49 protein-coding genes and 3 riboswitches are annotated in these 46,603 nt (G+C 29.2%); of the genes, 11 read left to right on the top strand and 38 right to left on the bottom strand.

All coding sequences use genetic code 11. The features are described 5' to 3' along the window. Positions 1-202: 202 nt before the first annotated feature. Positions 203-937, bottom strand: coding sequence for a ferritin-like domain-containing protein (locus T514_RS25050; protein WP_242850636.1), 735 nt, complete (start codon positions 935-937; stop codon positions 203-205). Between the two features lie 128 nt (positions 938-1,065). On the opposite strand from T514_RS25050, the gene T514_RS25910 reads away from it, so the two are divergent. Then, positions 1,066-1,926: a DUF2935 domain-containing protein gene (locus T514_RS25910; protein ID WP_051542181.1), complete on the top strand. Its 861-nt coding sequence runs from the start codon at positions 1,066-1,068 to the stop codon at positions 1,924-1,926. A 241-nt stretch (positions 1,927-2,167) separates the two neighbouring features. On the opposite strand, the gene T514_RS25055 is transcribed toward T514_RS25910, so the two are convergent. After that, positions 2,168-2,590: a hypothetical protein gene (locus T514_RS25055; RefSeq protein ID WP_156940016.1), complete on the bottom strand. Its 423-nt coding sequence runs from the start codon at positions 2,588-2,590 to the stop codon at positions 2,168-2,170. A 12-nt stretch (positions 2,591-2,602) separates the two neighbouring features. Further along, on the bottom strand, positions 2,603-3,388 hold the full coding sequence (locus T514_RS25060; RefSeq protein ID WP_051542183.1) for an N-acetylmuramoyl-L-alanine amidase: 786 nt from the start codon (positions 3,386-3,388) through the stop codon (positions 2,603-2,605). A 143-nt stretch (positions 3,389-3,531) separates the two neighbouring features. On the opposite strand from T514_RS25060, the gene T514_RS0119315 reads away from it, so the two are divergent. The 3 genes from T514_RS0119315 to T514_RS27430 all read left to right on the top strand — a co-directional run bounded on the left by T514_RS0119315 (position 3,532) and on the right by T514_RS27430 (position 5,043). Further along, the gene (locus T514_RS0119315) at positions 3,532-4,050 is read left to right on the top strand and encodes an amidase domain-containing protein (protein ID WP_027626249.1); all 519 of its coding nucleotides are present in this window, start codon (positions 3,532-3,534) and stop codon (positions 4,048-4,050) included. A 68-nt stretch (positions 4,051-4,118) separates the two neighbouring features. Continuing rightward, positions 4,119-4,529, top strand: a complete 411-nt coding sequence (locus tag T514_RS0119320) for a hypothetical protein (protein ID WP_027626250.1) — start codon at positions 4,119-4,121, stop codon at positions 4,527-4,529. Between the two features lie 112 nt (positions 4,530-4,641). Beyond that, positions 4,642-5,043 carry a DUF5661 family protein gene (locus T514_RS27430; RefSeq protein WP_242850637.1) on the top strand — a complete coding sequence of 134 codons (402 nt, stop codon included), beginning with the start codon at positions 4,642-4,644 and terminating at the stop codon, positions 5,041-5,043. A gap of 94 nt (positions 5,044-5,137) precedes the next feature. On the opposite strand, the gene T514_RS0119330 is transcribed toward T514_RS27430, so the two are convergent. Further along, positions 5,138-6,556, bottom strand: coding sequence for a hypothetical protein (locus T514_RS0119330; RefSeq protein WP_027626251.1), 1,419 nt, complete (start codon positions 6,554-6,556; stop codon positions 5,138-5,140). A 133-nt stretch (positions 6,557-6,689) separates the two neighbouring features. Here T514_RS0119330 and T514_RS0119335 point away from each other — a divergent pair, with 133 nt between their 5' ends. Beyond that, positions 6,690-7,319 (top strand): cyclase family protein, encoded by a 630-nt coding sequence (locus tag T514_RS0119335; RefSeq protein ID WP_027626252.1) that lies wholly within the window; start codon positions 6,690-6,692, stop codon positions 7,317-7,319. A 19-nt stretch (positions 7,320-7,338) separates the two neighbouring features. Beyond that, a complete protein-coding gene (locus T514_RS0119340; RefSeq protein WP_027626253.1) occupies positions 7,339-8,247 on the top strand; it encodes a ribonuclease Z in 909 nt (302 codons plus the stop codon). Between the two features lie 126 nt (positions 8,248-8,373). On the opposite strand, the gene T514_RS0119345 is transcribed toward T514_RS0119340, so the two are convergent. Beyond that, positions 8,374-8,550, bottom strand: coding sequence for an H-type small acid-soluble spore protein (locus T514_RS0119345; protein ID WP_027626254.1), 177 nt, complete (start codon positions 8,548-8,550; stop codon positions 8,374-8,376). Positions 8,551-8,733: 183 nt separating this feature from the next. Here T514_RS0119345 and T514_RS0119350 point away from each other — a divergent pair, with 183 nt between their 5' ends. Together T514_RS0119350 and T514_RS0119355 are read left to right on the top strand one after the other, a co-directional pair. Continuing rightward, entirely contained in the window at positions 8,734-9,237 is a 504-nt protein-coding gene (locus tag T514_RS0119350; RefSeq protein WP_027626255.1) for a hypothetical protein, read from the top strand. A 145-nt stretch (positions 9,238-9,382) separates the two neighbouring features. Further along, entirely contained in the window at positions 9,383-9,757 is a 375-nt protein-coding gene (locus T514_RS0119355; protein ID WP_027626256.1) for a hypothetical protein, read from the top strand. 234 nt (positions 9,758-9,991) lie between these two features. On the opposite strand, the gene T514_RS0119360 is transcribed toward T514_RS0119355, so the two are convergent. From T514_RS0119360 to T514_RS0119390, 7 genes are all read right to left on the bottom strand, one after another. Further along, positions 9,992-10,255 carry a GIY-YIG nuclease family protein gene (locus T514_RS0119360; protein ID WP_027626257.1) on the bottom strand — a complete coding sequence of 88 codons (264 nt, stop codon included), beginning with the start codon at positions 10,253-10,255 and terminating at the stop codon, positions 9,992-9,994. A 73-nt stretch (positions 10,256-10,328) separates the two neighbouring features. Next, complete coding sequence (locus T514_RS0119365) at positions 10,329-13,466, bottom strand: AAA family ATPase (RefSeq protein ID WP_027626258.1); 3,138 nt, start codon at positions 13,464-13,466, stop codon at positions 10,329-10,331. Positions 13,467-13,469: 3 nt separating this feature from the next. Continuing rightward, positions 13,470-14,669 (bottom strand): exonuclease SbcCD subunit D, encoded by a 1,200-nt coding sequence (locus T514_RS0119370; protein ID WP_027626259.1) that lies wholly within the window; start codon positions 14,667-14,669, stop codon positions 13,470-13,472. 196 nt (positions 14,670-14,865) lie between these two features. Further along, entirely contained in the window at positions 14,866-16,332 is a 1,467-nt protein-coding gene (locus T514_RS0119375; protein WP_027626260.1) for an amino acid permease, read from the bottom strand. Between the two features lie 132 nt (positions 16,333-16,464). Then, positions 16,465-16,641: riboswitch (Lysine riboswitch) on the bottom strand. Between the two features lie 102 nt (positions 16,642-16,743). Then, a complete protein-coding gene (locus T514_RS0119385; protein WP_027626261.1) occupies positions 16,744-18,408 on the bottom strand; it encodes a ribonuclease J in 1,665 nt (554 codons plus the stop codon). A gap of 86 nt (positions 18,409-18,494) precedes the next feature. Beyond that, positions 18,495-18,794, bottom strand: a complete 300-nt coding sequence (locus T514_RS27715) for a DUF5412 family protein (RefSeq protein WP_169735835.1) — start codon at positions 18,792-18,794, stop codon at positions 18,495-18,497. After that, entirely contained in the window at positions 18,742-19,008 is a 267-nt protein-coding gene (locus T514_RS0119390; protein WP_027626262.1) for a hypothetical protein, read from the bottom strand. Before T514_RS0119390 ends, T514_RS27715 begins: the two co-directional genes overlap by 53 nt. A 124-nt stretch (positions 19,009-19,132) precedes the next feature. Here T514_RS0119390 and T514_RS0119395 point away from each other — a divergent pair, with 124 nt between their 5' ends. After that, complete coding sequence (locus T514_RS0119395) at positions 19,133-19,378, top strand: hypothetical protein (protein WP_027626263.1); 246 nt, start codon at positions 19,133-19,135, stop codon at positions 19,376-19,378. Positions 19,379-19,504: 126 nt separating this feature from the next. On the opposite strand, the gene mglC is transcribed toward T514_RS0119395, so the two are convergent. The 26 genes from mglC to T514_RS0119525 all read right to left on the bottom strand — a co-directional run bounded on the left by mglC (position 19,505) and on the right by T514_RS0119525 (position 45,567). Beyond that, complete coding sequence (mglC, locus tag T514_RS0119400; RefSeq protein ID WP_034869717.1) at positions 19,505-20,518, bottom strand: galactose/methyl galactoside ABC transporter permease MglC; 1,014 nt, start codon at positions 20,516-20,518, stop codon at positions 19,505-19,507. Between the two features lie 27 nt (positions 20,519-20,545). Further along, positions 20,546-22,057 (bottom strand): sugar ABC transporter ATP-binding protein, encoded by a 1,512-nt coding sequence (locus T514_RS0119405; RefSeq protein ID WP_027626265.1) that lies wholly within the window; start codon positions 22,055-22,057, stop codon positions 20,546-20,548. 99 nt (positions 22,058-22,156) lie between these two features. Further along, entirely contained in the window at positions 22,157-23,221 is a 1,065-nt protein-coding gene (locus T514_RS0119410) for a galactose ABC transporter substrate-binding protein (protein WP_027626266.1), read from the bottom strand. A gap of 370 nt (positions 23,222-23,591) precedes the next feature. Next, positions 23,592-24,221, bottom strand: a complete 630-nt coding sequence (locus T514_RS0119415) for a DUF2441 domain-containing protein (RefSeq protein ID WP_027626267.1) — start codon at positions 24,219-24,221, stop codon at positions 23,592-23,594. A gap of 125 nt (positions 24,222-24,346) precedes the next feature. Continuing rightward, the gene (locus tag T514_RS0119420) at positions 24,347-25,747 is read right to left on the bottom strand and encodes an APC family permease (RefSeq protein WP_027626268.1); all 1,401 of its coding nucleotides are present in this window, start codon (positions 25,745-25,747) and stop codon (positions 24,347-24,349) included. A gap of 272 nt (positions 25,748-26,019) precedes the next feature. Then, the gene (gene hisIE / locus T514_RS0119425; RefSeq protein WP_034869720.1) at positions 26,020-26,643 is read right to left on the bottom strand and encodes a bifunctional phosphoribosyl-AMP cyclohydrolase/phosphoribosyl-ATP diphosphatase HisIE; all 624 of its coding nucleotides are present in this window, start codon (positions 26,641-26,643) and stop codon (positions 26,020-26,022) included. Positions 26,644-26,653: 10 nt separating this feature from the next. Beyond that, positions 26,654-27,412: an imidazole glycerol phosphate synthase subunit HisF gene (gene hisF / locus T514_RS0119430; RefSeq protein WP_027626270.1), complete on the bottom strand. Its 759-nt coding sequence runs from the start codon at positions 27,410-27,412 to the stop codon at positions 26,654-26,656. Next, positions 27,394-28,113, bottom strand: coding sequence for a 1-(5-phosphoribosyl)-5-[(5-phosphoribosylamino)methylideneamino]imidazole-4-carboxamide isomerase (gene hisA, locus T514_RS0119435; protein ID WP_027626271.1), 720 nt, complete (start codon positions 28,111-28,113; stop codon positions 27,394-27,396). Before hisA ends, hisF begins: the two co-directional genes overlap by 19 nt. Continuing rightward, positions 28,110-28,712: an imidazole glycerol phosphate synthase subunit HisH gene (gene hisH, locus T514_RS0119440; RefSeq protein WP_027626272.1), complete on the bottom strand. Its 603-nt coding sequence runs from the start codon at positions 28,710-28,712 to the stop codon at positions 28,110-28,112. Before hisH ends, hisA begins: the two co-directional genes overlap by 4 nt. Then, positions 28,713-29,291, bottom strand: a complete 579-nt coding sequence (gene hisB, locus T514_RS0119445; RefSeq protein WP_027626273.1) for an imidazoleglycerol-phosphate dehydratase HisB — start codon at positions 29,289-29,291, stop codon at positions 28,713-28,715. Then, on the bottom strand, positions 29,278-30,330 hold the full coding sequence (hisC, locus tag T514_RS0119450) for a histidinol-phosphate transaminase (protein ID WP_027626274.1): 1,053 nt from the start codon (positions 30,328-30,330) through the stop codon (positions 29,278-29,280). The genes hisB and hisC overlap by 14 nt, the downstream gene beginning before the upstream one ends. 3 nt (positions 30,331-30,333) lie before the next feature. After that, entirely contained in the window at positions 30,334-31,620 is a 1,287-nt protein-coding gene (gene hisD / locus T514_RS0119455; protein WP_027626275.1) for a histidinol dehydrogenase, read from the bottom strand. A gap of 2 nt (positions 31,621-31,622) precedes the next feature. Then, positions 31,623-32,249, bottom strand: coding sequence for an ATP phosphoribosyltransferase (gene hisG, locus T514_RS0119460; RefSeq protein WP_027626276.1), 627 nt, complete (start codon positions 32,247-32,249; stop codon positions 31,623-31,625). Next, positions 32,246-33,211, bottom strand: coding sequence for an ATP phosphoribosyltransferase regulatory subunit (locus tag T514_RS0119465; RefSeq protein WP_027626277.1), 966 nt, complete (start codon positions 33,209-33,211; stop codon positions 32,246-32,248). The genes hisG and T514_RS0119465 overlap by 4 nt, the downstream gene beginning before the upstream one ends. A gap of 458 nt (positions 33,212-33,669) precedes the next feature. Further along, the gene (locus T514_RS0119470; protein ID WP_084284759.1) at positions 33,670-34,623 is read right to left on the bottom strand and encodes an ABC transporter substrate-binding protein; all 954 of its coding nucleotides are present in this window, start codon (positions 34,621-34,623) and stop codon (positions 33,670-33,672) included. Between the two features lie 15 nt (positions 34,624-34,638). Continuing rightward, positions 34,639-35,394 carry an ABC transporter ATP-binding protein gene (locus T514_RS0119475; RefSeq protein WP_027626279.1) on the bottom strand — a complete coding sequence of 252 codons (756 nt, stop codon included), beginning with the start codon at positions 35,392-35,394 and terminating at the stop codon, positions 34,639-34,641. Next, positions 35,357-36,250 carry an ABC transporter permease gene (locus tag T514_RS0119480; protein ID WP_027626280.1) on the bottom strand — a complete coding sequence of 298 codons (894 nt, stop codon included), beginning with the start codon at positions 36,248-36,250 and terminating at the stop codon, positions 35,357-35,359. Before T514_RS0119480 ends, T514_RS0119475 begins: the two co-directional genes overlap by 38 nt. A 406-nt stretch (positions 36,251-36,656) precedes the next feature. Continuing rightward, the gene (dapB, locus tag T514_RS0119485) at positions 36,657-37,418 is read right to left on the bottom strand and encodes a 4-hydroxy-tetrahydrodipicolinate reductase (protein ID WP_027626281.1); all 762 of its coding nucleotides are present in this window, start codon (positions 37,416-37,418) and stop codon (positions 36,657-36,659) included. 5 nt (positions 37,419-37,423) lie between these two features. Beyond that, positions 37,424-38,311, bottom strand: coding sequence for a 4-hydroxy-tetrahydrodipicolinate synthase (gene dapA, locus T514_RS0119490; protein ID WP_027626282.1), 888 nt, complete (start codon positions 38,309-38,311; stop codon positions 37,424-37,426). A 27-nt stretch (positions 38,312-38,338) separates the two neighbouring features. Further along, the gene (locus T514_RS0119495) at positions 38,339-39,328 is read right to left on the bottom strand and encodes an aspartate-semialdehyde dehydrogenase (RefSeq protein WP_027626283.1); all 990 of its coding nucleotides are present in this window, start codon (positions 39,326-39,328) and stop codon (positions 38,339-38,341) included. Positions 39,329-39,463: 135 nt separating this feature from the next. Continuing rightward, positions 39,464-40,687, bottom strand: coding sequence for an aspartate kinase (locus T514_RS0119500; protein ID WP_027626284.1), 1,224 nt, complete (start codon positions 40,685-40,687; stop codon positions 39,464-39,466). Positions 40,688-40,793: 106 nt separating this feature from the next. After that, positions 40,794-40,947, bottom strand: a riboswitch (Lysine riboswitch). Between the two features lie 101 nt (positions 40,948-41,048). Then, a riboswitch (Lysine riboswitch) is annotated at positions 41,049-41,202 on the bottom strand. A 99-nt stretch (positions 41,203-41,301) separates the two neighbouring features. Beyond that, positions 41,302-41,982, bottom strand: coding sequence for a GntR family transcriptional regulator (locus tag T514_RS0119505; RefSeq protein ID WP_027626285.1), 681 nt, complete (start codon positions 41,980-41,982; stop codon positions 41,302-41,304). A 29-nt stretch (positions 41,983-42,011) separates the two neighbouring features. Next, positions 42,012-42,860: a YitT family protein gene (locus T514_RS0119510; RefSeq protein WP_027626286.1), complete on the bottom strand. Its 849-nt coding sequence runs from the start codon at positions 42,858-42,860 to the stop codon at positions 42,012-42,014. A 195-nt stretch (positions 42,861-43,055) separates the two neighbouring features. Continuing rightward, a complete protein-coding gene (gene infC / locus T514_RS0119515; RefSeq protein WP_034869726.1) occupies positions 43,056-43,547 on the bottom strand; it encodes a translation initiation factor IF-3 in 492 nt (163 codons plus the stop codon). A 99-nt stretch (positions 43,548-43,646) separates the two neighbouring features. Then, positions 43,647-45,179 carry a M56 family metallopeptidase gene (locus tag T514_RS0119520; RefSeq protein ID WP_027626288.1) on the bottom strand — a complete coding sequence of 511 codons (1,533 nt, stop codon included), beginning with the start codon at positions 45,177-45,179 and terminating at the stop codon, positions 43,647-43,649. A 13-nt stretch (positions 45,180-45,192) separates the two neighbouring features. Next, positions 45,193-45,567 carry a BlaI/MecI/CopY family transcriptional regulator gene (locus tag T514_RS0119525; protein ID WP_027626289.1) on the bottom strand — a complete coding sequence of 125 codons (375 nt, stop codon included), beginning with the start codon at positions 45,565-45,567 and terminating at the stop codon, positions 45,193-45,195. Between the two features lie 145 nt (positions 45,568-45,712). Here T514_RS0119525 and T514_RS0119530 point away from each other — a divergent pair, with 145 nt between their 5' ends. Together T514_RS0119530 and T514_RS0119535 are read left to right on the top strand one after the other, a co-directional pair. Then, a complete protein-coding gene (locus T514_RS0119530; RefSeq protein ID WP_027626290.1) occupies positions 45,713-46,120 on the top strand; it encodes a hypothetical protein in 408 nt (135 codons plus the stop codon). A 233-nt stretch (positions 46,121-46,353) separates the two neighbouring features. Further along, the coding region (locus T514_RS0119535) for a transposase (protein WP_027626041.1) at positions 46,354-46,603 on the top strand (250 nt) is incomplete at its 3' end.

A 46,603-nucleotide genomic window follows, 5' to 3' on the forward strand; every position in this document is an offset into this window, starting at 1 on the left:
CTAGGGTGTTCTTGACATGCAATTCATTGTTAATTATATTGTAATTAAGGCATGGAGTTTTACCATGACCTCCATGCCTATAAAATAATTATCATAGAAAGCTATTTACAGAAAAACTTTCACACTCTCTTATTCTCTATTATTTTTTTATTTATTATAAAAAAATCCCCTAGAAAATTTCTAAGGGATCTTTTATTTAAAACTATTTCTGAGATAATAATCCTATACTTTCATCTTCTTGCCACTGTTCTACTTGTCTCATAGCCTCTTCAGCACTCTTACCTGATCCAACAAGTGCTCCAGATAATATAAATTTAGAAAACAAAAATTCTGAATTCATTCCCATACTTTCTTCTTGTAATGCCCTATTTACTAGTGGGTTAATACTGTTTAATAGCTCATTAGCTTCGTCTTTTGACACCTCTTCTTCTATTGTTCTACACTTCCAATTATTTTTGCATAAGTTCATGGTAAGTATATAGTTATATTTAATAGCATGCTTTATTTCATCTGATAAAATTTGAAAAACTATGTCTCTTTGGCATCTATTGGGCAAACCAGCTCTTATTATTCTATATCTTTCCATAGCGCTTAATTCTCCAAAAAACGCCTTTTTAATTCCTTCTATATAATTTCTTGGCCTATCAAACTTTTCTTTATCGCTATCCTTTATAATTTCACCAGTATAACACTTATATATTTCTTTATACCATTTGTTATGATTTCTTTCATCATTTCTAATAGATTTAATTATTTCTTTTTCTTCTTTAGTTGGAGCTAAACAAATTAAATAATCGTATTCTAATTCATCATTTTTTTCTCCTTGTACTGCATCTTTTATTAAACAAAGTGCTTTGTTTAATCCTTCCTGTGTAAAATCCGTACCATAATTAGAACAACACATGTTCCATCCCTCATATGGTCTAGTATAATTCATTATATTTCCTCCAAAATCCAATATCTTATTCACATTTATATTATATGTGAATAATTCCTTATTGTTCCTGCATAAAACATTTTATTAAATAATATATTATTATAGTTGAAATATTTTGGAGGTATAATATGGAAGCAAATATGATGAATATGTATAACTATCCTATGATGGAAATGTGCAACATGTGCATGTATAAAATGTGTTGTCCTATGTTACATGCTCCTATGAACATGATGCCAATGTACCCTATGTGCCCTGAAAGTATACCAATGTTTCCAATGTATGGAGCTAACATGGAGGAAGAAATACTCTTACCTAACATGAGGCTTATGAGAGAGCTTATTGATGACATGGAGGATAAAGAAAATTTAGATGAAATTGATGAAGAGTACCCTTCTACTGAAGAATCCCAGATTAATGATTCTAGTGAAGCCATAAATCCAAGTACTGACAATATAGAATCTAATGAAGCCTATGATACTGTATTAAGTAACGATTTCTTACAATATGCCGATGAAGAAAATACTTTTTACAGATCCGAAAATAAAAATGGAAGAAAAACCTTATATTGTTATACTTCAGTAAATAATTTAAACTGTGTATTTAATGAGTTAATGCTTTGGACAGATATTTCAAGTGAGCATCCTATTTTTATTAAAACCGTAGCAACATTAACTAAAAAGAACTTACCTAAAGAAATTGAAAATAGACTTATGGAAGTTAATAAAATGTTCTCTAATCTTAACAAAAAGGTAGTGTCTTTAAGGAAAAAAGTTACTGCTAATTCAATTCCTCTACCTAATGTTATAACGGAATTAAATAAATTTATAAAGGAATTCTTTAAATACGACGAGTTCTTCTTAGGATTATTAAGTGAAATAAAGTCCTACGGAAAGGAAGATAAAGTTTGGCAAACATTACTAAATCATATAACTCATGAACAAAAATTCATGTATGAACTTTTTCAAAATATAGATAATCAAATTTAAAAAATAGTACATTTTTTTCAGAGTAAAGATAACAGATCACAGAGTACAGATGAAATAGGCTTTCCTTCTGTTAATAATACAAAAACTTAAATTTAACATTTATGCACTTAGCTCTAAAGATAATTGAGATTATTTTTCAAAAACAACTATTTAAAATTTTTCGTAATGTGAACAGAAAGAATTTATCCTTATCTGTACTCTGTACTTTATACTCTGTTGCCTAAAAAATTGCTCATATTTTTTATAATTCTTTTATCTTTACATCTGCTTCATCTATATTTGGATCAAACGTTGGAGCTGGAGTTAACAAATCAGATTGTTTCAACTGCATATTTATCTCTCCTACAACCGCTTCTCTAAAATGATCTAAATCTTCTTCTTTTAATCCAGGTATTCTTTTTAATAACATTTCATTAAATAATTTTTTCTTATCATCTCCTGCCGCTGGAATAAGTTTATACTGTTGCTCCACAGCATAAAAAATACTTTTTGCTGTATTATAAATAATATTATATTGATCTGATCCAATTTGCTTTATCAAAGCCTCCTTCTTTTTAGTTAAATAAGAAACTAACATAGTAATTAAATAAGTACAAACTATACCTAAAACGCTCAATACAGCCTGTACTAATATCTGCATAACTCCATTTTGCAGCGTCTCCATAATATTCCCCCTCTAAAATAGGCTCTTACTTCCTTTAGTTCTAGTAGTGATAATTACTCTATTCCCTTCTTTTTCATCATCTTGGATGGTTAAATAATTATAACGGTCAAGATGTATGTCTATTCTCCCACTATTAGGTATGATTTGAAAATAACCAAATCCTCCTGGGAAGGCATGTACTCCTGGTGAATTAGGTATACTATGATCAATTGCCAGAACATTGCTTCTTTTACCTTCTTCTACTTTTTCATTTCTGGTGACATTTTCTTCTTCAGTATACACATCTACTCCAGTTATACCTTTTATAATTGCATTAGCAAGCTTTTTAGGGCTATACAAATTGCAATCTTCTCTATTGTCACAAAAAAATGGCTCAACTAAAATAGCTATCATTGATGTATATTTTAATACATATAAATTTGTTCTCTTTTGACTCCCTCTATTTACAAAGCCTAATTTACTAATTTCAGTACATATTTTGTCTGCATAACCCTTACCTGCGTCAGAAATATATTCTACTTCGCACCCTCTAGCCTTATCCTTCCTAAATGCATTTACATGAAGAGAAATAAATAAATCTGTTTTATAGTTATTAGCAGCATTAACTCTGTAAGCTAAAGATTGTCCTAAACTCAAATTGGCAGTTGCAGGAGTAACATTTATAACTGTATGTCCTAATAACTTTAATCCATCTATTACTAACTCACCATATTCTCTTATAGCCTTTTCTTCATTTAAGTATCCTTCTGCTCCCCTATCTTCCCCTGTGCCATGTCCAAAATCTATTGCAATTTTCATCTCCTTCTCACCTCAATCATATATAATAATACATAGTATGCAATTAACTTGAATATTGTCTATAAATAACACTTTTGTTTATTATCATTATTAGTAAAATTTCATAAATTATAATGTAGATTAATTTTTAAGAAGGAATAGTTATGTATAACAATCCATATTCAAGAGTAAATGCAGTTAATTATGCTATTACCTATGCATTAACTCCTAATCCCAATTATAAATATTTTCCATTAATAGGTGATAACGGTGGTGATTGTACTAATTTTATTTCACAATGTTTAAGAGCTGGTGGAGCTAGTATGGTATATAACGCATCTCATCCTTGGTGGTATAATCATAATGGGAATTCAAGTACTAAAAATGATACTTGGTCTATACCTTGGGCTGTAGCTCACTCACTTTACTGGACCATAAAAGTAAATTATGAAAAAAAATTATCAGGACCTAAAGGTTTGGAAGTTAATGATATTAATAAGCTTCAAATTGGTGACTTAATATTTTATGAAGATGCTGCAGGGAAAATATTTCATTCTGCCATTATTACTGCTATGCCCAATGGCTATCCTTTAATATCCCAACATAGTTTTGAAGCTTTAAATATTCCCTATGAAAAAACTTGGCGACCTAATAAGGTACATTTTTTGCAAATAACAATTTAAAAGCCTTAATAAAAAATAATAGTCACTTTATCCACTTTTAACATAAATTAAAGTAGGAGTGGATTAATATGAAAAAATCAATGTTATCAATTAAAAAGTATTTTAATTGCACTAACTCAGCTACCAAGGCATTAATATTTTTGGGAATACTTTCTTTAATCCACACTATTATTACAGTGTTCTTTGACTTTTCACAAGGAAGTCCATCAGATGTAGCCATACGTTCTGTTATGTCCAATATATTTGGCTTTATTTTTGGTGAACAAACTGTGGAAAATTCTAATATGAAAAATAAGAACTCCCAGACATGCTTAGCTTTTATGATTGCTTTAGTTTGTTTAACTGTTTCCATGATATCTCATTGGATAAGAACAATATCCCCTACTAATGTAGCCTTAATAGAATTAAGAAATTTATTATTTGTTTCATTAGGTTTTTTATTAAGTCGAGCTAAAAGCGAAAATCAGTCTTCCAAATAAGATAAGAGCAACTACAAAAGTAGTTGCTCTTATCTTATTTAAAACTCTATGCAATTTTTATTCTTATTTACATAAACTAATTATATATAAGGAATCTATTTGGAGGTTTTCTATGTATTCAATGTGCTGCTTTTTTTGCAGAGGAAAATTTATACCTATGAATTATTTCTACACACCTTATTTTTATAATTTTCCAGAAAACGCAAATAATTATTATGGATTAAATTCATATCCATGCAGAAGGAGAAAAAGTTTTACCACTTGTGAGGCTAAAAATATTGGTAGAGCTCTAGGAGTAAAATTTGATAAGTTTGATGTAGAACAATTCAGAATAGGTCTTTGTGTAGAATTAGAACATGGAACACAAAATCCTCTTACTAATATAACAAATGATGACTGTATAATGACGGGAAAAATTACCCTTGCCCATCTTAACGAATATCCTGATTACTATAAGAGATTAACCAAAATGGAAAAAGAAGCAGGAAAATATTGGAATGACAGAGAAAAATAATACTTAAATCTTTATTGTAACCTATTATTTTTTAATAATAGGTTACAATTTAACAATAACTCCAGACTTCTTAGTTAATCTGGAGTTGTTTCTGTTAATTAAGACAATAGAGATATTTAGCATCAATTTCTTCATTATCTAGGGTAATCATTTGAAATATATAGTTTATTCCTTTAGTTAAATTCTTTTCTTTAATTGAAATAATGCTACATCCTATTTTTTTAGGTTCTCCTAATAAAATTATTCTATCTTTAAACCTAACTACCCTTTTTATTTGAAAATTATATACTAGTAATCCTACTTCATCTTTGCTTAATCCTCTGTATTTTTCATCGAATGCTAAACTACCCATTAGATTTTTTTCTTTTTCTTTATCTTTAGGTATTACAAAAAGTTTATGCATATATTGGCAAAGTTTTGTGGGCATATATGCCCATCCCAATTTATAATTCTCTTTCCATGATGGATCATAGATAGGTCTTTTATATCTACTATCACTATATTTTATTGCAAAACTAATATTATCTCCTTTATCTACAGCAGTTTTTATATTTTCTTTATCATATTCTATGTTATTGTATCCAATTTTGCAATTTTTGTTTGTAATTATTAAGTTTTCTCCTAATGGAATATAATATGATAGTTTCTTTTTAAGTTGTAGGTTTTCCATCCTTAACTCTTCTAAGCTTTTCTTTTTTTCCTCTATGTCCATATAATCCTCTTCCTCTGGCAATCTAGAGCTTACAGAATTTTTTTCTATTAACTCTTTTAAATACTTATAATTTATTACGCCACCATAAATATGATCTAGTACATAACCGCCCTTAGTAGAAAGTTGAAATATACATTCTTTTTCTTTTTCACCCTCCAAAAGTAGATTATCTTGAAGTATTGAAATAATTTCTGCACCTTTTCTTGTAGGCTTTCCTATTAAAATAATTTGATTTTTATATTGTTTTATATACTCTACTTTAAAATTATAAATAAGAATATTAATATATTTATGTGCATCATAAAAAATTCCTTCATTAAATCCTAAGCTACCTTCAAAGTCGAAAGCTGAACTAGCTCCTAATGGATAAATGAATATATTATGGGATGCTTCTGAAACCTTTTTAGGAAAATATACCCAATCCCTAAACCAAAAATCTTTCCAATCTGATGTATATATTGGCCTACTATACTGTGGATTATCATATATCTTTTTAAATTCTACATCTACTCCCTTACTAATAACTTTTTTTAACGGATAAGTTTTAATCTCATTCTTATCTTTATCATAACCTCTATTTTCTTCTTCAAATAATGTCTTTTTCTCTACAGGCAACATATTTTCTAGAACATTTTTGAAATTATAGTTTTCCATGATTAATCTGTCTTTTTCTTTTTCATTAGACAAATTTATTGCACTAACACTATTGAATCTATATGTATTAATAGGTATAGTAATTATTATAATACTAAACAAAAATACTTTTACTATTCTTTTTCTATAAAAAGATATTGTTTGCATAAAATTTCACCTTCGGTTTCACGTAATACTTAATTTTAGTCTTTGTATTTCTTTTATTATTTATTCCATAGCTAGCATTTGTAACATAACAACAACTGCTACGTTGCTTTATGAATTCTTATAAGGAGGTATTATGAAATATATTGATTTATCTCATTGTATAGAAAATAATATGATATCATTTTGCGAGGAGGAAATTCCTCACATATATGGGCTATCTTCTATAAAAAAAGATGGCTATGATGTAAAAAAGCTTATTATAACCACTCACACTTCTACTCATGTAGATGCTCCTAAACACATATTTGAACACGGTAAAAGTATAGACCAAATTTCTTTGGATACCTTTTCAGGAAAAGCTTTAACCATAGATTGTACTAAAGTAGATAGCTGTATAGATTTAGATATTCTAAATTCATATAGTTTAGATAATATAGATTTTATATTGTTCTATACTGGTTATGATAAGGTTTGGAATAGTATTGAGTTCCTAAAAAATTACAAATATCCATCTAGTAAGTTATGTGAATATCTATGTAAATCTCATATAAAAGGGATAGGAGTAGATACTATATCTATAGATGACGAGAATAATCATCACTTACCAAACCATCATATCCTTTTAGAAAAAGAAAAATTAGTTATTGAAAATTTAAATAATCTACACTATATTTTAAATAAAAAGGTTGATTTATTTATATTTCCATTAAAAATAAGCTCTGGAGATGGTTCTCCTGTAAGAGCTATTGCAAAAATTTTATAACAAATTAGGCGGTGACAATATGCTAAATATAACATTACTTGGTTCTGGAGGCAGTTTACCTACAGCAAATAGATTCTTAACTTCTCTTTTAATTAATTATGATGGAAATAAAATACTAGTTGATTGTGGTGAGGGTACCCAAGTGTCAATGAAAATAAATAAAACTGGTTTTAAGGATATTGGGATTATTTGTTTTACTCATTTTCACGCTGACCACGCATTAGGACTTCCTGGACTTTTACTTACCATAGCCAATAGTGGTAGAACAGAACCTTTAACTATTATTGGTCCTAAAGGCTGTAACGAAGTAATACATGGTCTTAGAGTATTGTGTCCTGAACTTCCTTATGAAATAAATATTATAGAGAACACTGAGTCTTGTGAAAATATTTTTTCCACAGATGATTTAATCCTAAGCACCTTAAATTTAGATCACACTCTTCCTTGTAATGGATATAATTTTTCACTTAAAAGAAGGGCTAAATTTGATGTAGCAAAAGCCTTAGAAAACAAAGTTCCAAAATCTTTATGGAGTAAACTTCAAAAAGGTAACTATATAGATTATGAAGGAAAAACCTATTATCCTCAGATGGTATTAGGTGATAATAGACAAGGTTTAAAGATTACTTACATAACAGATACAAGGCCTATTGATGAAATTATTTCTTTTGCTGAAAATAGCAACTTATTCATATGCGAAGGTATGTATGGAGATGATAGCAATTTAGATAAAGCCTTAATAAATAAACATATGCTATTTTCAGAAGCAGCAACTTTAGCTTTTAAATCAAATGTAAAAGAACTTTGGCTAACTCACTTTAGTCCTAGTTTAACTGATCCTGAAAATTATATTGAACAAACCAGAAATATCTTTAAAAATACTAAAATTGGTACTGATGGTATGACGAAAATCTTATCCTTTACTTGAAAATAGAAAAGTGCATCGCACTTTTCTATTTTCAACAATAAAGAAGATTTTTTCTCTATTCATATTTGAAAAATCTAATTGAAAGTTAAGGAAACTTTTTGTTTTCAAAAAGCATTTAATATAAATTTATACTTCTTTTAACTCTGAAACGTTTACCACAAATTTATTATCGTTATTTAAATCTTTTACTAACACTTCATTATTATCCTTGTTTATCGTCTCCAACCAAACTAAATTTCCATTATAACTTACATTTATTACACCTAAAGATTGTTTTATTTCCATAGCCCTGTGTAAATCCATAGTTATCTCTCCTTTTATACTTGTATTTATTAAATATATTATTCCCTTTAAATAATACAGTATGTCTATGAATATAATGTTTTTCTTCCTTTAATTTAATATAAATCAAAAAACTAAATAGTATAAATAGATTATTAATTGCTAAATATAAGATTGTACTTAAATCAAAAGGAGTGAATTACAATGGATGAGAAAAATAAAAAAGTATTAGAAAGCTTTTATGAAAAAAAAGCTGATGCAGAAGTTGGAGCAGAATTAGGTAATCTTAAAGATCAACTTAATGCTATGGAAAGTACATTAAATCAACTAAAAACAACTGCAATGTCAAATCCAAGTCAAGAGCAGGGAGGTCAAATGCAAAATCAACAAAGTCAACAGACTGCAGTCAAGCTTTCAAAACAAATACAAAACTTTAGACAAGAAGCGCAGCAACAACAGCAGCAGTCTGAACAACAATTGCAACAAGCTGTACAACAGGCAATGTGTGCATTAAATCAAGCTAGCCAACAAATTATATCTCATCAGGTTCTTTCTCAAATGAACCAAATAATAGATCAGGCTCAGAATCAATTAAATCAAATGGGATCTCAGGGACAGCAGGGTCAACAAGGACAGCAAGGCCAACAAAATCAACAAAGTAATAATAATCAAATGTCACAAAAAAATTCATCAAATTCTTGCAAATAAGCAAAAATGGACCAACATTCCAATAACTTACGTACGAGTTATTTGATACCACATGTGGTATCAATATAAATATATATTTCGCTATAAGATGGTTAAACTACATGTAGACTCAAATAAATTATAAATTTTGAAGGGAGTAATATTCATGGATAATAGAAGTTTAGAAGAAACAAAAAGATTAAATGCTCAATCAAGAGCTAATAAAGGCATGTCTGGTGCTGCAGGTAGCAGTATGACTAATAGTGCTAGTAGTTCTAACTTAGAGGAAACTAGACAGTTAAACGCTCAATCAAGAGCTAATAGTGGCATGACTAGTAGTGCAGGTGCTGGTATGACTAGTAGCACTAATAATTATGATTTAGAAGAAGCCAAAAGATTAAATGCTGAATCAAGAGCTAATGGTGGCATGACTAGTAGTACAGGTGCTGGTATGACTAGTAGCACTAATAACTATGATTTAGAAGAAGCTAAAAGATTAAACGCTCAGTCAAGAGCTAATAGAGGAAATTCTATGCAGTAAAATTAAATAGGCAGATTTTATTCTGCCTATTTTAATTTATCCGATAACTACCCTTCGAAATATTCCCTACACACTCTGTGAAAGCGATTCACAGAGAATCAAAGATTTTGATTCTCTGCTTTTCTAAAGTTGGGAGGTATTAGAACTCTCTTAATAAGATTCAGATGAAGAAAGCGTAGTTCTCTTAATAAAACTCCGTCTGAACCTAAGAATCACTTGATATTATTAAACGGTCTAAAGTTCAGTAATATTAAAATTTTCATGAGAAATGAGTTTTATTTTATCTTTTTTAGCTAGCCTTTTAATAGCATATTCTCTCTTTTGTGCTGAAATTTTATCTTCATATTTTTCAAAATAAACTAACTTAACTGGAAGTCTTGCTCTTGTATATTTTGCTCCCTTACCCTTAGAATGGGTTTCTATTCTCTTATTTAAATTATTAGTCCAACCAGTATACAGAGTTCTATCTGCACATTCTAATATATAAACATAGCACATTACCCTTATCCCCTTCTATATAGTAAATAATAAAGAATTAATAATAGGAAGTAAAGATCAATTTTACTTTTCACTAAATATGAAACTTTGTTTTACTTCCTTCCTTTGCAGGCGTTATTTCTAACCTTGCATCCACTCGTTCCTTAAGCTCAGGAACATGCGATATTATTCCTACTAATCTTCCACCCTTTTGTAGATCAATTAAACACTGAATGGCATTATCTAAGGATTCTGGATCTAAGGTACCAAACCCTTCATCTATAAATATAGTATCCAAACTTATTCCTCCAGCATGACATTGAACTACATCTGCTAATCCTAATGCTAAAGCTAGGGATGCTTTAAAACTTTCTCCACCAGATAAGGTCTTTACATGACGTGCTTTTCCAGTATAATTATCAAACACCTCCAATTCAAGACCTTGCTGCTTTATTCCTTTACCCTTTTCTTCTTTTCTTTTAAGTATAAATCGTCCTCCTGCCATTTTGCTTAGTCTTACATTAGCAGTATTTATTATTTCATCAAAATATGCAGCTAAAACATATCTTTCAAAGGTTATTCTTTCTGAATTATCACCATTAGCAATTCTAGCTAATTCACCAATAACACTATAATTTTCTTCATCCTTTGCTATAATCTTATTTATTTTATTAATTTCCATCAAAGCTTTATTGTTGTTACTTTGTCTTGAAAATAACTTCTTTTCTCTTTCTTCTAAATTTTGTTCTTCTAATTTAATTTCTTCTAATTTTTTTCTTAAATCATCAATTGAAACCTCTTCTAATCCTCCTGTATCCTTTATAGCCTTTTCTAATCTATCCTTTAATGACTTTAGATTTTGACCATACTCTAATATATCTTTTTCTAAAAGCTTAATTTTCTCTTCTGACATTTTCAATAGTGTATATTCACTAAACTCTTTAAAACCTGCTTCCTTAATATTATTATTTAGCTGTTCTTCCCAGAACTTAACTTCCTTTATTGCATCTTCTACATTTTTACTTTTTATCTTTATATCTGCTTTACCAGAAACATAAGCTGTATTTGCTTTATTATAGCATTCTTCTGCTAATTTATATGCCTTTTCCAGCTCTATAAGTCTTTCTTGTAATTCATTAATTCTTGATGAAAGCTTGGCAAAAGATCGTATTTCCTCAGGAATTTCCTTTTCTATGCTTATAAGAAGTTCTTCTTCACTTTTTACAACTCCATAAAGCTCTGTATATTCTTTTTCTCTTTTTTGGATTAATACTTCTTTATTTTTTATATCTTCAATTAATTTTACTATGTTATTTTCTAATTCTATTTTCTTTTCTGCAATTTTTGTAAGTTTAATTTGTTCTTCTTTTAAAACATTTAAATCTTGAGCTATTTCTTTTCCTTTGGTTCCTAAATAAAAAAGCATATCCTTTATTTCAATTATATTTATATCTTCTTCTAGAACATGGTTCAACTTATCTTTTTGTTCTAATAACATCTGATAACTATTCTTTATAACTCCATTTAAATCTGAAAGTTTTTGCAGCCTTCTATCCCTATCTTCTTTTAATATATCAAATTTATCTTTTGCTTCTTTAAGCTCTTCTTCTGTAGGGACTCCATGAATTAACTGAGCAACATTAGGATGATGTGTAGAACCACATACTGGACATTGCATACCTTCTTTTAAGTCCCTTGCTAAAAGACCTGCTTGCCCTCTTCTAAAGTTATCTTCCATTAATTCATATTGGGATTTAATTTTATTATAATCCTTATCAAATTCTTCAAAACTTTCCTTGTCATTATTATATACTTGAAGTCTATTTAAGTACTCCTTAGTATTTTTGTAAAAGCTTCTCATTTCATCACAAAGTAAGTTTTTCTCATATACAGCTCTATCTAATTTCTCCTTATAAGTTTCTGCCTTTTCTGCCTGAATTAAATTGTTATTAGCATTTTCTAATTTAACTTTTTCTTCATTTTGAGATAATCTAATTTCTTTTAATAAATTATCTTTATTATTAAGACTTTCTCTTAACTTAACTATTTTTAGGCTTTTCTCTTCATAATTTTTAACTTTTTCTTCCCAAGTCTTAAGGGTTGCTATACTATCTGAAAGCTTCTTTCTTTTGCTCTCCTTAACCTGTTCCTTTTCTAAATTCTCCTTGCTTATAATTAAATTATTCTCGCACTTTTTAAGTTCTTCTTCTCCATGATTATATTGAATTTGCCTTAACTTTAGATTATTCTTCCTATCTATAAAAGAATCCTCTACTACTTTTACCTGTAAGGCCTTCCTTCCTTTTTGTAGCAGAATCTGTTTTTCTTCATATTCCTTTCCTTTTGATAAATAGGATTTATAGAGATTTTGGAGATCTTCTTTTTCTTTAATCTTCTTATTTATTTCTTCTCCTTCAATAATACTTTTCTGAAGTTTTTCTGCATCATTTTTAATATTCTTAATCTGGCTAGTTAATTTTTTTCTATATTCCTCATCATTTTTTATAAGTTCCTTTGTCTTCTCTATTATTTCATTTATATTTAAATCTTCCGCATTTATAAGTTTTAATAAAATTTCATCTCCATGAGCTTCTATATGTTTTACATGAGTGTCCCTTTGAGTTTTAGTATTACTAATTTTTTTATATATACACTTCTTTTTATCGTCAAGCTTCCTTTGGATAGTTTCAAAATCTTGAGTACCAAAAATTTTTCTAAATATAACTTCCCTCTCTGTACTATCTGCTTCTAATAATTTTCTAAATTCTCCTTGTGGAAGCATTACTATTTGTCTAAATTGACTTTTATTAATACCCAAAATATTATTTATATTTTCATCTACATTATTAACCTTTGATATCACCTTTTCATCAGGAAGATATAAATAAGCCTCCGCACTTTTAAAGGTAAATCCCTCTCCTCTTGATCTTTTTCTCTCTTGTTGAGGATATCTTATTATTTTGTATTCTTTCCCTTTAAGCTCAAATTCCAATTCTACATATGTAGGAGTTTCAGATAATGCAAAATCACTTCTTAGACCATCCTTATCTCTATTAGTTCCTGAAGCTTCTCCAAAAAGAGCATAACTTATAGCATCAAATATAGTAGTTTTTCCAGCTCCTGTAGGTCCAGTAATTAAAAATATATTTTTGTCCTGTAACTTTCTAAAATCTACTTCTTCAACTCCAGCATAAGGGCCAAATGCACTCATTATGAGCTTTAGCGGTTTCATATACTATTTCACCTCTCTTTCTACTTCTTCTATTACATCTTTCACTATATCAATCTTTTCTTCTGTTAACTTTTTATCAGATATAGCTGCATAAAATTCTTCAAAAAGTTGTAATTTTGACTTATTTTCATATCCTAGTGAAGCTGCTGTTTTACTTTCACTTGTTTTTTCTATTATTTCTCTATTTAACCCCATAATATTAGGATATACTGCTCTTAATTTTGATATAGGATCTACTAATTCTCCTTCATCTGTGAGTATAGCATATATATAATCTTCAACATTTTCTTCTCCATAGACCTTGGGATTAATTAGCTCATTTAATGGGCCTTTAATAATTCTCATATCTCTTTTAGGAACAAGTTCCTTTAACTCTACAGAAACTTCACCAGCTTCATTTATATTAACTATAGTTACCCCTTTTTTATGATTTGTTTCTGAAAATGAATATTTTAATAAGGATCCTGAATATCTTATTTTATCACTTCCAACCTTTTGTGCACCATGAAGATGTCCTAAAGCTGTGTAATTAAATAAGCTAAAATATTCTCCACTTATTAAATCTGTACCACCAATACTTAAAGGTCTTTCAGAATCAGAAATTTTAAGACCTGCCCTGATATTTTCTTCTTCTATCTTTTCTAAATTTTTATCTTTCATAAAAGTCACATATCCATGAGCTATCATTATATTCTTCTCATTTTCCTTTGTATGTTCCTTTATTTCTTGAATAATTTTCTTCATAGCTTTATCATGTGTTATTATTTCATCATCCTTAAATATACTTCTTACTTCTCTTGGATCTGCATAAGGCACTAAATAAAAATTCACAACACCAAATTCATCATGAAGAGTTACTTTTTTTATTTTTTTATTAAACATTCCTGCTATGTACAATCCATTTTTTATTAAAATGTTACTTCCAAAAGATAATCTTTCCCCACTATCATGATTTCCTCCTATAGCTAATATAGGTGTTTTTAAGTCTAATAAGATTTTAGTAAATACATTGTCTAAAAGCTGTACCGCTTCTACAGGCGGTATACTTCTATCATATAAATCTCCCGCTATTATCAAAGCATCAGGCTTTTCTTCTTCAATGATTTTTATTAACTTGCTTAAAATAAATTCTTGATCATCTATCATACTAAATTCATTTACAATTTTTCCTATATGCCAATCTCCAGTGTGAATTATTTTCATTTAATATATACACCTCCTGTAATTACTTTGCTTTTAAAGCTTATGTCTATTATATACCATTTAAATTATAAATTATAAAAAATAAAAAGAACATATGTAAATTTGCTTTATACAAATACACATATGCTCTATAATATACTAAATTAATAATGAAGAAAATTTTCCTTTAATTATCTCTTATAAACTTTAGAATAAATTATGAAGTAGCTTCTAACTCCTCATTATTTTCATCAATATTATCAAAATCTACATCCATTAAATCAATAACTTTTGTATTGTGTTTTTTCTTATAACCTATCCATAATGCTAAAAATAATGGCAATCCTATATATGATGAAATTACTCCACTCCAATCTATTTTATCGGCTTGGAAATAAGTAATGCCTTGACCTAGAACAACAACACTACATAATGCTAGCGCTATAATTGGTCCTATTGGAAATAATTTAGCTTTGTATTTTAATTTGCTTAAATCACGTCCTTGGGCAACATAAGCTCTACGAAAACGATAATGACATAGTGCTATACCTAACCATGCTACAAAACCAGCAAGTCCTGATGCAGCTACAAGCCATACATACACTGTACTTTCTGCATAAAGTCCTGTTAAACAGCAAGCTGATGCTACTAATGTAGTTAATAGTACTGAATTTACAGGTACTCCTCTTGAATTAAGCTTTCCAAGCCATGCTGGAGCTTTTCCTTCTTTAGCCATAGCATATAGTATTCTACTTGATGCATACATTCCTGAATTACCACAGGATAATACTGATGTTAAAATTACTGCATTCATTATAGAGGCCGCTGCTGCAATACCAACTTTTTCAAATATCAATGTAAATACACTAGTGTCAACTCCTGCATTTGTATAAGGAATTAATGCACCTACAACAAATATAGTTCCTAAATAAAATAATAAAATTCTCCAAAATATTGTATTTATTGCTTTAGGTATATTCTTCTCTGGATCTTCACTTTCACCTGCTGCAATACCTACAAGTTCTGTTCCTTGAAATGAAAATCCTGCGATTAGAAATACCATAAAAATTGATTTAACTCCACCAACAAATGGTGCTTCGCCAACTGTAAAGTTTTTAAAGCCTACAGATTCTCCACCTAATATTCCTAAAATAGTAGCAATACCTATAATTAAAAATACAATAACAGTAACTACTTTAATACTTGCAAACCAAAACTCTGATTCTCCATATGCTTTAGCTGAAAAAAGATTAAGTCCAACTATTAATGTAAGAAATAAAACACTCCATACAATGGCCGGCACATTAGGAAACCAAAATTTCATAATAAGTGCTCCTGCTACCATTTCAGCCGCTACAGTAATAGCCCAATTATACCAGTAGTTCCATCCAAGTGCAAAGCCCATTGCCGGATCAACAAATTTTGATGCATAAGTTCCAAATGAACCTGCCACAGGCATAAAAGTTGCCATTTCTCCTAAGCTAGTTATTAAAAAATAAACCATAACTCCTATACAAGCATATGCTACTAGAGCACCTCCTGGACCAGCTTGTTTAATAGTAGCTCCTAGAGCTAAAAATATACCTGTCCCAATAGCTCCTCCCATAGCAATCATATTAAGATGCCTTGCAGTTAAACTTCTTTTTAATTCATTATTATTTTCTTCCTTTGTAATATTACTCATTTTTTTCCCCCTTATCGGTATTTTTTCCGATAAGTGAAATAACTAAGATAAACATAATAAAAAATACCCTGAGAGTACACTCAGGGTATTGAAATATGTATTTACACACAAAATACATATTAAAATTCCACATCGAATGATAGCTCTCCACAAACTTAATTTGTGACAGTTTTGTATATATTCTATACAATCCCAGCAATACAGTATTAAAAGCATCTACTGTATACTTCGGCAAAATTTCCTTTTACACTGCTTCATAGTGCTTTTCTCCACAATGTTACTCTTAAATTCTGCGCCTCTACCTCAGTTATTCACTTATGATTTTTTTATTATACAATTAATTTTATTCTTAGTAAAGTGCAATTTATGGTAATTACATAATTTTTTTAATTATTTATACAAATTTTGTAATTAGACTTCCATGATGATAGGTAAAACAATTGGTCTTCTTTTTGTTTTTTCATACAAAAACTTTTCTAAAGAATTTTTCATACTAGCTTTTAAAACATACCACTCAATAATTTTATTATCTAAACAATCCTGTAACTCTTTTCTAACAATTTCCTTTGATTCATTTATTAAAGCTTCTGATTCTTTTGCATATACGAATCCTCTAGTAATTATATCTGGTCCTGCAATAATACTATAAGATTCCTTCTCTATAGTAGTAACTATAGTTATTATTCCATCTTGAGCTAAATGTCTTCTATCCCTTAATACTATATTTCCTACATCACCTACTCCAAGTCCATCTACAAATACTGAACCAGTAGGAACTCTTCCTACTATCTTTGTTTCTTTTGAAGATAAATTTAAAACTTGCCCTGTTTGTAAAATAAATATATTTGAATTATCCATACCTAATCTTTGAGCTAATTCTGCATGATGCTTTAAATGTCTATATTCACCATGTACAGGCATAAAATACTTAGGATGCACTAATGTATGAATCAGCTTTAATTCCTCTTGATAGGCATGACCTGATACATGCACTTCTTCTAGATCTTCATAAATTACATTTGCACCCTTTTTAAATAACTGATTAATTACTCTTGATATCATCTTACCATTACCTGGAATTGGAGAAGCAGAAATAATAAACAAATCCTTTGGTTCAATAGTAATTTTTCTATGATTGGAAAAGGCTATTCTAGCAAGAGCTGCCATAGCTTCTCCTTGACTTCCTGTAGTTATTATTGTTACCTGCTCATTAGGATAATTTCGTATTTCATCTACACTTATCATTTTACCCTCAGGTATATGGAGATATCCTAGTTCCATAGCCACCTGTGATATATTTTCCATACTTCTTCCACTAAAGGCTACTCTTCTTCCATATTCCATGGAAGCATTTATTATCTGCTGCATTCTATGAATATTGGATGCAAAAGTCGCTACAATAACTCTTCCTTCGGCATTAGAAAATATCCTATTAAAGGTTTCACCTATAGTTTTTTCTGAAATTGAATGACCTTGACGTTCCACATTAGTACTATCAGCCATAAGTAATAATACTCCTTTTTTACCTAAGTCTGAAATACGTGCTAAATCCATAACTCGCCCATCAATAGGAGTATAATCTATTTTAAAATCACCAGTGTGGAAAATCACTCCAATTGGTGTATGAATAGCAATAGCACAAGAATCAGCTATGCTGTGTGTAACTCTTATAAATTCTATTTTCAACTCTCCAACTTCTATTATATCTCCTGCTTCTATACCATTAAGCTTACAATCTGATAGTATATCATGCTCTTTTAATTTATTTTCAACTATTCCTAATGTGAGTCTTGTACCATAAACAGGTACATTTAATTGCTTTAAAATATAGGGCAATGATCCTATATGATCTTCATGTCCATGAGTTAGAAAAATACCCTTTACCTTATCTGCATGATTTAATAAATAAGTTACGTCAGGAATTACTAAATCTACACCATACATCTCCTCTTCTGGAAAAGAAACTCCACAATCTATAACAATAATGTCATCTTTATATTCAATAGCTGTTATGTTCTTGCCAATCTCTCCAAGTCCTCCTAAAGGGATGATTTTTACACTATTATCAGTTTCCAAGTTATTCCCTCCTCACTAAATCTCCTTTCTACTATTTTGCCTTCAAATACAGAATTTAATACTTTCCCTTTGAAAAATTCTTTTAATCATAATCTTTTATCCACTTTACATTTTGACTGAATATCAATTATTGTTCCATTTATATCAATATAATTATCATCTATCCATCTAATATAACTTCCTTCTTCCCAATATCGGTCATTATAAATAGTTCTTTCTTTTTTAAAAATATTAAAGTATTTTTTATCTAAATTAACTTTTATATCTCCTCCTAAAGCTCCTTGGTCAACTAATATAACTCGTACACTATATTTCCCGTTTGGAGAAGTATTTTCATATACTAACTTGTCTGCTATAAAATAATATCTTACAAATACTGTACTTATAAATAGGAATTAAAAAGCTCTGATTAATCTGTGTATTATATCTTTTACTAAGTGTTATTATTAATAGACTTGATAAAATAATATAGATTAAATAATAAATATTTTGAGCTGTTTTAGAAATAAAGTATATATTATTTAAAGTTAGCAAGGTAAAAATCATAGTAATTCCACCTAAAATTAGTATTGTTTTATCTTTTAGTATTTCTAACTTCATTGATAATCCTCCTAGTATAATTAGTTTATGTTATAACTACAATGATGAACAATTTAATATTTTTAAAAAAGCAATATATAGTATTATTTATAGTATAATATATATAAATAAAGGAAGTGATATTATGGATGTTGTATATAAAAGAAGGATTATTCTTATAGAAATTTATTTACTTATGATTTTTATATGCTATAAATTATTTAATATAGATGTATTATCAATAATAGCAAGTATATGTAATCTTATTTTTGGCACTCTTTTTTTGATATCTGATAAATTTTATAATTGGATAACTATAGAACCAAATAAACAAAGAAGAATAATGATTATTATTGCTGCATATCTTTCGGTTTTTCCATTAATATTATAATAAAAAGCTTCCTTCACTCTCAATTCTCAATTTTCCACTTTCAACTATAAACACTTAAAAGGCTTTCCACCTACATTTAAATAGATAGAAAGCCTTTTCTCTTTTCTTAATATATCTTTATATTCATTATCTCTTTGCAAGATATTTACGTATATCAAAAGCTACAGCGCCGATAATGATTAAACCTTTAACAACTTGCTGCCAGTAAGCTGATACTCCAAGTATAACAAGTCCATTATTTAAAACTTCAAATATAAGTACACCTGTAATAATACCAGATACTTTTCCTATACCACCAGAGGTAGATACTCCACCAATTGTTGCCGCAGCTATGGCATCAAGTTCATACATAAGCCCATAGTTATTTGTTGCTCCTCCAGTTCTAGCTGCAAGTAAAGCTCCTGCTAAACCATATAGAGCACCTGCAAGGGCATATACCTTTATTAATGTAGCATCAACATTAACTCCAGATACTTCTGCAGCATTTGGATTACCACCTATAGCGTAAATATATTTACCAAAACGAGTTTTATTATAAATAAACCAAATTAAAAATATTACTATAGCTGCTATAATAACTAAATTTGGTATATTTAAAAAACTCCCCGAAGCAATGCTTGTAAAATCATTTCTTAATCCACCAATAGGCTGAGCATTAGTATAAATACAAGCTAGTCCATATACAATTACCATCATACCTAAAGTAGCTATAAATGGTGGTACTTTCAAGTAAGCTACTACAACACCATTAATTACTCCAATAAGTAATCCAACACATATAGCTAAAAGTATTGGAACAAATAGCGGCATCGTTGGTATATTTTTAAATATTTTATATTCATAATCTGGTCTTTGTAATAAACTTGCAGCAATACAAGCAGTAAATCCAACAACACGTCCAGCAGAAAGGTCAGTACCTCGAGTAATCAATGCTCCACTAACACCTAGGGCAATTATAGCACGGACGGAAGCTATGATAAATACATTACGAATATTAGCAACTGAAAGGAAACTACTATCTAATACTCCAATTCCAATTAGAAGAGCTGCAAGCACTAAATATATAGCATTCTTACTAGCAAATTCTTTTATGGATTTATTATTAATTTTACTTTCAGGTTTTACATTTTCATCTGACATATCCAAAAGCCCTCCTTGTTTATCTGATTATGCAAACTTAGTTGCATAACTCATGATAAGTTCCTGATTTGCATCCTTGCCATTCAATATTCCGGTAAGGTTTCCATTACACATCACCATAATTCTATCAGACATACCTATAAGCTCTGGCATTTCTGAAGAAATCATAATAATACTTTTGCCACGTTTTGCAAGATCGGCAATTATTGTATAAATTTCATATTTTGCCCCTACATCAATTCCACGAGTAGGTTCGTCAAGAATCAAAATATCTGGCTCAGTAAGTAACCATCTTGAAAATATTACTTTTTGTTGATTTCCACCAGAAAGATCTCGTATTAAGGTTTTAGCTGAAGGTGTCTTTATACGAATAGCATTTATACTTTTTTCTACATCACTAGCGCCCTTCTTTTTATCAATAACAAATTTAAATTTAATATAACGATCTAGGCTAGCAATTAATGTATTATCTTCTATAGAAAGTACAGGCAAAATCCCTGTAACACGCCTTTCCTCTGTAAGAAGAGCAATTCCATGATTTTTTGCGTCTATAGGATTTTTTATTTTAGCTTCTTTGTCATTAATTATTATTTTACCTTTGCATATGTTTCTAAGTCCAAAAATAGCTTCAACTAATTCTGTACGTTGTGCTCCTACTAGTCCTCCAACTCCTAATATTTCTCCACGTCTCAATTCAAAAGTTACATTTTTAAATGATTTAGGATTAATTGATGTAAAATCCTCTACCCTCATAATTACATCACCAGGTAAATTTTCACGTTGTGGAAATCTATTAGTTAAATTTCTACCAACCATTTTTGAAATAATCATATCTGTGGTTAGATCTTTTGAATGCCATGTACCAATATATTTCCCATCCCTCATAATAGTTACCTCATCAGAAATTTCCAAAATTTCTTCCATTTTATGCGATATATATATAATAGCTACTCCTTGCTCTCTTAGCTTACGTATTATCTTAAACAAGTGGGCTACTTCATTTTCTGTAAGTGAAGATGTAGGTTCATCCATAACAATTACTTTGGATCTATATGAAACAGCCTTAGCAATTTCAACTCCCTGCATTTTTGAAACTGACAATTTCGCCATTAGGGTATCTGGCTTAATATCCATCTGAAGTTCTTCCATTAGGGCTTTGGTGTCATTATACATCTTTTTATGATCTACTACTTTTATACTCACTACATTTTTTTCTGGATATCTACCTAACCATACATTTTCCATAACACTTCTATAAGGAACTGGCTGCAATTCCTGATGTATCATAGAAATTCCATGTTCTAATGCCTCTTTTGAGCTTTTAAATTGAACCTTTTTACCTTCCAGAATTATTTCCCCTGCGTCAGGAATATATATGCCAAAAAGGCATTTCATAAGTGTAGACTTACCTGCACCATTTTCCCCCATTAACGCATGTACCGTTCCTGGTTGAATCTTAAGAGTTATATCATCTAGTGCTTTTACACCGGGGAAGCTTTTGGAAATATTATGCATCTCCAAAATATTTTCCTGTGACATAGTTTACACCTCTTTCAAGAGCATTGTAGTATATTTCAATGTTTATACAAAACTAATTTAACTTCAGGGAGTGCAAAACACTCCCTGAAGTTTCTATAATTATTTAATTTTGTCCATAGTTTCCTTTGTAACAGGTTGATATGGTACCCATAAGTATTTTCCATCTGTTATTCCCTTTATAGTTTTAGCTGTATCTTCACCTTTTGCAAGTGAATAAGCTGTATCTAAAATAGCATTACCTTGGTTCTTAGCATCATTTAAAACTGTTCCAAGCATTTGTCCAGCTTTAAGTGAATCAAGAGCTGGTGCAGTAGCATCAACACCTACTACAGGAAGGAATTTACCATCTTTAAAATATCCAGCAGCCTTTAAAGCTTCAATAGCACCTAATGCCATATCATCATTATTTGCAAATACAACTTCTATTTTATTATTAAAAGATGATAACCAAGCAGCCATCTTTTCTTGTCCTTGTGCTCTCTGCCAGTTTGCTGTATCGCTAGCTAACTTTTCCACCTTTATTCCAGCATCCTCTAAAGCTTTTATTGAATGTTTTGTACGAAGTATAGCATCCTGGTGTCCTGGTTCTCCTTCTAACATTACATATTGAATCTTTCCATCTTTATTCTTATCAGCTTCTGGATGTTTCTTCCAATAATCAGCTATAATTTGTCCCTGCATTGTACCTGATTCTTCAGCTTTTGCTCCAACGTAAAACATCTTATCCCATTTAGCCATATCTTCCTTTACTGGCTCACGATTAAAGAATACCACAGGTATATTAGCTTTTTTAGCTTTGTCAATAATAACAGATGCAGCAGTACGGTCAACCATATTCACTGCAATAACATCATATTTTTGGGTAATAAATGTATCAACTTGGTCATTTTGTGTAGCCTGCTGTCCTTGTCCATCAACAGCATTAATAGTAATCTTGTCTCCTGATTCTTTTCCTTTTTCTTCTGCTCTCTTTTCAAGAGCCTGACGAACTGTAGAAATAAAAGTATCATCGAATTTATAAAGTGCTACACCTACCTTTATTTCTTTTTTTGAGGCAGCTTTGTCTGTACTATTTGCATCAGTTGGACTAGCTGATTTTCCACAACCCACCATCATACTTGCAGTAATAGCTGCTGTTGCAATTAGAGTAATAATTTTTTTCATATTGGTCCCCCCTGTAATAAAAATTATTTAAACTTATTTGAACATTGACTACACTCACCTACTGTATACCTTTACTTAATATGTTATTTTTTAAAGTGATGAGTAAATCAATGAACTAATCCATTTAACCATAAACTGTTAATTCCGTGGAATTGTACAATTTTAAGAACTTTATTACATACTTTACTTATTTTTATAGCAAACCTTTTCTAAAAGTATATAACAATATATTTTGATATATTGTTATATTATTATTTATTCTCATAACAATATAATTCTACGTTAATTTTTATTTTCCTGCATATTTATGAAATTTTTTTAAGTTTTGAGCAATATTGCTTTATGAAAATACTTATATATTTTTTTCTTCTTATATTGTATAAAAGTCACTTAAATTATAGTATTCTTGTAATACCTTTATTACTCCTTCAAATAATAATTCTTCCTTTTTGGGATTTAATCCATCAGAACCTGTCCAGTAATTAAAAGCATTAGCTCTTATTTCATCATGTGATAGAGTATCACATATAAGATACTTCTCATCAGCTTTATGCATAATTCCTGTAAGTTCTAACTTAAAAATCTTTTTAGTACCATTCAAAGCAGACCACCAATAAGGTAATGAATCTTTGGTACAAACCCATAAACAGGTTTTACGTGATGGTAAACTAGGAAAATAATTCCCCCTAACTTCTTCAAAAATCGTTTCTCTAGTAAATATACATTGTTCTTTGATAATAATTAAAGCTTGTTGAATTATTTCTCTATAATTTTGTATTTGAAAACTTTCAGGTTGTTTTAAAAAATTTCTTAATGCTTTTCTTCCATATAAATATCCCATTCCATTTGTTAAGTTAGTAGTGAACCCATGATTATTATAAAACTTATTAAAATTATTTAACTCTTTTTGACCCCAATAAATAACTGAATTAGCTTTCCACTCTCCTTGCCATTGATCTATTCTATGAATATGATAATATATTTCATTTTTAACATTCATTAAAATTTTCCTCCAATGTCCATAAACTTCATTTCATAAATAGATTATTAATATTTAATAAAAAAAAGAACTAATATATAAAAAAAACCAATGAATTATTCCATAATAATTCATTGGTTTTCTATCTATCCTACTTCATCTAAAGTATGTTTCATATTATTTAACGTACTATTTTTATATCCATAAATAAAATAAATAATCAATCCTAATACAAGCCATATTCCAAATCTTACCCAAGTCATTATTGGTAAGCTTGCCATTAAGTAAACACAGAAAACTATTGTTAATGCTGGTGTATATGGCACTCCAGGGCATTTAAATTTTCTTTCCACATCAGGCATTGTCTTTCTTAGTACAATTACTCCAATAGATACAAGAGCAAATGCAAATAAGGTTCCTATATTACATAATTCCATTATTACATTTAAAGGTAAAAAACCTGCAATTATTGCTGTGATAATTCCTGTTATTATAGTGCATAAACCAGGTGTACTATATTTTTTATTTACATTAGCAAATCTTTTTGGAAGTAAGCCATCTCTAGCCATAACCATAAATACTCTTACTTGTCCATAAAGTGTTACAAGTAATGTGGAAATCATACCAAGAACTGCTCCCACGCCTACAAGTGCAGAACCCCAAGTTATTCCAATGTATGAAAGTGCTCCTGGAAGAGCATCTTGTACATTTATTAACTTAAAAGGTATAATTCCTATTAATACTAAAGAAACTCCTATATACATTATTATAACTGCCGCAAGACATATAGTTAATCCAATTGGCACATTTTTTTTAGGATCTTCAGTCTCTTCTGTTGCAGTGGATACAGTATCAAAGCCTATAAATGCAAAGAAAATAATAGATGCTCCTGCCATAATTCCCTTTGTTCCAAAAGGTGCAAAAGGATGATAATTTGTCATATTTATATGTGTTGCACCCAAAACAATAAATACTATTATAACAAAAATCTTTATTCCAACTATTATATTATTTACTTTAGCACTTTCGGATACTCCAATATATAATATCCAAGTTATAAAAAGGGTTATTAGCACCGCTGGCAAATCAACTATACCACCAGATACAGGCGCCTTTATTAACACCTCTGGAATATTAATCCCATAATTTTTAAGTATACCTACTAAAGTTCCTGACCATCCTGAAGCAACTGCTGATGCTGATACAAGATATTCAAGTATTAAATCCCAACCTATAATCCATGCAATAATTTCTCCAAAAGCTACATAGGAATATGAATAAGTGCTTCCAGATACCGGAAACATAGAAGAAAGTTCTGAATATGTTAAAGCACATAAAGCGCTAGTTATTGCCGCAATAATAAAAGAAATTGTAACAGCTGGTCCCGCTAATTGAGACCCTTGACCCGTGGCGACAAAAATACCCGTTCCAACTACGGAACCTATACCAATTGCCGCTAAATCAAAGGCATTTAGTTTCTTTTTAAGCTTGCTATTTGATGCAGCTTCTCTAAAGTCCTCAACTGTTTTTTTTCTAAATATGTTCACAGATCACTCCTCCAATACTTGTATAATATAAAATCACTTGATAAGTATAATTTGTATTTAATAATTATACAAAGATTATCTAGGTCAATCTGCTAAATATTTTCTACAATTATCGGGATATTTCTTTAAATTTTAGCTATTTTCATTAAATACTAGTATTTTTTAAAACTATACAAGTTTATTTTAATCTTTCTCCATATTCATCACTTTTCGACTGATTTCCAACATATATTGCCTGTTTTATAAGTATAATATTAAACTTAATATTATACTCACTTTCTTCTATTTTTTAACTCATTTTCTATATCTTTAATAGTAACTTCTTCATTAATCATAAGAACTAAAAGATGATATACCAAATCACTTATTTCATAAATCAATTCATTTTTATCTTTATTTTTAGCTCCTATTATTACTTCACTTGTTTCTTCTCCAACCTTTTTTAATATTTTATCCAATCCCTTTTGGAATAAATAATTTGTATATGATCCTTCTTTGGGATTGTTTTTTCTATCCTGTATAGTTGAATATAATAGATGTAATATATCTTCTTTTTCACTGTTCTCCTTAATTATCTCATTAAAAAAACAGGAATAATTTCCGGTGTGGCAAGCTACTCCTATCTGCTCTACTAAAATAAGAATAGTATCCTTATCACAATCATAATAAAATCCTTTTATCTTTTGTATATTTCCTGAAGTTTCCCCTTTCTTCCATAACTTCTTTCTACTTCTGCTATAATAATGAGCTATTTTCTCTTCTAAAGTCTTTTTAATAGCTTCTTTATTCATATAAGCAAGCATTAATACTTTATTAGTATTTATATCCTGTACTACAGCAGGTACTAATCCCATGTTATCAAACTTTATTTCTTCTAGTATTTTTTCAACTTCCATAATAAGCCTCCTATATTCTCACCTGAATATTTTTATCTTTTAAATACATTTTTAAATCAGTGATATTTATTTGTCCAAAATGAAATACAGAAGCTGCCAGCACTCCATCCACCTTTGCATAGTCTATTGCCTTATAAAAATCCTCCATTTTTCCTGCACCACCAGATGCAATTACAGGCACATTTACAGAGTTGGTTATTTTTTTTAAAAGCTCAATGTCATAGCCATTTTTCATCCCATCTTCATCTATACTATTTATTACTATTTCACCAGCTCCAAGTTCAACCCCTTTTATTGCCCATTTTACTGCATCTAAATCAGTTTTTTCCCTTCCACCTTTTACATAAACGCTCCAAGAACCTTCATTATTTTTTTTAGCATCTATAGATAATACTATACACTGAGTACCAAATGTTAAAGAAGCTTGCCTTATTAATTCTGGATTCTTTATAGCAGCAGAATTTATAGAAATCTTATCTGCTCCCTTTCTTAAAATATTTGTAATATCCTTAATTGAAGAAATTCCTCCACCTACGCAAAATGGTATATTAATATTTTGAGCTACCTTTTCAACAAATTCTAAAGAGATCTTCCTTTCCTCATTAGAAGCAGTTATATCATAAAATACAAGCTCATCTGCTCCCACATTACTATAATACTTGCCTAGCATTTCTGGGCTATCTACATCTACTATATTTTCAAACTTTTGTCCTTTTACCACCCTACCATTTCTCACATCCAAACAGGGGATTATTCTTTTTGCAAGCATTTTTCCACCTCCTTATACTCTAATAAATTATCATAAAAAGCCTTTCCTATTATTCCTCCATATATATTCATTTCTTTAAGTCTTAATATATCTTTAATTCTTGTTATTCCTCCTGACGCAATAATATTTAACTTTGTTTTTTCTGATAATATTTTATAAATATCAAAATTAGGTCCTTTTAGCATACCATCCTTAGAAATATCCGTATAAACTATTGTTTTTACCCCAATATCTTCAAGTTCTTTACACAAATCTATAGAAGAAATCTTACTTATTACCTCCCAGCCCCTTGTTGCTACCTTTCCTTCTTTAGCATCTATAGAAACTATTATTTTTTCATTATATTTAGAAATTAATTCTTTCAAAAGCCTCTTATTTTCAACAGCTATGGTTCCCACAATTACTCTCTCTACTCCCATAGATATAAGACTTTCTGCTTTTTCTACACTTCTTATACCTCCTCCTACTTGAACAGGTATTCCTATATTTTTCACTATTTTTTCTATAGATTCTTTATTAATAAACTCTTCACTTCTAGCTCCATCCAAATCTACTAAATGTAAAAATGAAGCTCCTTCTTCTTTCCACTTCAGTGCTATTTTAAATGGTTCATCAGAATATACTTTTAATTTATTAAAATCTCCTTGAGAAAGTCTTACACATTTATTACTCTTTATATCAATAGCAGGAAAAATTATCATTTTATCATCTCCCCATAAGCTTTTAGTATGTTAAGTCCCACTTGAGAACTCTTTTCCGGATGAAATTGTATACCATAAATATTGTCCTTTCTTACAATAGCAGGAATGTTAATACCATAATCTGCATAAGCTACTAATTCCTTATTTGTAGATTTTGCATAATAAGAATGTACAAAGTATACATATTCATCTTCATTTATATATTTTAATATTGGATCATCCTTATAAAATTTTATATTGTTCCAACCCATGTGGGGAATTTTTAAATCCACATCTATTTTTTCTACAGTTCCCCCTATTAAACCTAATCCTTCATACTCCCCATTCTCATAACTTTTATCATAAAGCAGCTGCATTCCTAAACATATCCCAATTATAAACTTTCCTTTTTGCACCTGTTCTTTTATTATTGGTATTAAGTTCATATTATTTAATGAATCTATAGCATCTCTAAATGCTCCTACTCCTGGCAAAATAATTGAATTACAGTTTTTAATTTCATCTATATCTTTTGAAACCTTAGTTTCTATTCCTACCTTTTTAAAAGCTCTCTTTACAGAATCTATATTTCCAAGTCCATAATCTATTATTATGTTCAATTACAAAACCCCCTTTGATGATGATATATTATCTGAAATAACCTGCACTGCTTCCTTTAAAGTCCTAGAAAAAGATTTGAATACAGATTCTATTTTGTGGTGATCATTTTCACCATACAAAACATTAATATGGAGAGTTATTCTAGCCTCATTTACAAAGGCTCTAAAAAATTCCTTAAAATTTTGTGTATCCATGCTTCCTATGGTCTCTCTTTCAAAATTTACATTAAAAAACAAATAAGGACGATTACTTATATCTAAAGCTGCAAGACTTAAAGCTTCATCCATAGGTATATAAACACTAGAATATCTCTTTATGCCTATTCTTTCCCCTAAACATTTATTAAAAGCCTGACCTAGTGCTATTCCTATATCCTCCATAGTATGGTGGTCATCCACATATAAATCTCCACTGCAATTTACTATTAAATCGAAAGAACCATGAAAAGCCATTAAAGTAAGCATATGATCCATAAACCCAATCCCTGTATTAATTTCACTTTTGCCACTACCATCTAAATTCATTTCAACATATACATTAGTTTCAAGGGTTTTTCTTTCAACCTTAGCTTTTCGCATTTTCTTTTATCTCCTTTAAACATTTAATAAATTCTCTATTTTCATATTCACTTCCCACAGTAACCCTAAAGTACCCTTTTAAATCCTCTGAAAAATCTCTTATGAGTATTCCATATTCTGCAAGCCTATACTTTAAATTAATAATTTCACACTTAAAAAATACAAAATTCCCATAAGATTTAAAAACCTCTATTCCTATTTCTTTCAGCTTGCTATATAAAGATTCTCTCTCTTTTTTTACCTCTTCCACATAACACATGATTTTATCTTTATTTTTAAGTGCTGTTATACCCACATATTGAGTAAGAGCATTTAGATTGTATGGAGATCTTACTTTATTTATTATGTTAATTATTTTTTCATTAGATACCATATATCCAAGTCTCACAGCTGCAAGTCCTAGTGCTTTTGATAAAGTTCTTAAAACTATTAAATTTTTATAGTTTCCTATTTCATTTACCATAGAATCTCCTGCAAATTCTATGTAGGCTTCATCTACTACTACTATTGAATCTGTATTTTCTAATAGCGTTTTTATATGATCTTTATCTATCAAATATCCTGTTGGATTATTAGGATTACATAAAATAATAACTTTAGGATTAACTTCCTTAGCCTTGTTTATTAAAAGTTCTATATTCACAGAAAAATCCTTATTGCTTTTAAGTCCAATAAATTTAGTTGAATATATTTTGCTAAATATTGAATACATACTAAAAGTAGGAGTAAAACTTAAAATAACTTCATCCTTATCTACAAAAGTTTTTATTATGAGCTCTATCATTTCACTAGAACCATTACCAGCTATTATGTTTGCTGAATTTACATTTATATATTTGCCTATTTCCTCCCTTAATAGAGTAGTTTCATTATCAGGATAAAAATTTATATTAAAATCTTCCCCAAATTTAATTCCTTCTTTGTATATATCCTTAAATAAAATGTTTTTTCCCTCATTAGCATCTAGCTTTATTTTATAGTCCAAATTATTAGGAACATATTCTTTTAAATTTCTTATACTTTCTTTTACTAATTCCATAAATTACTCCCCCTGAAATCTAACTTTTATTGAATTAGCGTGAGCTGTTAATCCCTCATCTTCTGCAATTCTAATAATTGAGTCTTTAGATTTTCTAAGTGCTTCTTTGCTATAATAAACTAATGAAGTTTTCTTTATAAAATCATCTATTGAAAGAGGTGAAGAAAATCTAGCAGTAGAACTAGTAGGTAAAGTGTGATTTGTCCCTGCAAAATAATCTCCCACTGGTTCTGGTGAATATTCTCCTAGAAATATAGCTCCTGCATTTTTTATTCTTCTATATATCTCAAAAGGATTTTTTGTTAGTATTTCTAAGTGTTCAGGTGCTATTTCGTTAGCTATATCTATAGATTCACTTAGACAATTAGTTATAATAATTGCTCCATAATTTTGTAAAGATTTTTTTATTATGTCCTTTCTCTGAAGATTATTTACTTGTATTTCTAGCTCCTTTATTACATTTCTAGCAAGAATTTGTGAACTTGTAACCAAGATAGGGGCTGCCATTTCATCATGTTCTGCTTGAGAAATTAAATCCGCAGCTACATATTTTGCATTAGTATATCTATCTCCAATTATTAAAATCTCACTAGGGCCTGCTATCATATCTATTCCTACAAAGCCTGAAACCTTTCTTTTTGCCATAGTTACATAAATATTACCAGGACCTACTATTTTATCCACCTTTGGTATTGTTTCTGTTCCAAAGGTTAATGCACCTATACCTTGTGCTCCTCCAACCTTATATATTTTATCTACCCCAGCTATGGATGCCGCTACAAGTATTGACTCTTTAATATTTCCTTGTTTATTGGGTGGAGTTATCATAATAATTTCTTTAACTCCAGCTATCTTTGCAGGTACTGCATTCATTAAAACTGTAGATGGATAAGCTGCACTTCCACCTGGAACATATATTCCTACTTTTTCTATAGGATTTACTATTTGTCCTAAAACAATATCTTCTCCTTCATAAAAAGTATAAGAATTTCTTATTTGCTTATTGTGGTACTTTTCTATATTTAGCTTTGCCTTTACTAAATCTTCCTTTAAGTTTTTATCTATGTTATTAAATGCATTATCTATTTCTTCATCGGATACTAAAAAATCTTCTATGGAGACTTTATCAAATTTTAATGTATACTCTCTTATAGCTTCATCTTTTCTTCTCTTAACTTCTGTTAAAATTTCATTAACAGCCTTATTCACTTCATAAAACTCAAATTGGCTTCTTTCTAAAAGCTTTTTTAAAAATTCTCTATCCTTTTCAAATTGGATTATATTAATCATAGTTATCCCTCCATACTATTTAATAATTTACTAATGTTTTGTATTCTATTAAATTTAAATCTATAGCTTACTCTATTGCATATAAGCTTAGCGCTTATATTGAGTATATCTTCAATTACTTCTAGGCCATTAGCCTTTAATGTATTTCCTGTTTCCACTAAGTCCACTATTACATCGGAAAGACCTACTAAAGGTGCTAATTCTACAGAACCATTGAGTTTTATTATTTCAATTTTTTGCCCTCTTTCATAAAAGTACTTTTGAGAAACTTTTGGGTACTTAGTTCCTACCCTTAATATTTCATCCTTTTTATATACACTTTCACCTTTTATCCCTGCTATAGAAAACTTACATTTTCCAAAACCTAAATCCAATATCTCATATACATCATTATCACTTTCTAAAATCACATCTTTTCCAACTACTCCTAGGTCTGCTACCCCCTTTTCCACATAGGTTAGTACATCTGTAGGCTTAACATATATAAAATTTATTTTATTTTCTTCATCTTTAAAAATAAGTTTTCTGGAATCTAGATCTATAGATTCTCCTAGCCCTACTTTTTTTAATACTTTATATGCTTCCTCTCCAAGTCTTCCCTTTGAAAGGGCTATAGTAATATAATTCACCTTTTATCACCTTCCTTATAATAATTTTTCATTAAACTATCTAAATTTACAGAAAAACCTATAGCTGAAACTTTTCTACCAAATTCCTTTGTTAAGGAGTCATATCTTCCTCCACTTATAATCTCTCTATAACACTTTGGGTAATATCCTTTAAAAATTAATCCATCATAATAATCTAATTCTGTAACCATGGATAAATCAAAATGTGCATATTTCATATATCCATTCTCTTGTATAAAACGGTTTAAATTTACAAGTTCTTCTATTGCTTTTTTCATTTCTTCGTTCATATAAAAATTTTTAGCCTTGGATATAATCTCTGTTAAATTCCCTTGAAAATCCAAAATGTTAGATATAAGCTCCTGCACTTCATTTGATAAATTTAAAGTTTGGATGAAATTAATTAATTCAAACTTGTTTTTTCTATAAATTAAGCTTTTCAATTGATTTTGAATGTTTTCATTTAAATTCAATTTATTTAAAATTCCATCTACATATTTACTACTTCCAATATCTAAAATAAAATTATCATTAAACTTTCTTAAAACTTTTAAAGCTAATGCTACTGCCTCTATATCTCCTTTAAATGAGTCTTCTCCCAAGTATTCAATTCCCATCTGCATAATTTCTTTAATATTTGCTTCATCTTTATTTTTGTAAATTGTAGAAGTATAAAACAATTTAAGTTTTAAATCCTCTTCCCATCTTGGAATTAGATTTTTAATTATATTTAAAGTTATATCAGGTCTTAATACAAAAATCTTAGAACTACTGCTTAATACCTTTACTGTAGACTCATTTTTTATTTTTTTATTAATTCCTGCGAGTTTATCTAAGCTTTCAAAAGTAGAAGGCTGAATTTGAATAAATCCCTCTTTCAAAAACATATCCTCTAACATCTTTATCATTTTATATCTTTTAGCAGAATAGTTTATTTCATCTTTAATTTTTAAAAACTCCATAATATTCACCTACTTTTTATATTTTAAAAATGGAAAAAGCCATATAGGTATACCTATATGGCTTTCTCAATATATAAAACCATCATAGATACAATCCCTGAAACTTAGACAGCTAAATCAGGGATTGCATCTATGAACTGTTATTAGTTCAAGTTACAAACCCTTTTATCTATGATGATGAAATCTAACATTAACATTTAATCTTACTAATACAATATTGGACATACTAAATTCTCCTTCCAAAAATGAATTATGTACTTAATTGCTTTTACTTTAATAATTTACTATGATAAACTATTAAAGTGTTATATGCATTATACTACTTTAAAATTATTTTTTCAATAGTTTTTTCAATTTTTATTATTGCAATATTATCTAAAAAAAGAGGCTTTAACTTAAGCCTCTTTTCTTTCATAAAATACATATTTATTTAAAACTAACTTACCTAAGTCTAATAATTATTTGATATATTTAACATTGTCCATTGCTGGTTTTTCAATATTCAATTTCTTTAAGCTATCTTCATTTATATACACATCAGTTGCATCGGATATTTTTATTGGCATTTTAGAAATATCTTCTCCTTTTAATACTGCAACTGCCATCTTACCTGTTTCATAACCTAATTTATAATAATTAATTCCTACAGTAGCTAGTGCCCCTCCTTCTACACTTCCTTTTTCTGCTGCAATTATAGGTACTTTTGCCTCTAATGTATTCTTAGCTATTATAGGCATTGATGATACTACTAATTGATCTGTTGGCACATATAATACATCTATTTTCTTTACCAAACTAACTATAGCACTATTTACTTCATTTGTACTTGTTACTCCTGTAGAAATAATTTCATAATCCTTAGCAACCTTTTTTAGCTCATTTAATTGAACTTCTGAATTTACTTCACTTGTATTATATATAAACCCTATTTTCTTTGCCTTTGGTACAAGCTTCTTTATTAAATCTAACTGCTTTTCAACTGGCAAATAATCTGAAGTTCCTGACACATTAGTTTCAGGCTTTTCTATAGATTTAACTAGTCCAGCCTTTACTGGATCAGTAACAGAGCTAATCATTATTGGTATTTCCTTTGTTGCATTAAATGCCCCTTGAGCTGCAGGAGTACCTATAGCAAAAATCAAATCTTTCTTTTCTGAAGTAAATTTCTTAGCTATAGTTTGAGATACAGCTATATCTCCTTGAGCATTTTGATAATCTATTTTTATATTTTCTCCATCCTTATATCCATTTTCCTCCAGCGCCTTTATAAATCCTTCTCTATTTTGGTCTAGAGCAACATATTCTACAATTTGGCTTACACCTATATTTACCACTTTCTTTTTATCTGCTACTTTTCCACATCCAGTTAATACACCAGCTAATATTAATATTCCAACAATTACTTTTTTCATAATTATTCCTCTCCTTTACACTGCATATTCAAATTTTTTTAATATGTCTTCCACAGTTAATTTTTTCTTTTCTTCTTCATCTAAATCTAAGATGACTTCACCCTTATGTAACATAATAATTCTGTTACCATACTGTATTGCATCCCTCAAATTGTGAGTTACCATCAATGTAGTAATGTTTTTTTCTTTAACAATTTTTTGGGTAAGTTTCATTACTTCACTAGATGTTTTAGGATCTAATGCTGCTGTATGCTCATCTAGCAACAACACCTTAGGATTAGATACACTAGCCATTATTAATGATAATGCTTGCCTTTGTCCTCCTGAAAGATATTTAGCCTCTACATCTAAAAGCTTTTTTAAATCTAAGGATATACCATCTAATAATTCTTCTAGGTACTCTGTTTTATGTCTAAGACAATATTTAAGATTAATTAACCTTCCTTTGTTTAATGCTAAAGATAAATTTTCTCTTACTGTCATAGAAGGACATGTACCCAAAGCTGGATTCTGAAAAACCCTACTTATAATTTTAGTTCTTTTATGTTCAGGCATTTGAGTTATATCCTTGCCTTGAAGTAACATACTTCCAGATGTTTCTTCAACTACTCCTGAAATTATATTTAATAATGTTGACTTACCTGTACCATTGCTACCAATTATGCTTACAAAATCACCTTTATTAATATTTAAATTAAGGTTTGAAAACAATACATTTTCACCTAGATAAGAATTATGAAAGCTTTTTGATAAGTTTTGAATTTTTAGCATTTACAATCCACCTCCCATGTTTTCTTTTTTCATTATTTTTAACTCCGCTGACAGCTAAGAATACAATAATTACCAAGGATGTTATCATCTTTAAGTCAACTGGGGTAAGTCCTATATTCATAGCAAAATATATGGTAATTTGATAAATTAATGTACCTATTATTACAAGAGTTGTATCCTTAATAAATTTTTTCTTTTTAATTATAGATGTTCCAATGATTATTGAAGCTATCCCTAAAACTAATGTACCAATACCCATAGAAATATCTGAGAATCCCTGATACTGTGCCATCATACTTCCTGAAAGTGCTATAAGTCCATTAGAAAGCATAAGTCCTAAAATCTTAATTCTTCCTACTTCTATTCCTAAGGATTTAATCATCTGTGGATTATCTCCCACGCCCTTTAATGTATATCCAAGTCCTGTTTTTAAAAATAAATCAATGAAAATTTTAATTATTATAACAAAAGCAAATGTAATTATTAAAGGATTAAAATTATAGAATATATTTTTTTCACTAAATATAGGTATATTAGCCTTTCCCATTATTCTTAAATTTAATGAATATAAAATTCCCATTACTAAAATTCCAGAAAGCAAATTTGATATTTTAAGCTTTACATGGAGTATGCCTGTTAATAGCCCCGCTATTACTCCAGCTAATAATGCTAACATACTGGCTGAAATAGGTGATACTCCTTTCTTTAGCATAATAGCTACTATTGCTGCCCCCAAAGCAAAACTTCCATCTGCTGACATATCAGGGAAATCTAATATCTTATAACTTATATATACCCCTAACACCATAATTGATAAAATTAAACTTTGTACTACTACACCTGTTACTACTTCCATGAAAATTCTCCTCTCCTTATTTTGGGTATAAAAAAAGCCACATGGTACTCCATGTGGCTTTTAAAAATACATAAAAGAAAAACGTAAAAGCCACATAGATCATCTATGTGGCTTTCTATAAAATAATTAACGAAAAACTTATACTTTATAGCCAACATAGATACAAACCTTCAAATGCAAAGAATTGCTGGGTTTGTACCTATGTTAAATTACTAGATACAAACCCTATCTAAATTGGCTATTAAAGACAACTTGTACTGTTATATGTAATAAGTTTTTCATAATTAATTCCTCCTAAAATTTATTGTTCTTAGTTTATCATCTTCATTTATTAAAGTCAAGTAATTTTTTTCATTTTCACTAAATATTTTTCCATTAGCTAATAAATAAGAAAAGAGGCTATGGTTTAAGCCTCTTTAATTATATCATTCATATTATATAGTCCATTATCTTTATTAACAATATATTTTGCTGCCTTTATAGCTCCTTGTGCAAATATATTTTTTGATAAAGCAGTATGTTTAACTTCCACTATTTCATCCATTCCTGCAAATATAACTGTATGCTCTCCTGGGATAGTTCCCCCACGCACTGCATGTATACCTATGTCATTTTTAGCTCTTTTAGCATCTTTGCCTTCCCTACCATAAACAAATTTCATTGAATTATTAAGTTCCTCATTTATAGCATTTGCAATCATATACGCAGTACCACTAGGTGCGTCAACTTTTTTATTATGGTGCTTTTCTATAATTTCAATATCAAAGCTTTCACTTAAAATTGCTGCTGCCTTCTTAACTAAACTCACCAATACATTTACACCTAAAGATGTGTTATAGGAATGGAATATTGGAATACTTTTTGAAGCTTCATCTAAACTCACTAAATTTTCAGGAGTTAATCCAGTGGTTGCTATTACTAACGGTGTAGTTTTATTAACTCCATATTGTAATACTTCTTCAAAACAACCAGGATTAGAAAAATCAATAACCACATCTGCTTTCCCTTCATAACTACATATATGCTCATATACTGGATAATTATTTTTATGTGCGTCTATATTCTTGTCTATGCCTGCAACTATTTCTATGTCTTCCATTTCATCAATTATTTTAGTTAATACCTGCCCCATAGCACCGTTGCATCCATTTATTATTGCTTTAATCATCCTCATTACTCCTTTATAGAAATTCCATATTCTTTCATCATATTTACTAAAACTTTTAAATTTCCCTCTTCCATATCAGTTAAAGGCAATCTAAGTTCACCAGCACCCATGTCCATAAGGTTCATTGCTGTTTTTACAGGAATAGGATTTGTTTCTATAAATAATGCATTAATTAATCCATTCATTTTAAGCTGTAGCTTTCTTGATTTTTCTATATTGCCATTTAAATATTCCATTACCATCTGGTGGGTATCACTAGGTAATATATTTGCTACAACCGATATTACACCCTTACCTCCAAGAGATAATATTGGAACTGTCATATCATCATTACCGCTGTATATATAAAAATCATCACCACATAAACTAGCAATCTGAGCAACTAAACTTATGTCTCCACTAGCCTCTTTGATTCCTACTATATTTGGGATTTTTGATAATTCATAAACGGTTTTAGAAAGTAAGCTCATTCCAGTTCTGCCTGGTACATTGTAAAGAATAATTGGTGAATTTACACTGTTAGCTATAGCTTTATAATGCTCTATTACTCCCTTTTGTGTTGTTTTATTATAATAAGGAGTTACTATAAGTAAACCATCCACTCCTACTTCTTCAGCGAATTTACTTAGTTCTATAGAGTAGGCAGTATTATTACTGCCTGTTCCTGCTATTACTGGAATCCTTTTATTAGTTCTCTTTACTGCAAATTCTATTACATTTTTTCTTTCTTCATGTGACATTGTAGCTGATTCACCAGTAGTACCACATATTATTATGGAATCTGTGCCCTTTTCTATTTGCCAATCTATTATTTCACCTAATCTTTGGTAATCAACTTCATTATTTTTAAATGGAGTTATCAAAGCTACTCCTGATCCTTCAAACATTCTCACATCCCCGCCTCTTTTCTTTACTTAATATTACTTTTCTATCATGCATTCTGCTATTTGTATTGCATTTAAAGCAGCACCTTTTCTTATATTATCAGCAACTACCCATAAGTTAAGTCCGTTATCCACACTAAAGTCTCTTCTTATTCTTCCTACATATACCTCATCATGTTCTGCTGTTTGAACAGGCATTGGATAAACTAAATTTTCTATATCATCTTTTAATATTATTCCATTGAAGTTTTCATATAAACTAAATACATCATGTATTTCAAAATTATTTTTCAACTCTACATTTATGCTTTCACTATGGCTATTATATACTGGAACTCTAACTGTAGTTGCAGTTATTTTTAAATTATTATCATGAAGTATTTTTCTTGTTTCATTAACCATTTTCATTTCTTCTTTTGTATATCCATTTTCTAAGAAGGAATCTATTTGAGGAATTAAGTTTCCTGCTATTGGATAAGGAAACTTTCTAGGTGGCATACCTTTATTTCCTTCTAAAAGATCGTTATAACCTTCCATTCCAGCTCCCGATACAGCTTGATATGTTGAATATATAATTCTTTCTATTCCATATTTATCATATAATGGTTTTAAAGCAACTACCGCCTGTATAGTAGAACAGTTTGGATTTGCAATTATTCCCTTATGTAATTTTATATCCTCTGGATTAACTTCTGGTACTACTAAAGGCACTTCAGGATCCATTCTCCAAGCACTGCTATTATCAATTACCACGGCTCCATATCTTGCAAATATAGGAGCATATTCTAAACTAACACTGCCTCCTGCTGAAAATAATGCAAAATCTACTTTTTTATCCTTTATGTTTTCTTCTTTTAATTCTTCCACAACATAATTTTTCCCTTTGAATTCCACTTCCTTACCTGCTGATTTTGCTGAAGCAAATAAATACAACTCATTTATTGGAAAGTCTCTTTCTTGTAATATTTCTATAAATTTTCTTCCTACCATTCCTGTACAACCTACTACCGCAACATTATAATTCATAATTAATTCCTCCCAAAATTTATTTTATAAACAGAGTTCTTGGCTTCATATGAAGTTTTTCTCCATATGAAGCTTAGAACTCGTTATCCAGAGACATAGCCGATCTTTACTCACACTTTGAAGAAAATGTGAGTATTAGAGCGGGTAGTCATCGGATAAATTTAATTCTTTAGCCAATACAGCTACTGCCTTTTCCTTATCTTTTGAATCTATTGTATAAGATATACTTATTTCAGAAGTAGTTACTTGATTAAATTCTATTTCATTATCTGAAAATATGCTAAATACTTTAGCTGCTACTCCTGATTGTTTCATCATACCAATACCAACAACAGATACTTTTGTTATATTGGAAACCTTTGATATTTCAATCCCTAGTATTTCTTCTTTTAATTCATTAGCTATTTCATCAATAGTACAAGTATCTTCATTAGACGTAGTAAAAGAAACATTTACATATCCATTTAAAGGCGCTGTTTGACTTATCATATCAATATTCACATGATGTTGTGCTAATCTTTCAAATATTTTAGATATATTTTTCCCTCCACATGCCACATTATTTATCGTAACCATTAATACATCATCACTAACCGTAAGACCTGTTATTACTTTTTCTTCCATAGTTTCATCATACTCCTTTATATAAGTTCCTAATTTTTCTTCATGACTTGAAGCTACATAAATAGGGATATTATACTTATATCCTAATTCAACAGCTCTAGTTTCCATAACTCCAGCTCCCAAACTTGCCATTTCCATCATTTCCTGATAACTTATGGTATCTAACTTTTTAGCATTGGAGTAAAGTCTAGGATCTATATTATAAATTCCCTCTACATCTGTATATATTTCACAGGTACAATTAAGTTTTGCAGCTAATGCAACTGCAGTAGTATCTGATCCTCCTCTTCCTAACGTTGTTATATCTCCATCTTCATTTATTCCTTGAAAACCAGCTACAACTACTATTCTTCCTTCATCTAAGTGTTTTTTCACATTTTCAATATCAATGTCAGCTATTCTATTTTTAGTATGAATACCTGAAGTTTTTATTCCTGCTTGAAATCCTGTTAGTGATATTGATTCATAACCAAATTCTTGAAAGGCCATGGCCAATAAAGAAATTGATATTTGTTCACCGGTAGACATAAGCATGTCCATCTCTCTTTTGCTTGGATTTTGTGAAATTTCCTTTGCCATAGATATTAAATTATCTGTAGTTTTACCCATAGCTGAAACTACAACTACTACATCATCACCTTTTTTCTTTCTTTCTATAACCTTTCTTGCAACATTTTTTATCTTATCGATAGTTCCTACTGAACTTCCTCCATATTTTTGCACTATAGTTGACAAATGAATAGCCTCCTCTTTTTTAAAAATTCACTTTATTTTTAATATTAAAAAAACAGTTATAAGCAAAAGGGACTTATAACTGTATACAATACAAGCCTTTTGCCCCAATATGATAAGCACTCCCTTAAAAGATTGGGCAATCTTCTAAAGACAGTACTATACTTATTTAGCATAGTCCCAACACATATTTTGTGTTTCGGCGGCAGATCCTTTCTTACATATTTGCAATACTAATTTCAACCGCGGCCTCTTTACCACATTGTTATAATAATTTATTAAATTTTCTATATAGTGGAAAAACAAAAACAGTCATAAGCAAAAGGACTTATGACTGTTATATACAACGACACCTTTTGCCCCAATATGATAAGCACTCCTTTAAAAGATCGGGCAATCTTTTAAAGACAGTACTATACTTATTCAGTATAAGTCCCAACACATATTATGTGCTTCGGCGATATACCCTTTCCTGTAAAATCACAGTACTAATGACAATCGCGGCCTCTATATCATATTGTTTATACGATTATTTAATTTTCATCACCTATATTATGGTTTACAGTTTATCAGATAATTCCCATTAAGTCAACTATTTTTTAAATAATATTTTAAAATCAAAAAATATCATCTAAAGACCTATATTTAATTTTATCAATTTGCAAATCATTCAATCCATTTTCTGTATGCAGCCTTATCAAAATTTCAAGTTGCTTAGCATCTTTATTTTCAATAGCCTTCACCATTTTTTTGTGTTCTTCAATAGTATCAAATTGCATACTGTTATTATAAAAACTATCATATAATATTAAATAAATGCTTATTTGATTAATTATTTTCTCCGTAAACTGAATTAAATATTTATTTCCACTCTTTATTGCCAAAAGCATATGAAAGTCTTTATTTATACCTAAATAATCAAATATATCTCTGTTTATTAACGCCTGAAATTCTTTTTCAGTAATACTATTTAGTTTTTCAATATCTTCCTTCTCAACTTTATCTAACCCAAATTTTATAGCAGTACACTCTAATTCTTCTCTCATTCTAAAAGCCTGAACAATCTCTTCTATTGATGGCTGTATAATAAACGCTCCTCTATTAGGTATTATAGTAACAAATCCCTCTAAGCTAAGATTTTTAATAGCGTTTCTTATAGGTGTTCTACTTATTTTCATTTTTTCAGAAATAGTGCTTTCAACAAGTTGAGTTCCTGGAGCTAATGTTCTATTTAAAATAGCGTTTTTTAATGTTTCATAAACTATCTGCTCCATGGACTTTTTGGTTTTACATTCCATTAATTACTCTCTCCTTTATTTCAAGTACACTATACAATGTTTAAAAAACCTTCTCCAAAAGTTTCATGCACATGATTTACTGTAATAAAAGCATTTTCATCTATACTTTTTATATATTTTTTTAGTTTAATAAATTCTTTTCTTCCCAAAATTGTTCTAATAACTTCCTTTTCTTCATTAGTAAAGGCACCCTTAGCAGAATAAATAGTAGCACCTCTTTCTAATTCATTGACAATATATTCTTTTATATCATCACTATTATTACTAACTATAACAACTTCTTTATTTAAAGTTAAGTTTTGTATTACTTTATCAATTACTATTCCATTTAAAAATACACCTAAAACTCCATACATTCCACTTTCTATTCCAAATACAAATCCCGAAGATACAGCAATAATTATATCACACATCAACACACCTTTACCAAGATTAATATTAAAATATTTATTTAATATTTTTGCAATAATATCAGTTCCTCCTGTACAAGCATTTTGCTGAAATACTATAGCCATACCTACTGCTGATATACAAGTAGCAAATATAAGTTGAGCTAAAATATCATGAGAAAATGGCTCCTTCATAGGATGATATTTCTGTAGTAAATATACCATTCCGGACAATGTGAAACTAGAATAAATAGTTTTTGCTCCAAATTCAGCTCCTATAAATATGAATCCAATAATAAATAAAATTATATCTGAACACATCATTAAAGCTCCAACAGGTATTTTAGGCAAAAAATGATTTACTACAATAGCCAAACCACTTATTCCTCCTGGTGCAAGACTATTAGGTGCTAATATAAGATATATTGAAAGAGCAACTAAAAAAAGCCCTAAGTTTATTAATATATATTCTTTAATCTTTTTCTTCATATATTCCCTCTCCTTTTCACCATTTTTGTTGGTCAATATTGTAGTACAATTTTGGCCTACAAGTATATTTTACCTGTTTTTATTCCATTTGTAAAGATATATAAACAAAGTGATGAACACTTTGTTTATGAAAAGTGAATAATAGAAAAAAAGGTAGACTATACCAAATCAATCTACCTCTCTTTATTACTTGAATTATTTCTTTTTAGGCCCTAAAATCATAATCATATTATTACCTTCTAATCTTGCTGGCTTTTCAACTACTGCCAAATCAGCCACTTTAGAAAGGAATAAATCAAAAACTTTATTTCCTACACTAGTGTAATTATTTTGTCTTCCCCTAAATCTTATAGAAACTTTAACCTTGTTCTCATTGGATAAAAATTTTCTAGCATTATTAGCTTTAACCTCTATATCATGCTCCTCTATGGTAGCACTCAATCTTACTTCTTTTACATCAACAACTTTTTGGTTCTTTTTATTTTCCTTTTGTTTCTTAGCTTTTTCATAGAGGAACTTATTATAATCCATAATCTTACACACAGGAGGATTTGCCCCAGGAGAAATCATTACTAAATCTAAATTTTTTTCTATTGCCATCTCCAAAGCATCCTTGGTATTTATTATTCTAGGTTCCTCCTCTCCTACTAGTCTAATTTCCTTTTCCCTAATTCCTTCGTTTATCATAATTTCGTTATTAATAATACATCGCCTCCAAAATTTTCATACTATACTCTTATATTAGTATACATTATTATTGGGCAAAATGCATTATATATATTCTCTTTAATACTTATTTTTTTCAGGTATTAATATTTTTTCTCCTTTATCCCACTTTACTCTTACTTCTCTTATCTTTATGTCATTTAAAATACTTTTATCTGACTTTAAACTATTTTCCAAAGCTGTAGCATCTCCTATTGCCTTTATAACAAAAGGATTACCTACTTTCTTATCATTTACCTTAATAAACATACCTGATACTTCCATTTTATTAACATCAGTGACCCTTTCATCATTTAATGAAATGGCCTTTGCTCCTGCACTATTAAGCTCATTAATAACGTTAGCAATATCAGTTATAAAAACAAGTGATTCATAAGGATTATCCTTTGTTATTTCTTCTTCTATATTGCTTTTATCTGAAAGTGTTACTATAACTCCCTTTCCTTCAATTTGTCCTTCTACTTTTTTATTATTTTTATTTTCATTTATATTAATCTGCTGTGATGCCTTTATATTTTCTATACCCTTTGCATTTGTTAAACCTAAAAAACCTATGCTTATAAAAAATACAACAGCTATAGCTTTACCCCAAAATGAACCTTTTTTAAATAATGAAATCATAGTGATCCTCCTTTTAATATGATGTTTATTAGACAGTATCCCTGTACTTCCTGGAACCAACCCAGGCTCAGATATAATATTCAATAAATGAATAATTGTATATCCATATTCTTTTCTTTCTTCTTCTTTTATAAATGATAGCACCATAGAATCGCAGGCTATTTCACAATCATTATGCATTTTATAAAAACCTAACCATACAATTGGATTAAACCAATGCAATATTTGTAATAACACGGTAACCCAATTTACTAATATGTCTTTTCTCTTAAAATGAACTAACTCATGTAAAAATATATGCTTTAATTCTTTATTACTTAATTCTTCTAATAAATTTTCAGGAAATAATAGTCTTGGCTTTACAATTCCAAATAATGAAGGTGTTGCAACTTTTGTAGTAAATATGATAGAAATATCTTTATCAATATTAATAACATCTTTACATTCATTAAAAATATTACAAATTGATCCATTTCTACATTCTGTTTCACCTTTTATATCCAATAAAAGTTTTACATTCTGAATAATTGTATATGTTCCTAATATTAAAGCTCCAGTAATCCATAAAAACATAATTTTAGATTTAATTTTTTCATATTGTATACTGGTACATTCATTTATATTTGAATATATATTCTTATTTTCATTTTGCTTAGATAATGATTTATTAGTTATTTCTACTTTATCTTTTTCTGCTCTATTATAACGAATACTTTCATTGATAAAATAATTGCTATGATAACTAACATTACTTACTGGAGCTTTTGTAACTACATTAAAAATACTCATAGAACTTTTAGGTGCATAAGGTATCATTAATCTGATTATAAGTAAAAACCAAATACAATAATGCCAATTAGCACCTAACCTATTCTTAAAAATTAATTTTGTAAAAAGAATTAAACATGTCAATACACTGGCCATTATTGATGACATGATTACCCACTGAAACAGACTAGTAATTCCTTCCATACCCTCCTCTCCTTTAATCCTTATTATTGTCAAGAATATTTTTCAGTTCTTCAATTTCATTTTGTGACAATTTATCATTTTTTAAAAAATTTACTAGCATTAAATTTAATGAACCATCAAAAACTCTTTTTAAAAAAGATTGGCTTTCTTCCATTGTAATTTCTTCTTGAGGTATAAGAGCATAACATATATATGGTGATGATCCTTCTTTTATACCTACTGCTTTTTTATTTACTAATCTATTGATAAGAGTATAGATAGTAGTAGAACTCCATTTAGTGGTAGACTTTAATATTTCCACTACTTCCTTTGATGTTATAGGTCCTTTTTCCCAAAGCACCTTCATAACTTGCCACTCTGCATCAGATATTTTTGGTAATTGACTCATATTTTCCACCTCCTTCTACAACTGTAGAATACAGCTTTATTCTACACCTGTAGAATAAAATTGTCAACAATTAGTAACGAATAATTGTTTTATCATAGTGGAATAATTATCTTTAAATCATTCTAATAAATAAAGGAGTGTTATAATGAAAATTGAAGCTTATTTTAGTGGAATAAAGAATGCTAATGAAGCAGTAGAAAAGTTAAAGTTTCAAGGCTTCAATAATGCCATAGTAGATTTAAATGATCATACTATAAATTACAATAACAATGAAGATACAGCAAAAGGCATTACTGCTAGCAGCTTATCATCTGTAGTTATGAACTCTGGAAATATTTCAGATGATATAACAAAAATGCCATTACTTGCTGCTAGTCCTATGGCAAGTGGTATGGGAAGTTTTGAGGAGATTACAGATATTAATTATAAAGTAATTTTGGATATAGACTCAAATGAATTGAATAAAGCAAAAGGAATTATTACTAATATGGGGGGAGATTTTAAAAATCCTAATTTAGATATAAACAATAGTGTAGAAAATATAGATATTTAGATATAAAAATTCACAATTAATAATGCTTTTATTTTGTTAATACTACATAAAAACTTAATTTTAAATTCTAATTCTCAACTAACATAGCTTAAACTAAATTTTTTAAATAAATAATAAAAAATGAATAGTGAAGAATAAGCTTAATATATGAGCCTGTGAAAAAAAGTCTGTAAATTACAAAATATAGCAGCTTTCTATGATAAAATATAAATATCATAGGAGGCTGTTTTGTTATGGGTAAAAGAAAAGAAAGATTAACAGAGGGAAAAAAGAATATTATTGCTGATTTAATTAGGGAGTATGACATTCAATCTGCTGAGGACATTCAAGACGCATTAAAAGACCTTCTTGGAGGTACTATTGAAAGCATGCTTGCAGCTGAGATGGATAACCATTTAGGGTATTCTCCATATGAGCGTACTGATGTAGAAAATGCACGCAATGGAAAGAAACAAAAAACTATTCGTAGTAAATATGGAGAAA

The sequence above is a fragment of the Clostridium lundense DSM 17049 genome, from assembly GCF_000619945.1.
Taxonomy (GTDB): Bacteria; Bacillota; Clostridia; order Clostridiales; family Clostridiaceae; genus Clostridium_AO; species Clostridium_AO lundense.

Bases quoted from the DNA above. Each gene is read 5' to 3' on its own strand.
- T514_RS0119530 (WP_027626290.1), top strand. From the start codon at position 45,713: ATGAAAATTGAAGCTTATTTTAGTGGAATAAAGAATGCTAATGAAGCA.
- T514_RS0119335 (WP_027626252.1), top strand. From the start codon at position 6,690: ATGAAATATATTGATTTATCTCATTGTATAGAAAATAATATGATATCA.
- hisC (WP_027626274.1), bottom strand. From the start codon at position 30,330: ATGGAATTAGTAAAAGAAAGTATAAGAAATTTAAAAGAATATGTTCCT.
- T514_RS0119360 (WP_027626257.1), bottom strand. From the start codon at position 10,255: ATGTGCTATGTTTATATATTAGAATGTGCAGATAGAACTCTGTATACT.
- T514_RS0119365 (WP_027626258.1), bottom strand. From the start codon at position 13,466: ATGAAACCGCTAAAGCTCATAATGAGTGCATTTGGCCCTTATGCTGGA.
- T514_RS0119510 (WP_027626286.1), bottom strand. From the start codon at position 42,860: ATGAAGAAAAAGATTAAAGAATATATATTAATAAACTTAGGGCTTTTT.
- T514_RS0119330 (WP_027626251.1), bottom strand. From the start codon at position 6,556: ATGCAAACAATATCTTTTTATAGAAAAAGAATAGTAAAAGTATTTTTG.
- T514_RS25910 (WP_051542181.1), top strand. From the start codon at position 1,066: ATGGAAGCAAATATGATGAATATGTATAACTATCCTATGATGGAAATG.
- T514_RS0119315 (WP_027626249.1), top strand. From the start codon at position 3,532: ATGTATAACAATCCATATTCAAGAGTAAATGCAGTTAATTATGCTATT.
- T514_RS0119410 (WP_027626266.1), bottom strand. From the start codon at position 23,221: ATGAAAAAAATTATTACTCTAATTGCAACAGCAGCTATTACTGCAAGT.
- T514_RS0119350 (WP_027626255.1), top strand. From the start codon at position 8,734: ATGGATGAGAAAAATAAAAAAGTATTAGAAAGCTTTTATGAAAAAAAA.
- T514_RS0119405 (WP_027626265.1), bottom strand. From the start codon at position 22,057: ATGTCACAGGAAAATATTTTGGAGATGCATAATATTTCCAAAAGCTTC.
- hisF (WP_027626270.1), bottom strand. From the start codon at position 27,412: ATGCTTGCAAAAAGAATAATCCCCTGTTTGGATGTGAGAAATGGTAGG.
- T514_RS0119475 (WP_027626279.1), bottom strand. From the start codon at position 35,394: ATGCTAAAAATTCAAAACTTATCAAAAAGCTTTCATAATTCTTATCTA.
- T514_RS0119355 (WP_027626256.1), top strand. From the start codon at position 9,383: ATGGATAATAGAAGTTTAGAAGAAACAAAAAGATTAAATGCTCAATCA.
- T514_RS0119470 (WP_084284759.1), bottom strand. From the start codon at position 34,623: ATGAAAAAAGTAATTGTTGGAATATTAATATTAGCTGGTGTATTAACT.
- infC (WP_034869726.1), bottom strand. From the start codon at position 43,547: ATGATAAACGAAGGAATTAGGGAAAAGGAAATTAGACTAGTAGGAGAG.
- T514_RS25055 (WP_156940016.1), bottom strand. From the start codon at position 2,590: ATGGAGACGCTGCAAAATGGAGTTATGCAGATATTAGTACAGGCTGTA.
- T514_RS25050 (WP_242850636.1), bottom strand. From the start codon at position 937: ATGAATTATACTAGACCATATGAGGGATGGAACATGTGTTGTTCTAAT.
- T514_RS0119520 (WP_027626288.1), bottom strand. From the start codon at position 45,179: ATGGAAGGAATTACTAGTCTGTTTCAGTGGGTAATCATGTCATCAATA.
- T514_RS0119375 (WP_027626260.1), bottom strand. From the start codon at position 16,332: ATGAGTAATATTACAAAGGAAGAAAATAATAATGAATTAAAAAGAAGT.
- T514_RS0119415 (WP_027626267.1), bottom strand. From the start codon at position 24,221: ATGAATGTTAAAAATGAAATATATTATCATATTCATAGAATAGATCAA.
- T514_RS0119495 (WP_027626283.1), bottom strand. From the start codon at position 39,328: ATGAATTATAATGTTGCGGTAGTAGGTTGTACAGGAATGGTAGGAAGA.
- T514_RS0119340 (WP_027626253.1), top strand. From the start codon at position 7,339: ATGCTAAATATAACATTACTTGGTTCTGGAGGCAGTTTACCTACAGCA.
- mglC (WP_034869717.1), bottom strand. From the start codon at position 20,518: ATGTCAGATGAAAATGTAAAACCTGAAAGTAAAATTAATAATAAATCC.
- T514_RS0119370 (WP_027626259.1), bottom strand. From the start codon at position 14,669: ATGAAAATAATTCACACTGGAGATTGGCATATAGGAAAAATTGTAAAT.
- hisD (WP_027626275.1), bottom strand. From the start codon at position 31,620: ATGATTAATATAATCCAATTTGAAAAGGATAGAGAATTTTTAAAAAAG.
- T514_RS0119345 (WP_027626254.1), bottom strand. From the start codon at position 8,550: ATGGATTTACACAGGGCTATGGAAATAAAACAATCTTTAGGTGTAATA.
- T514_RS0119525 (WP_027626289.1), bottom strand. From the start codon at position 45,567: ATGAGTCAATTACCAAAAATATCTGATGCAGAGTGGCAAGTTATGAAG.
- T514_RS0119395 (WP_027626263.1), top strand. From the start codon at position 19,133: ATGGATGTTGTATATAAAAGAAGGATTATTCTTATAGAAATTTATTTA.
- T514_RS27430 (WP_242850637.1), top strand. From the start codon at position 4,642: ATGTATTCAATGTGCTGCTTTTTTTGCAGAGGAAAATTTATACCTATG.
- T514_RS0119465 (WP_027626277.1), bottom strand. From the start codon at position 33,211: ATGGAGTTTTTAAAAATTAAAGATGAAATAAACTATTCTGCTAAAAGA.
- T514_RS25060 (WP_051542183.1), bottom strand. From the start codon at position 3,388: ATGAAAATTGCAATAGATTTTGGACATGGCACAGGGGAAGATAGGGGA.
- hisIE (WP_034869720.1), bottom strand. From the start codon at position 26,643: ATGGAAGTTGAAAAAATACTAGAAGAAATAAAGTTTGATAACATGGGA.
- hisB (WP_027626273.1), bottom strand. From the start codon at position 29,291: ATGCGAAAAGCTAAGGTTGAAAGAAAAACCCTTGAAACTAATGTATAT.
- T514_RS0119390 (WP_027626262.1), bottom strand. From the start codon at position 19,008: ATGAAGTTAGAAATACTAAAAGATAAAACAATACTAATTTTAGGTGGA.
- T514_RS0119480 (WP_027626280.1), bottom strand. From the start codon at position 36,250: ATGGAAGTAGTAACAGGTGTAGTAGTACAAAGTTTAATTTTATCAATT.
- dapB (WP_027626281.1), bottom strand. From the start codon at position 37,418: ATGATTAAAGCAATAATAAATGGATGCAACGGTGCTATGGGGCAGGTA.
- hisA (WP_027626271.1), bottom strand. From the start codon at position 28,113: ATGATAATTTTTCCTGCTATTGATATAAAGAGTAATAAATGTGTAAGA.
- T514_RS0119505 (WP_027626285.1), bottom strand. From the start codon at position 41,982: ATGGAATGTAAAACCAAAAAGTCCATGGAGCAGATAGTTTATGAAACA.
- T514_RS0119320 (WP_027626250.1), top strand. From the start codon at position 4,119: ATGAAAAAATCAATGTTATCAATTAAAAAGTATTTTAATTGCACTAAC.